The sequence below is a fragment of the Prauserella flavalba genome (assembly GCF_003202235.1).
GTDB classification, from domain to species: Bacteria; Actinomycetota; Actinomycetes; order Mycobacteriales; family Pseudonocardiaceae; genus Prauserella_A; species Prauserella_A flavalba.
The window spans coordinates 623,282-680,952 of sequence record NZ_MASU01000013.1; the positions used below are offsets into that span (position 1 = coordinate 623,282).

General features: G+C 71.1%; 53 protein-coding genes and 1 pseudogene (2 of these 54 running past the window's edge). 41 read left to right on the forward strand and 13 right to left on the reverse strand.

From position 1 onward, the window contains the following. The 5 genes from BA062_RS30245 to BA062_RS30265 all read left to right on the forward strand — a co-directional run. Positions 1–1,599: the 3' portion of a SulP family inorganic anion transporter gene (locus BA062_RS30245; RefSeq protein WP_110342473.1), read on the forward strand. Its footprint begins 675 nt before the window's first position; 1,599 of the gene's 2,274 nt are visible here — the last part of the coding sequence; its start codon lies off the left edge, out of view; it ends in the stop codon at positions 1,597–1,599. 36 nt (positions 1,600–1,635) lie between these two features. Further along, positions 1,636–2,358, forward strand: coding sequence for a dethiobiotin synthase (gene bioD, locus BA062_RS30250; RefSeq protein ID WP_110342474.1), 723 nt, complete (start codon positions 1,636–1,638; stop codon positions 2,356–2,358). 76 nt (positions 2,359–2,434) lie between these two features. Beyond that, on the forward strand, positions 2,435–3,451 hold the full coding sequence (gene bioB, locus BA062_RS30255) for a biotin synthase BioB (RefSeq protein ID WP_110342475.1): 1,017 nt from the start codon (positions 2,435–2,437) through the stop codon (positions 3,449–3,451). Further along, positions 3,448–3,645, forward strand: a complete 198-nt coding sequence (bsaP, locus tag BA062_RS30260) for a biotin synthase auxiliary protein BsaP (protein WP_110342476.1) — start codon at positions 3,448–3,450, stop codon at positions 3,643–3,645. The genes bioB and bsaP overlap by 4 nt, the downstream gene beginning before the upstream one ends. Before the next feature lie 51 nt (positions 3,646–3,696). After that, positions 3,697–4,275: a DUF2567 domain-containing protein gene (locus BA062_RS30265; protein ID WP_391358698.1), complete on the forward strand. Its 579-nt coding sequence runs from the start codon at positions 3,697–3,699 to the stop codon at positions 4,273–4,275. 87 nt (positions 4,276–4,362) lie between these two features. Here the strand turns inward: BA062_RS30265 and BA062_RS30270 are convergent, their stop codons facing one another. Together BA062_RS30270 and BA062_RS30275 are read right to left on the reverse strand one after the other, a co-directional pair. Further along, positions 4,363–5,082: an LON peptidase substrate-binding domain-containing protein gene (locus tag BA062_RS30270; protein WP_110342477.1), complete on the reverse strand. Its 720-nt coding sequence runs from the start codon at positions 5,080–5,082 to the stop codon at positions 4,363–4,365. A 4-nt stretch (positions 5,083–5,086) separates the two neighbouring features. Further along, positions 5,087–5,770 carry an NUDIX hydrolase gene (locus BA062_RS30275; protein WP_110342478.1) on the reverse strand — a complete coding sequence of 228 codons (684 nt, stop codon included), beginning with the start codon at positions 5,768–5,770 and terminating at the stop codon, positions 5,087–5,089. 112 nt (positions 5,771–5,882) lie between these two features. Between BA062_RS30275 and nadA the strand changes: the two genes are divergently transcribed. The 4 genes from nadA (at position 5,883) to BA062_RS30295 (ending at position 10,130) form a co-directional block, all read left to right on the forward strand. Beyond that, positions 5,883–6,890, forward strand: coding sequence for a quinolinate synthase NadA (nadA, locus tag BA062_RS30280; RefSeq protein ID WP_110342479.1), 1,008 nt, complete (start codon positions 5,883–5,885; stop codon positions 6,888–6,890). After that, positions 6,887–8,536 (forward strand): L-aspartate oxidase, encoded by a 1,650-nt coding sequence (locus BA062_RS30285; RefSeq protein ID WP_110342480.1) that lies wholly within the window; start codon positions 6,887–6,889, stop codon positions 8,534–8,536. Before nadA ends, BA062_RS30285 begins: the two co-directional genes overlap by 4 nt. Then, positions 8,533–9,384, forward strand: coding sequence for a carboxylating nicotinate-nucleotide diphosphorylase (gene nadC, locus BA062_RS30290; protein ID WP_110342481.1), 852 nt, complete (start codon positions 8,533–8,535; stop codon positions 9,382–9,384). The genes BA062_RS30285 and nadC overlap by 4 nt, the downstream gene beginning before the upstream one ends. A gap of 104 nt (positions 9,385–9,488) precedes the next feature. Next, positions 9,489–10,130, forward strand: a complete 642-nt coding sequence (locus BA062_RS30295; RefSeq protein WP_110342482.1) for a LuxR C-terminal-related transcriptional regulator — start codon at positions 9,489–9,491, stop codon at positions 10,128–10,130. Here BA062_RS30295 and BA062_RS41450 read toward each other — a convergent pair. Beyond that, on the reverse strand, positions 10,102–10,269 hold the full coding sequence (locus BA062_RS41450; RefSeq protein ID WP_425452972.1) for a hypothetical protein: 168 nt from the start codon (positions 10,267–10,269) through the stop codon (positions 10,102–10,104). The two genes, BA062_RS30295 and BA062_RS41450, sit on opposite strands and share 29 nt — an antisense overlap. A gap of 134 nt (positions 10,270–10,403) precedes the next feature. Beyond that, positions 10,404–11,198: a carbon-nitrogen hydrolase family protein gene (locus tag BA062_RS30305; RefSeq protein WP_110342484.1), complete on the reverse strand. Its 795-nt coding sequence runs from the start codon at positions 11,196–11,198 to the stop codon at positions 10,404–10,406. A gap of 93 nt (positions 11,199–11,291) precedes the next feature. Here BA062_RS30305 and hisD point away from each other — a divergent pair, with 93 nt between their 5' ends. The 4 genes from hisD to BA062_RS40005 are packed head-to-tail and all read left to right on the forward strand — an operon-like array spanning position 11,292 to position 14,472. After that, the gene (gene hisD / locus BA062_RS30310) at positions 11,292–12,617 is read left to right on the forward strand and encodes a histidinol dehydrogenase (RefSeq protein ID WP_110342485.1); all 1,326 of its coding nucleotides are present in this window, start codon (positions 11,292–11,294) and stop codon (positions 12,615–12,617) included. Further along, positions 12,614–13,717, forward strand: coding sequence for a histidinol-phosphate transaminase (locus BA062_RS30315; RefSeq protein WP_110342486.1), 1,104 nt, complete (start codon positions 12,614–12,616; stop codon positions 13,715–13,717). Before hisD ends, BA062_RS30315 begins: the two co-directional genes overlap by 4 nt. Continuing rightward, complete coding sequence (hisB, locus tag BA062_RS30320; protein ID WP_110342487.1) at positions 13,714–14,313, forward strand: imidazoleglycerol-phosphate dehydratase HisB; 600 nt, start codon at positions 13,714–13,716, stop codon at positions 14,311–14,313. Before BA062_RS30315 ends, hisB begins: the two co-directional genes overlap by 4 nt. Then, positions 14,314–14,472 carry a hypothetical protein gene (locus BA062_RS40005; RefSeq protein ID WP_168214131.1) on the forward strand — a complete coding sequence of 53 codons (159 nt, stop codon included), beginning with the start codon at positions 14,314–14,316 and terminating at the stop codon, positions 14,470–14,472. Positions 14,473–14,530: 58 nt separating this feature from the next. On the opposite strand, the gene BA062_RS30325 is transcribed toward BA062_RS40005, so the two are convergent. From BA062_RS30325 to BA062_RS30355, 7 genes are all read right to left on the reverse strand, one after another. Beyond that, positions 14,531–15,073 (reverse strand): RNA 2'-phosphotransferase, encoded by a 543-nt coding sequence (locus tag BA062_RS30325; protein WP_110342488.1) that lies wholly within the window; start codon positions 15,071–15,073, stop codon positions 14,531–14,533. A gap of 41 nt (positions 15,074–15,114) precedes the next feature. Further along, complete coding sequence (gene soxR / locus BA062_RS30330) at positions 15,115–15,579, reverse strand: redox-sensitive transcriptional activator SoxR (protein ID WP_110342489.1); 465 nt, start codon at positions 15,577–15,579, stop codon at positions 15,115–15,117. A gap of 53 nt (positions 15,580–15,632) precedes the next feature. After that, complete coding sequence (locus BA062_RS30335) at positions 15,633–15,821, reverse strand: hypothetical protein (protein ID WP_110342490.1); 189 nt, start codon at positions 15,819–15,821, stop codon at positions 15,633–15,635. Positions 15,822–15,918: 97 nt separating this feature from the next. Continuing rightward, positions 15,919–16,728 (reverse strand): sugar phosphate isomerase/epimerase family protein, encoded by an 810-nt coding sequence (locus BA062_RS30340; RefSeq protein WP_168214132.1) that lies wholly within the window; start codon positions 16,726–16,728, stop codon positions 15,919–15,921. Further along, entirely contained in the window at positions 16,728–17,885 is a 1,158-nt protein-coding gene (locus BA062_RS30345; protein WP_110342492.1) for a dihydrodipicolinate synthase family protein, read from the reverse strand. The genes BA062_RS30340 and BA062_RS30345 overlap by 1 nt, the downstream gene beginning before the upstream one ends. Before the next feature lie 87 nt (positions 17,886–17,972). Beyond that, positions 17,973–19,109 carry a mandelate racemase/muconate lactonizing enzyme family protein gene (locus BA062_RS30350; protein WP_110342493.1) on the reverse strand — a complete coding sequence of 379 codons (1,137 nt, stop codon included), beginning with the start codon at positions 19,107–19,109 and terminating at the stop codon, positions 17,973–17,975. A gap of 4 nt (positions 19,110–19,113) precedes the next feature. After that, positions 19,114–20,142, reverse strand: coding sequence for a LacI family DNA-binding transcriptional regulator (locus BA062_RS30355; RefSeq protein ID WP_110342494.1), 1,029 nt, complete (start codon positions 20,140–20,142; stop codon positions 19,114–19,116). A 145-nt stretch (positions 20,143–20,287) separates the two neighbouring features. Between BA062_RS30355 and BA062_RS30360 the strand changes: the two genes are divergently transcribed. From BA062_RS30360 to lpdA, 12 genes and pseudogenes are all read left to right on the forward strand, one after another. Further along, positions 20,288–21,175, forward strand: a complete 888-nt coding sequence (locus BA062_RS30360; RefSeq protein WP_110342658.1) for an ABC transporter permease — start codon at positions 20,288–20,290, stop codon at positions 21,173–21,175. Between the two features lie 26 nt (positions 21,176–21,201). Next, positions 21,202–22,230, forward strand: a complete 1,029-nt coding sequence (locus tag BA062_RS30365) for an ABC transporter substrate-binding protein (RefSeq protein WP_110342495.1) — start codon at positions 21,202–21,204, stop codon at positions 22,228–22,230. 10 nt (positions 22,231–22,240) lie between these two features. After that, positions 22,241–23,017 carry an ABC transporter ATP-binding protein gene (locus tag BA062_RS30370; protein WP_110342496.1) on the forward strand — a complete coding sequence of 259 codons (777 nt, stop codon included), beginning with the start codon at positions 22,241–22,243 and terminating at the stop codon, positions 23,015–23,017. Positions 23,018–23,029: 12 nt separating this feature from the next. Beyond that, entirely contained in the window at positions 23,030–24,190 is a 1,161-nt protein-coding gene (locus tag BA062_RS30375) for a Gfo/Idh/MocA family protein (protein WP_110342497.1), read from the forward strand. Between the two features lie 107 nt (positions 24,191–24,297). After that, positions 24,298–27,477: a ThuA domain-containing protein gene (locus tag BA062_RS30380; protein ID WP_110342498.1), complete on the forward strand. Its 3,180-nt coding sequence runs from the start codon at positions 24,298–24,300 to the stop codon at positions 27,475–27,477. Next, complete coding sequence (locus tag BA062_RS30385; protein WP_110342499.1) at positions 27,474–28,322, forward strand: sugar phosphate isomerase/epimerase family protein; 849 nt, start codon at positions 27,474–27,476, stop codon at positions 28,320–28,322. Before BA062_RS30380 ends, BA062_RS30385 begins: the two co-directional genes overlap by 4 nt. A 127-nt stretch (positions 28,323–28,449) precedes the next feature. Continuing rightward, positions 28,450–29,410, forward strand: a pseudogene (gene pip, locus BA062_RS41455) (prolyl aminopeptidase). 10 nt (positions 29,411–29,420) lie between these two features. Then, positions 29,421–30,374, forward strand: a complete 954-nt coding sequence (locus BA062_RS30395; RefSeq protein ID WP_110342500.1) for a threonine ammonia-lyase — start codon at positions 29,421–29,423, stop codon at positions 30,372–30,374. Between the two features lie 40 nt (positions 30,375–30,414). Further along, positions 30,415–30,822, forward strand: a complete 408-nt coding sequence (locus BA062_RS30400; protein ID WP_110342501.1) for a nitroreductase family deazaflavin-dependent oxidoreductase — start codon at positions 30,415–30,417, stop codon at positions 30,820–30,822. 21 nt (positions 30,823–30,843) lie between these two features. Next, positions 30,844–31,017: a hypothetical protein gene (locus BA062_RS40010; protein ID WP_158303091.1), complete on the forward strand. Its 174-nt coding sequence runs from the start codon at positions 30,844–30,846 to the stop codon at positions 31,015–31,017. Positions 31,018–31,076: 59 nt separating this feature from the next. Next, on the forward strand, positions 31,077–31,727 hold the full coding sequence (locus BA062_RS30405) for a lysophospholipid acyltransferase family protein (protein ID WP_245960072.1): 651 nt from the start codon (positions 31,077–31,079) through the stop codon (positions 31,725–31,727). A gap of 8 nt (positions 31,728–31,735) precedes the next feature. Then, positions 31,736–33,136, forward strand: a complete 1,401-nt coding sequence (lpdA, locus tag BA062_RS30410) for a dihydrolipoyl dehydrogenase (RefSeq protein ID WP_110342502.1) — start codon at positions 31,736–31,738, stop codon at positions 33,134–33,136. 279 nt (positions 33,137–33,415) lie between these two features. On the opposite strand, the gene BA062_RS30415 is transcribed toward lpdA, so the two are convergent. Continuing rightward, on the reverse strand, positions 33,416–34,735 hold the full coding sequence (locus BA062_RS30415; RefSeq protein ID WP_110342503.1) for an MFS transporter: 1,320 nt from the start codon (positions 34,733–34,735) through the stop codon (positions 33,416–33,418). Positions 34,736–34,737: 2 nt separating this feature from the next. After that, positions 34,738–35,787 (reverse strand): MBL fold metallo-hydrolase, encoded by a 1,050-nt coding sequence (locus BA062_RS30420; protein WP_110342504.1) that lies wholly within the window; start codon positions 35,785–35,787, stop codon positions 34,738–34,740. 97 nt (positions 35,788–35,884) lie between these two features. On the opposite strand from BA062_RS30420, the gene BA062_RS30425 reads away from it, so the two are divergent. From BA062_RS30425 to BA062_RS30505, 16 genes are all read left to right on the forward strand, one after another. Next, positions 35,885–36,802: a LysR substrate-binding domain-containing protein gene (locus tag BA062_RS30425; protein ID WP_110342505.1), complete on the forward strand. Its 918-nt coding sequence runs from the start codon at positions 35,885–35,887 to the stop codon at positions 36,800–36,802. A gap of 296 nt (positions 36,803–37,098) precedes the next feature. Then, a complete protein-coding gene (locus BA062_RS30430; RefSeq protein WP_245960073.1) occupies positions 37,099–38,352 on the forward strand; it encodes a lytic transglycosylase domain-containing protein in 1,254 nt (417 codons plus the stop codon). 70 nt (positions 38,353–38,422) lie between these two features. Continuing rightward, the gene (locus tag BA062_RS30440) at positions 38,423–39,943 is read left to right on the forward strand and encodes an ArnT family glycosyltransferase (RefSeq protein ID WP_110342506.1); all 1,521 of its coding nucleotides are present in this window, start codon (positions 38,423–38,425) and stop codon (positions 39,941–39,943) included. 172 nt (positions 39,944–40,115) lie between these two features. Continuing rightward, the gene (locus BA062_RS30445) at positions 40,116–41,603 is read left to right on the forward strand and encodes a sugar ABC transporter ATP-binding protein (protein WP_110342507.1); all 1,488 of its coding nucleotides are present in this window, start codon (positions 40,116–40,118) and stop codon (positions 41,601–41,603) included. Beyond that, complete coding sequence (locus tag BA062_RS30450; RefSeq protein WP_110342508.1) at positions 41,600–42,658, forward strand: ABC transporter permease; 1,059 nt, start codon at positions 41,600–41,602, stop codon at positions 42,656–42,658. The genes BA062_RS30445 and BA062_RS30450 overlap by 4 nt, the downstream gene beginning before the upstream one ends. Continuing rightward, positions 42,655–43,710 carry a substrate-binding domain-containing protein gene (locus BA062_RS30455; RefSeq protein ID WP_110342509.1) on the forward strand — a complete coding sequence of 352 codons (1,056 nt, stop codon included), beginning with the start codon at positions 42,655–42,657 and terminating at the stop codon, positions 43,708–43,710. The genes BA062_RS30450 and BA062_RS30455 overlap by 4 nt, the downstream gene beginning before the upstream one ends. A gap of 29 nt (positions 43,711–43,739) precedes the next feature. Further along, on the forward strand, positions 43,740–44,855 hold the full coding sequence (locus BA062_RS30460; protein WP_110342660.1) for a Gfo/Idh/MocA family protein: 1,116 nt from the start codon (positions 43,740–43,742) through the stop codon (positions 44,853–44,855). Positions 44,856–44,903: 48 nt separating this feature from the next. After that, positions 44,904–49,490: a ThuA domain-containing protein gene (locus BA062_RS30465; protein ID WP_110342510.1), complete on the forward strand. Its 4,587-nt coding sequence runs from the start codon at positions 44,904–44,906 to the stop codon at positions 49,488–49,490. Between the two features lie 96 nt (positions 49,491–49,586). Continuing rightward, complete coding sequence (locus BA062_RS30470; protein WP_110342511.1) at positions 49,587–50,735, forward strand: inositol-3-phosphate synthase; 1,149 nt, start codon at positions 49,587–49,589, stop codon at positions 50,733–50,735. Between the two features lie 80 nt (positions 50,736–50,815). After that, positions 50,816–51,667, forward strand: coding sequence for an SCO3242 family prenyltransferase (locus tag BA062_RS30475; protein ID WP_110342512.1), 852 nt, complete (start codon positions 50,816–50,818; stop codon positions 51,665–51,667). Further along, on the forward strand, positions 51,664–53,058 hold the full coding sequence (locus BA062_RS30480; RefSeq protein ID WP_110342513.1) for an EboA domain-containing protein: 1,395 nt from the start codon (positions 51,664–51,666) through the stop codon (positions 53,056–53,058). Before BA062_RS30475 ends, BA062_RS30480 begins: the two co-directional genes overlap by 4 nt. Further along, the gene (locus tag BA062_RS30485) at positions 53,055–53,918 is read left to right on the forward strand and encodes a TatD family hydrolase (protein ID WP_110342514.1); all 864 of its coding nucleotides are present in this window, start codon (positions 53,055–53,057) and stop codon (positions 53,916–53,918) included. The genes BA062_RS30480 and BA062_RS30485 overlap by 4 nt, the downstream gene beginning before the upstream one ends. Then, entirely contained in the window at positions 53,918–55,015 is a 1,098-nt protein-coding gene (gene eboE, locus BA062_RS30490) for a metabolite traffic protein EboE (protein WP_110342515.1), read from the forward strand. Before BA062_RS30485 ends, eboE begins: the two co-directional genes overlap by 1 nt. Beyond that, positions 55,012–56,412 (forward strand): alkaline phosphatase family protein, encoded by a 1,401-nt coding sequence (locus tag BA062_RS30495; protein WP_110342516.1) that lies wholly within the window; start codon positions 55,012–55,014, stop codon positions 56,410–56,412. The genes eboE and BA062_RS30495 overlap by 4 nt, the downstream gene beginning before the upstream one ends. Beyond that, entirely contained in the window at positions 56,409–57,416 is a 1,008-nt protein-coding gene (locus BA062_RS30500) for a sugar phosphate isomerase/epimerase family protein (protein ID WP_110342517.1), read from the forward strand. The genes BA062_RS30495 and BA062_RS30500 overlap by 4 nt, the downstream gene beginning before the upstream one ends. Positions 57,417–57,452: 36 nt before the next feature. Next, positions 57,453–57,671, forward strand: partial view of a sugar phosphate isomerase/epimerase family protein gene (locus BA062_RS30505; RefSeq protein WP_110342518.1) — the 5' end (the start) only. Its footprint extends 669 nt past the window's final position; 219 of the gene's 888 nt are visible here — the first part of the coding sequence; its start codon is at positions 57,453–57,455; the stop codon falls past the right edge of the window.

The following is a 57,671-nucleotide window of genomic DNA, read 5'->3' on the forward strand; positions in this document are numbered from 1 at the left end:
CGCGTCGACCTGCCCGGCGACGTGCTGAACATCGGCCTCGTGCCGCAGCTGCCCGACGGCGGCTGGTTCGACTTCGGCATCGCGGTGCTCACCATCGCGCTCATCGCGAGCGTCGAGACGCTGCTCTCGGCCGTGGCCGTGGACAAGATGCACACGGGGCCGAGGGCCAACCTCAACCGTGAGCTCGTCGGCCAGGGCGTCGGCAACATGACCTCCGGCGCGCTCGGCGGCCTGCCCATCACCGGCGTCATCGTGCGCAGCTCCACCAACGTCGCCACCGGTGCGCGCACGCGGCTCTCCGCCATTCTGCACGGGCTGTGGATCGTGCTGTTCGTCGTCGCGCTCGCCGGGCTGATCGAGAGCATCCCGCTCGCCGCGCTCGCCGGCCTGCTCGTGCACGTCGGCGCGAAGCTCGTGAACATGGCTCACATCCGGCAGGTGCTCAAGCACGGCGACCTGCCGCTGTACCTCGTGACGCTGCTCGGCGTCGTGGTGATCGACCTGCTCACCGGTGTCCTCATCGGTATCGGGCTCTCGCTGCTGCTGATGCTGCGCCGCACGATGTGGTCCGGAATCCACGCGGAGGGCGAGGGGCGGCACCGGCGGATCGTCGTCGAGGGCGTGCTGACGTTCCTCTCCGTCCCACGACTGTCCACTGTGCTCAACTCGATCCCCGAGGGCAGCCACGTCACGCTGGAGCTCGTGGTCGACTACCTCGACCACGCGTCGTTCGAGTGCCTGTCCAGCTGGCTGGATGCGCACGAGCGGACGGGCGGCACGGTGGTGGTCGACGAGATCGGGCACCCGTGGTTCGCGAACGGCAAGTCCGACTCGCCCACCGTGCGCAGGGACGCCGTCGAACCGTCGGCACCGCGCTGGCTGGCCCCGTGGTCGGAGTGGATGGCCAAGGACGCCGACGTGGAGATCCCCGACCAGCGCTCCGAGCCGCTGCGCAGGGGCACGTCGGAGTTCCAGGCCCGCACGGCGCCGCTCGTGCAGGAGACGCTCAGCAGGCTGGCGAGCGGGCAGCAGCCGCACACGCTGTTCATCACGTGTGCCGACGCCCGGATCGTGCCGAATGTGATCACCACGAGCGGGCCCGGTGACCTGTTCACCGTGCGCAACGTGGGCAACTTCGTACCGGAGCCACACGACGAGACTGCGGCCGACGACGCCTCGGTCGGCGCCTCCATCGAGTACGCGGTGAGCGTGCTCCAGGTCCGCGAGATCGTGGTCTGCGGGCACTCCTCGTGCGGCGCGATGAAGGCGCTCGTGGGGGACGTCCCCGCGGGCATGCCGTCACTGGAGCGCTGGCTGCGGCACGGCGAGCCGAGCAGGCGGCGGTATGCCACGGGGGGCACGGTGACGCTCGACGGGCGGGTGCCGGACCTCCCCGGCGACCGGCTCGCGCTGCACAACGTGCTCCAGCAGCTCGACCACCTGCGCCGGTACCCGATCATCGCCGAGGCCGAGAGCAGGGGCGAGTTGCAGCTCACGGGCATGTACTTCGACGTCGGAAACGCGCAGGTCCACCTGCTCGACGCCGACTCGTCGGGGTTCGAGCCCGCCGGAGCGGAGCGTCCGGTGCGGACCGGCTGAACGGGTCCGTACCAGTCGGTATTAGTGTCGTGTGCCGTGACCGTGCTGGTGATCTCTGGAACGGGGACCGGCGTCGGCAAGACCGTGGTGACCGCGGCGATCGCCGCGCTCGCCAGGGACCGCGGCGACGGCGTGGCCGTACTGAAGCCCGCGCAGACCGGCGTGGCCCCGGACCAACCGGGTGACCTCGCCGATGTGCGGCGCCTGGCGGGCGACGTCGAGACGAGGGAACTGCGCCGTTATCCGGACGCGCTCTCTCCGGAAGCCGCGGCGAGGCGTAGCGGCCTGCAGCCGGTCACCCCGGCGCAGGCCGCTCGTGCCGCGGGTGAGCTGCACGAGCGGCACGACCTGGTCCTCGTCGAGGGGGCCGGCGGGCTACTCGTGCGGTTCGACCCGGCGGGCGGAACTCTCGCCGACGTCGCGTGGTCGGTGGGTGCCGCCGTGGTGATCGTGGCCGAGGCCGGGCTCGGCACGCTCAACGCCACGGCGCTGACGGCCGAGGTCGCCACCCGCAGGGGCCTCGACGTGGCCGGCGTGATCATCGGTTCCTGGCCCTCGGTTCCGGATCTGGCGGCCCGCAGCAACGTCGCCGACCTGCCCGTCGCGGCGGGTGCGCCACTGCTCGGCGTCCTGCCGGAGGGGCTCGGCTCCGCCACCAGGGAGGAGTTCATCGAGGAGGCGAGGCGCGGGCTGTCGCCGTGGTTCGGCGGCGAGTTCGACCCGGACTGCTTCGCCGGGAGCGTCTCCGCCCCGACGTGACGCAGGTCGCTCTGCCGCCTGCGCCGGGCTGAGGCACACTCTGCTCGCACGTGACCTCGCCCGCGAAGGAGCCGCCGTGACGGCCGCGACCACCACTCCGCGCATTCTCGAGCTCGCCCGCGAGCAGGTGCTCGAACGGGGCACCGGCCTTGCCGAGCCGCAGCTGCTCGAGGTGCTGCGCCTGCCCGACGAACACCTGTCCGGCCTGCTCTCGCTGGCACACGAGGTGCGGATGCGCTGGTGCGGTCCTGAGGTGGAGGTCGAGGGGATCGTCAGCCTCAAGACCGGCGGCTGCCCCGAGGACTGCCACTTCTGCTCCCAGTCGGGCCGGTTCCCGACGCCCGTGCGCTCGGCCTGGCTCGACATTCCGGGCCTCGTCAAGGCCGCCGAGGAGACGGCGGCCACCGGCGCCACCGAGTTCTGCATCGTCGCCGCCGTCCGCGGCCCGGACGCGCGGCTGCTCGCGCAGGTGCGCGAGGGAATCAGGGCGATCAGGGAGTCCGGCAACGACATCCAGATCGCGTGCTCGCTTGGCATGCTGACGCAGGAGCAGGTGGACGAGCTCGTCGACATGGGCGTGCACCGGTACAACCACAACCTCGAGACCGCGCGCTCGCATTTCCCCGAGGTGGTCACCACGCACACGTGGGAGGAACGCTGGGAGACACTGCGGATGGTCCGCGACGCGGGCATGGAGGTGTGCAGCGGCGGGATCCTCGGCATGGGGGAGAGCGACGAGCAGCGCGCGGAGTTCGCGGCGCAGCTCGCCGAGCTGCAACCCGACGAGGTGCCGATGAACTTCCTCATCCCGCAGCCCGGCACGCCGTACGAGGACTACCCGGTGATCGAGGGCAGGGACGCCCTGCGCCTCGTGGCCGCGTTCCGGCTCGCGATGCCGCGCACGATGCTGCGCTTCGCCGGTGGCCGGGAGCTGACGCTGGGCGATCTCGGTGCCGAGCAGGGCATGCTCGGTGGGATCAACGCGATCATCGTCGGCAACTACCTGACCAACCTCGGCAGGCCCGCGCAGCAGGACCTCGACATGCTCACCGAGCTGAAGATGCCGATCAAGGCGCTGAGCGAGACCCTGTGACCGAGTTCTGCGTGCACTGCGGGCAACCCGCGAGCAGGGACCACCCGGCCTGCCGCACACCACGCACGGCGCTCGAACCGCCGCGCTACTGCGGGCGCTGTGCCCGCCGGATGATCGTGCAGGTGACGCCGTCGGGCTGGTCGGCGCGATGCAGCAGGCACGGCGAGACCACGTCGGCGACGGCGACCGGTTAGGGTGAGTCACCCCCAGTAAGGATCCGTCGTGGCGCGCGAAGGAGGCCGCGAGTGCCCGAGCAGCAGGCCCAGGCCACCTGGTTCGCGCAGGCGTTCGCCGGTGTGCGGCAGGAGCCGCCGAAGGTGATCGTCAAGGCGGACCTGCTGCCCGCCGTCAGCGTGCTGTCGATGGTGGGACTGCTGGGCATCCCACTCGGCTGGATCTGGTCGCTGCTGGCGCCGCCGCAGCGCATGCGCGTGGTGAGCGCCGACACCGACCCGGTGCCGCTGCAGCTGGAGAGCTGGCACCGGTTCGACGACCTGGCGATCTTCGTGCTCATGGGCCTGTTCACCGGGCTGATCGTGGGCGTGGCGGTGTGGTTCCTGCGGGAGCGCAGGGGCCCGGTGGTGCTGCTCGCCGCGGTCGCCGGGTCGCTGCTCGCCGCGTGGCTCGGCGCGCGCATGGGCGTCGCCTTCGCCGAGGGCCGCTACGCGCTGCCGAACCCGCCCGCGGTCGGCGACATCATCGAGAAGGCGCCCGTGCTCGAAAGCGGGTGGACCCTGCTCGCGCAGCCGCTGACCACGGCGATCGCCTACGGCCTGCTGGCGACGTGGAACAGCCGCGACGACCTGGGCCGCCGCCTCGCATAGACCCCAGCCGCAGTGAAGGCCACCTTCACTGCGCTCAACGCAGTGAAGGTGGCCTTCACTGCGGACGAGCGGGGCGCGGGTGGGGCGCTAGTTCAGGCTTGGTTTCGAGGCGTTGTCGACTTCGGTGAACGGGGCGGGTACCGCGCGCAGCTCCGACAGGAACCCCGCCTCCCTCGTGAGCAGTTTGCACACCGTGCGCAGCCTGCGCAGCGGGTTGCGCTCCTCCAGCAGCGCCTGCCGGTCGGCCAGTGGCAGCAGGCAGTCGGACGCGAGCAGGTAGGCCAGTTCCTCCGCGCTCGTGTCCGGTGGGGGCGCCACCCAGCCGTCGCGTTCCCACGCCGACGCGCAGTAGCGGCGGTGGGCCGCCCTCGCCAGGTCGCCGAGCCGCGCGGCCACCTCGTCGCTGCCGGAGGGGAGCGGGTGGTCGTCGACCCATTCGACGGTGCCGACGAGGTAGGGCGCCGAGCGTGTGTCCATGTCCACCAGCCGGAACCGGCGCGCGCCGGTGGTGACGATGTCGAACCGTCCGTCGGGCAGGCGTTTGGCCTGCCGCAGCCTGGCCGCGCAGCCCACCACGTGCACGTGCTCGAGCTCCTCGACCTCCCGCACCAGCGCGGTCCTGATCGCGACGATGCCGAAAAGGCGGTCGGGAACGGTTTCGGTGACGAGGTCGATGGTCAGCTGCCGGTAGCGCGGCTCGAAGATGTGCAACGGCAGGTGTGCCCCCGGGAGCAACACGGTCTGCAACGGGAACAGGGGCAGCGTCGTAGTCGTCGTCGGTCTGCCTTCCGGTCTCGAGTCGGCCACGCGTTCACGTTACGGCGTCGGAGCGGGCCGCGCGCGTCCGAGAACGCTTGTCCGGCTTGGGAGACGGCGGTTTGAAGACCGCGAACGGGTCGGTGACCTGCATGTCGCCGTGCGCGAACGAGTACAGCGCCGCGGGCCTTCCGCCCGCCTTGCCCGACGGTGCCGTGCAACCGGTCGGAACCAGCAGCCCGCGCCGGGACAGCACGCGCTGGAGGTTGGTCGCCGACACGCGGTAGCCGAGCGCGGCCGAGTACAGCCCGCTCAGCGCGGAGATCGTGAACTCCCTGGGGGCCAGTGCGAACCCGAGGTTGGTGTAGCTCAGCTTGGCCCGCAGCCGGTCGCGGGCCCGCAGCACGATCGCCTCGTGGTCGAAGGCGGTGCGCGGCAGTGAGTCCACCGGGTGCCACGCGGTGTCCTCCGGCACCTCGGGGTCGACGTCCCACGGCACGAGGCCGAGGAACGCCGTGGCGACCACGCGCGGTCCCGGCACGCGGTACGGGTCGCTGAACACGGCCAGCTGCTCGACGTGGGTCAGCTGCTGGATGTCGACCTTCTCGGCGAGCTGGCGGCGGATGGAGGTCTCGACATCCTCGTCGGGGCGGAGCCTGCCGCCGGGCAGCGACCAGCGCCCGACGTGCGGATCGAGCGCGCGCCGCCAGAGCAGCACCTGCAGTGTGTCGTAACGCACTTGCAATACGGCCGCAAGAACCTCGTGTGCCAGTGGGCTGTTGCTGTTAATATGAGACCGCACGGTTTTCGATTATAAGGCGAAAACTACGGCAGGCAACCGGAGGATCGACATGACGGTTCAGGCGGAGGCGTTCGTTCCCTACGGGGGTGTGGAGGCCGATGCGGCCTGGGTCGACGAGGTGCGCAGGCTCGCGAGGGAGCGCGATGCGGTGCTCCTCGCGCACAACTACCAGCTCCCGGAGATCCAGGAGATCGCGGACCACACGGGGGACTCCCTCGCGCTGAGCCGGATCGCGGCGGCCAGCGACGCCTCGACCATCGTCTTCTGCGGCGTGCACTTCATGGCGGAGACCGCGAAGATCCTGGCCCCGGAGAAGACGGTGCTGATCCCGGACGCGAGGGCGGGCTGCTCGCTCGCCGACTCGATCACCGGCGAGCAGCTGCGCGCGTGGAAGGCGGAGCACCCCGGCGCCGTCGTGGTCTCGTACGTGAACACCACCGCCGAGGTCAAGGCCGAGACGGACATCTGCTGCACGTCGTCCAACGCGGTGGACGTGGTCGCCTCGATTCCCGAGGACCGCGAGGTGCTGTTCTGTCCTGACCAGTTCCTCGGCGCGCACGTCAAGCGCGTGACGGGGCGCGAGAACCTGCACATCTGGGCCGGTGAGTGCCACGTGCACGCCGGCATCAACGGTCCCGAGCTGGCCGAGCGCGCCGCGGCGTCGCCGGAGGCCGACCTGTTCATCCACCCCGAGTGCGGCTGCGCCACCTCGGCGCTCTACCTCGCGGGCGAGGGTGCCGTGGCGCCGGAGCGGGTGAAGATCCTCTCCACCGGTGACATGCTGCACGCCGCGCGCGAGACCAGTGCGTCGTCGGTGCTCGTCGCCACCGAGGTCGGCATGCTGCACCAGCTGCGCAAGGCCGCTCCCGAGATCGACTTCCGTGCGGTGAACGACCGAGCGTCGTGCCGCTTCATGAAGATGATCACCCCCGCCGCGCTCCTGCGTTCGCTGCGCGAGGGCGCCGACGAGGTGCACGTCGACCCGGAGACCGCCGCCAGGGCGAGCGCCTCGGTCCAGCGGATGATCGAGATCGGCAAGCCGGGCGGCGGGGAATGAGCGACCCGGTTATCGACGCGGAAGCGAAAACCGGACAGAACCCCCAATGGGAGGCGGCCGCCGACCTGGTGGTGCTCGGCAGCGGCGTGGCCGGCCTGACCGCGGCGCTGCGCGCCAGGGAGCTCGGGCTGCGCGTGCTGGTGGTCACCAAGGGGGCCGTCGCCGACGGGAACACCCGCTGGGCGCAGGGCGGCGTCGCGGTGGTCCTCGACGGCGAGCGGGACGAGGGCGACACGGTGGCCGCGCACGCGGCCGACACGGTCACCGCGGGCGCGGGGCTGTGCGACGACGACGCCGTCGGCACGATCATCGGAGCGGGCCCCGCCGCGGTCGCCCGGTTGCGGGGCAGGGGCGCCGAGTTCGACGCCGGTGCCTCCGGGCTGGCCCGCACCAGAGAGGGCGGCCACAGCGCGTTCCGCGTGATCCACGCCGGGGGCGACGCGACCGGCGCCGAGGTGGAGCGCGCGCTCGTCGCCGCGGCCGGTGAGCACGGGATCCCCGTGCTGGAGCGGCACCTCGCGGTCGACGCGCTGCGCACCCCCGCCGGTGCGGTGGCCGGGGTGACGGTGCTCGACCCGGCAGGCGTGCCCGGCGTGCTGCGCGCGCCCGCGGTGCTGCTGGCCACGGGCGGCTTCGGCCAGCTCTACCAGGCCACGTCCAACCCGGAGATCGCGACCGGCGACGGCCTCGCGCTCGCGCTGCGGGCCGGTGCGCTCGTCGCCGACATCGAGTTCGTGCAGTTCCACCCCACCGTGCTCTACACGCCCGGCGCGCGGGGCCGCTGCCCGCTGGTCACCGAGGCGGTGCGCGGCGAGGGGGCGGTGCTGCTCGACGGCGCGGGCGAGCGCGTGATGACGGGCGTGCACCCGCTGGGCGACCTCGCACCCCGCGACGTCGTCTCGGCGGCGATCACGCGCCGGATGGCGCAGGCGCCCGGCGGGATCGACGACCACGTCTTCCTCGACGCCACGGGCATCTCCGGCTTCGCGCGGCGGTTCCCGACCGTCCACGCGGCGTGCCTCGCCGCGGGCACCGACCCGCTGCGTGAACCGATCCCGGTGACCCCCGCCGCGCACTTCGCGTGCGGCGGCGTGGTCACCGGAACCGACGGCCGCACCGGCGTCACCGGGCTGTACGCGGCGGGCGAGGTGGCCCGCACCGGACTGCACGGCGCCAACCGGCTCGCGTCCAACAGCCTGCTCGAAGGGCTCGTCGTGGGGGAGCGGGCGGCCGAGGCCGTGGCCGCCGACCTCGCGGCGGGCGTGCTCGCCAGGCCGCGCCACGGGCTCCTTCCCGAGGCCACGTGCGTGCCGGTGGCCGAGCGCGACGCGCTGCAGCGCGTGATGAGCCGCTACGCGGGGATCGGGCGCGACGCCGACGGTCTCGCCGCGGCGGGCTCCGTGCTCGACCTGTCGACCGTGGACTGTCCGCTGTGGACCCACGAGGCGGTGGAGGGCGCGGCGCTCACGATGCTCGCGCAGGCGTTGCTGGCAGCCGCGGCGCGGCGCACCGAGTCGCGTGGCTGCCACGTGCGGACCGACACCCCCGAGCGTGACGACGTGACGTGGCGGCGTAGCCAGCTGATCAGGCTCAGCGCGTCCGGCCAGCCCGTGCTGGCGGACCCGGTACTGGAGGGAGCGGCGTGACGCGGCCCGACCTTGACGACCTGCGGCGCGTAGTCGCCACCGCGCTGGAGGAGGACCTGCGCTACGGCCCCGACGCGACCACGGCGGCGACCGTGCCCGACACGGCCGTCGCCACCGCGGAGCTGACCCCGCGCGTGCCCGGTGTGCTCGCCGGGGTTCCCGCCGCGCTCGCGGTGTTCGATGCCGTGCTCGGCGACGGCTACGACGTGCTCGCCACGCGCGAGGACGGCAGCCGCCTCGTCGCGGGGGAGCCCGCGCTCGTGGTGCGGGGGCCCGTGCGCGGACTGCTCACCGCCGAGCGCACGGCGCTCAACCTGCTCTGTCACCTCTCCGGCATCGCGACGGCCACCGCGGCGTGGGTGTCGGCGGTGGAGGGCACGGGCTGCGCCATCCGCGACTCCCGCAAGACGTTGCCGGGCCTGCGGCTGCTGGAGAAGTACGCCGTGCGCTGCGGCGGTGGCGTGAACCACCGTCTGGGCCTCGGCGACGCCGTGCTGATCAAGGACAACCACGTGGTGGCAGCGGGGTCCGTCGCCCGCGCACTGCGGCTGGCCCGCGAGCACGCGGCGGGGCTGGCGTGCGAGGTGGAGGTGGACGACCTCACCCAGCTCGCCGAGGCCCTCGACGCGGGCGCCGACGAGGTGCTGCTCGACAACTTCACGCCCGAGGACTGCGCGCGGGCGGCGCGCCTGCGGGACGAGACGTCGCCGAAGACGCGGCTCGAGTCCTCCGGCGGGCTGCGGCTGGAGAACGCACGGGCGTATGCCGAGTCCGGTGTGGACTACCTCGCGGTCGGTGCCCTCACCCATTCGGCGCAGGCGCTCGATCTCGGGATGGACTTGAAGTAGAGCGCGCGGCCGTCGTTAACGAGTGCGGCGGTCCGCGCGACTTCCTGTTGGCAGCGCACGGGGTCCGATACCCTGCTCGGCGCGCGAGGGTGGGGGTGAGGCACATGGCGGAACCCGTCGTGGTCGGCGTGATCGAGGATCACCCGCTGTACCGGGAGGCGCTGGCGCGGGTGCTGTACGAGGCCGACGACGTGGAGCTGGGCGCCGTGGCCGAGTCGGTCGGGCACTTCGCGGCACACGAGCAGCCACCGGGCACCGTGGTGGTGCTGGACCTCAAGCTGCGCGGTCTCGCCGACGCCGCCGCGGTGCGGCAGGTGGTGGCGATGGGCTACCACGTGCTCGTGATCTCCGCCCACGCCGGCCAGACCGAGGTGCTCGGCGCCATCTCGGCCGGTGCGCGCGGCTACCTCACCAAGGAGGCCGAGGGCGAGGAGATCCTCGACGCCGTGCGCCAGATCGGTGCGGGCGGCTCGTACGTCTCCCCGGCCCTCGCCTCCTTCGTGCTCGACGCCCAGCGGCAGGCCGGTGCCCGCTCGGAGCTGTCCGAGCGGGAGCGGCAGGTGCTCGCGCTCGTCGCCGCGGGCGAGCGCGACCAGGACATCGCCGACGCGATGGACATCAGCGTCCGCACCGTGCGGTCCTACCTCGACCGGATCCGCGACAAGACCGGTCGGCGGCGCAGGCCCGAGCTCACCCGGCTGGCGATCGAGGAGGGCCTCACCTCACCGGGCGAGCCCCGGCACTAGACCCGGCCGCGACGGCGAGTCCGTCCAGGTAGTGACGGAGTGCCAGCTCGAACGCCTCGTCCAGCCCGCTGAGGCCGAACGTGCCGGGCTCGGGGTCGCCGAGCCCGGCGAGGCGGGGAAGGTCGCCGCTACGGAGCAACTCCGCTGTTTCGGCCTCGATCGTCGCCCACCACTGCTCATCGCGCAGGCCGCCGGCGACGAGACCCGACCGCAGTGAAGGTGGCCTTCACTGCAGAGGGGGCTCACTGCGGAAGGTGCTCACTGCGGAAGGGGCTAGCTGAGCCGGCGGTTCGCCAGCACGCCGGTCGCCGTGCGCGACTTGGCGGCGACCGAGGGGTCGATGTCGGTGACGAGCAGCTCCGGCGCGGCACCGAGCTGGGCGTGCACCCGGCCGAACGGGTCGGCGACCGTCGAGAACCCGATGCCGGTCGGCGCCTTCGGGTTCACCTCCACGCCCGCCGCCTTCGGGTCCGCCTGCCCGCAGCCCAGCACCCAGTTGCCCGAGTCGAGCGCACGCGCCCTGACGAGGACCTCCCACTGGTCGCGCTTGCCCTCGCCCGCGCCCCACGACGTCGGCAGCAGCACCGCGCTCGCCCCGGCCTTCGCGAGCGCCTGGAACAGCTCGGGGAACCGCACGTCGTAGCACGTCGCGACACCCAGCGTGACACCGTCGACGTCCACCGTGACGACCTCGGAGCCGCCCGCGACCGTGTCGGACTCGCGGAAGCCGAACGCGTCGTAGAGGTGGATCTTGTCGTAGCCGCGGTGCTCGCCGAGGCCGGTGATGAGCAGCGTGTTGCGCACCCGCTCGCCGTCCGGGGTGAACATCCCCGCGACCACCAGCACGTCGTGCTCGCGCGCGATCTCGCCGACCGCGCTCGCCCACGGCCCGTCCACTGGCTCGGCCAGCGGGGCGAGCTTGACCCCGAACCGTGCCATCGCCGCCTCGGGGAACACCACCACGCGGGCACCCTCGCCCGCTGCCTTGGCCGTCCAGTCGCGGATGAGCGTCAGGTTCTCCGCGGGGTCGGCGCTCGACGTGAGCTGGCACAGGGCGATCCGGAGCACGGCAACCTCCTCGCACGTCTCGTCGTTTCGGCAGTATGCCAGCCATCAGGGCCGTGAGCTGGGTGGTCACGCTCACCTCGTACCCTTGAGGGCATGTTGAACCGCACCGACCTGCGAGGTCGCGTCCCCGCACCCGGACAGCTGCGCGCGGTGCTCCCGCGCGCCGAGGTGGACGTGGACGCGGCGGTGCATCAGGTGCGTCCGGTGGTCGAGGCGGTCCGCGACCGTGGCGTCGAAGCCGCGCAGGAGTACACCGAGCGGTTCGACAAGGTACTCCCCACCTCGGTCCGGGTCCCCGCGGCCGAGCTGCGACGTGCGCTCGGCGAGCTGGACCCGGCGGTGCGCGAGGCCGTGGAGGAGTCCATCGCCAGGGCCCGCGTCGTGCACGCCGACCAGCGGCGGGAGGACGTCACCACCCGGGTCGCCGAGGGCGGCACGGTCACCGAGCGCTGGGTGCCGGTCGGCCGCGTCGGGCTGTACGCGCCCGGCGGGCTCGCCGTGTACCCGTCGAGCGTCGTGATGAACGTGGTGCCCGCGCAGGCGGCGGGCGTCGGCTCGCTCGTGCTGTGCTCCCCGCCGCAGGCGGAGTTCGGCGGGCTGCCGCACCCGACGATCCTCGCCGCGGCAGCGCTGCTGGACGTCGACGAGGTGTGGGCGGTCGGCGGTGCGCAGGCCGTCGCGCTGCTGGCCTACGGCGGCACCGACACCGACGGCACCGCGCTCGACCCCGTCGACATGGTCACCGGGCCTGGCAACATCTACCTCACCGCCGCCAAGCGCATGCTGCGCGGCATCATCGGCATCGACTCCGAGGCGGGCCCCACCGAGATCGCGATCCTCGCCGACGAGACCGCCGACCCGGTGCACGTGGCCGCCGACCTCATCAGCCAGGCCGAGCACGACACCCTCGCGGCGAGCGTGCTCGTGACGACCTCGCCGGAGCTGGCCGACGCGGTCGACGCCGAGCTCGCCCGGCGCGTCGCGGGCACCAAGCACAGCGAACGGGTGGGGGAGGCGTTGCGAGGCAAGCAGTCCGGCACCGTGCTGGTCTCCACTGTGGACGACGGGCTCGCCGTGGTTGACGCCTACGCCGCCGAGCACCTCGAGATCCAGACCGCGGACGCCGCGGGCGTCGCCGCGCGGGTGCGCAACGCGGGCGCGATCTTCGTCGGCCCCTACGCGCCGGTGTCGCTCGGGGACTACTGCGCGGGCTCCAACCACGTGCTGCCGACCGGCGGTTTCGCCCGCCACTCCTCGGGCCTGTCCGTGCAGAGCTTCCTGAAGGGCATCCACGTGATCGACTACAGCGCGGACGCGCTGCGCGAGGTGGCGGGCAAGGTCGTGGCGCTCGCCAACGCCGAGGACCTGCCCGCGCACGGCGAGGCCGTGACGGCGCGGTTCCCGGAGGGCGCCGCGTGAGCCGCCCTTCCGACGACGTGACGCTGGAGCAGCTGCCGCTGCGCGAGGACCTGCGCGGCCGCAGCCCGTACGGCGCGCCGCAGCTGGACGTCCCGGTTCGGCTCAACACCAACGAGAACCCGTACCCGCCGCCGCCCGAGCTGGTCGCCGACGTCACCGAGGCGGTCCGCGCGGTGGCGGCGGAGCTGCACCGTTACCCCGACCGCGACGCGGTGCGCCTGCGGGAGGACCTCTCGGCGTACCTGTCGGTGTCGACGCGGGTTCCGCTCACGGAACGGAACCTGTGGGCCGCCAACGGGTCCAACGAGATCCTCCAGCAGATCCTGCAGGCGTTCGGCGGGCCGGGCCGGAGCGCGCTGGGCTTCGAGCCGTCGTACTCGATGCACCCGATCATCGCCGCGGGCACGCGCACCGACTGGGTGCCCGCGCCGCGCAGGGCCGACTTCACCCTTGACACGGTGCGGGCCGCGGAGATCGTGGCCGAGCGCGCGCCCGACGTGGTGTTCCTGACGAGCCCGAACAACCCGACCGGTGGCTCGATCCCGATCGAGGACCTCGAGGCGGTGCTGCGGGCCGCGCCGGGGATCGTGGTGGTGGACGAGGCGTACGCCGAGTTCTCCTCGCAGCCGAGCGCGGTGAACCTGCTTGACGCCTACCCCGCGAAGCTCATCGTCTCGCGCACGATGAGCAAGGCGTTCGCCTTCGCGGGCGGCCGCCTGGGCTACCTCGCCGCCGCGCCCGCCGTGGTGGACGCGCTGCAGCTCGTGCGCCTGCCCTACCACCTGTCGGTGCTCACGCAGGCCGCAGCGCGGGCCGCGCTGGCCCACGCCGACCAGACGCTCGCGTCGGTGGCGAAGCTGGCCGCCGAGCGCGACCGCGTCGCGGAAGCGTTGCGGGGGCAGGGTTTCGCGCCGGTGCCGAGCGACGCCAACTTCATCCTCTTCGGTCGCTTCACCGACGCGCCGGCGAGCTGGAAGTCCTATGTAGACAACGGAGTGCTGATTCGCGACGTGGGCATCGAAGGCCACCTGCGGGTCACCATCGGCACCCCCGAGGAGAACGACGCCTTTCTGCGGGCGAGCAAGGAGGTCCCGAGGTGAGCCGGGTAGGCAAGATCGAGCGCACCACGAAGGAGTCGTCGATCCGCGTCGAGCTCGACCTCGACGGTACCGGGCAGGTCGAGGTGGCGACCGGGGTCCCGTTCTACGACCACATGCTGCACTCCTTCGGCGTGCACGGCTCGCTGGACCTGCGGGTACAGGCCGAGGGCGACGTGCACATCGACGCTCACCACACCGTCGAGGACACCGCGATCGTGCTCGGGCAGGCGCTGCGCGAGGCACTGGGCGACAAGAAGGGCATCCGGCGCTTCGGCGACTGCTGGATCCCGATGGACGAGACGCTCGCGCACGCCGCGATCGACGTCTCCGGCCGCCCGTACTGCGTGCACGTCGGCGAGCCGGAGCAGTTCAACACGTTCACGATCGGCGGCAACTACCCGTTCGTGCTCACGCGGCACGTTTTCGACTCGCTGTCCTTCCACGCACAGATCGCGCTGCACGTGCGCGTCGAGTACGGCCGCGACCCGCACCACATCGCCGAGGCGCAGTACAAGGCCGTGGCGAGGGCGCTGCGGGCCGCGACGGAACCCGACCCGAGGGCGGGCGGGATCCCCTCCACGAAGGGTGTGCTGTAGATGTCGGGCTCGTGGGTGGCTCTGCTGTTGCTGGCCGTCGCCGGTTTCCTGGCGGGCGGCGTGTGGAGCACGTGGAAGAACGGCTCCCGTGGCCTCGCCGCGGCCCTCGGCGCCGCCGCCCTGCTGGCGATCGGCGGCGCCGTGGCCTGGCTGGCCTAGTACTGCCCGACCGCAGTGAAGGCCACCTTGCCTGCGTTCAACGCAGTGAAGGTGGCCTTCACTGCAGCCGGGTGAGATAGCCGGGCGGGACGTGGCGGGTGAGCCACACGCCGTTGGCGCTCACGCGGAACTCGTGGCCCTCCGCCGCCATCGCCGCGGCGTCGACCCGCAGGAGTACCGGTTCGCCGCGGCGGGCGCCGACCGTCATCGCGGTGGAGCGGGTCGCCGACAGGTGTACGTCGTGGCGGCGCATCGGCCGCAGCCCCTCCCTCAGGATCGCGGGCAGGAAGCGGGAGCCGTGGAAGAGGGCCGCCGGAGGGATGGACACGGGCAGGTCGAGCTCGACCGCGACGCTGTGTCCCTGGCTGGCGCGGATCCGGGTGCCGGAGTCGTCGAACGCGAACCGGCGTTTATCGTTGCGCTCCACCACCTCGGCGAGCTCGGCGCGGGTGAGCGGAAGTCCGTGCCTGCCGAGCGCGGCGAGCAGCGCGTCAACGCCGACCCAGCCGCCTTCTTCCAGCTCGATGCCGATGCGTTCGGGCGCATGGCGCAGATGCAGCGCGAGTCGCTTGGACACGCGCACAAGATCACTGTTCGTCATGTCGGGCACCATTGGCCCACGCCGGTCAGCGCGCCCGCAACTCAAATACCGCCTTCCGCGGCCGGTTTGAGCAGGGGAGCGCCGGGGCCGAACCGGGCGAGCCGGTCGTCGACGTTGTGCAGACCGCACGTGCGCAGTGACAGGCAGCCGCAGCCGACGCAGCCGGTGAGCTGGTCGCGCAGGCGCTGCAGCGCGTCGATGCGCGCGTCGAGCTCGTCCTTCCAGTTGCGGGACAGCCGCGCCCAGTCGGCCTTGGTCGGCGCGTGGTCCTTCGGCAGCGAGGCGAGTGCCTGCCCGATCTCTTCCAGGCTCAGGCCCACCCGCTGCGCCGCGCGGATGAACGCGATGCGACGCAGCACGGCGCGCGGGTACCGGCGCTGGTTGCCGGCGGAGCGCTCCGAGAAGATCAGCCCCCGGTCCTCGTAGAAGCGCAGCGCCGTGTGGGGCACGCCGCTGCGCTCCGAGACCTGTCCGATGCTGAGGTGGTCGGCAAGCTTCGTCGTCACAGCCGCCACAGTACCCGAGTTACACCTAGGTCGAGGTTGCCTTGCGGTGCAGGTCAGGAGCTTGCCGAGGTCCGGCCGGGCTCGTGCCGGTCGGGCGGGCGCGAAGTGTGATCGGTGTCATCCCGCAGCCTGCGACGTATCTGCCTCGGCAGCACGACATCGCTGATCACCGGGAAGGGCTCGCTGTCGATGTCCTCGCGCCAAGCCCGCAACAGGCGGTCGAGTGTGTCTTCCTGGGCCATCGTGGCCTCCCGAGGCAGAACGTAACCATGTTACTACCCGAAAGGCTGCAGCCCTAAACCTCCGAACTCACAAAAACTCAACCGGCCGGTGAAAACCTCAGTCCACGTGCTCGGCGTACGACGCGATCACCTGGCGAAGTACCTGGTCACCGGGCTGCCGCCACAGCTCGGCGTTGAACACCTCCACCTCGATCGGCCCGAGGTAGCCCGCCGCCTCCACACACGCGCGGAGCCTGCGGTGGTCGATCGGGCCGTCGCCCGGCAGTGCCCTGCCGAGGAACGTGTCGGTGAGCGGCACCAGCTGGTCGCACACGTGGAAGCCGAGGATGCGGCCCGCCGCCTTCGCGATGGACTCCTCGACGCGGGGGTCCCACCAGACGTGGAACTCGTCCACGACCACGCCGACGGCCTCGGCGGGGTGCTCCTCGGCGAGCGCCAGCGCCTGGTCCAGGGTGGAGAGCACCGACCGCTCGGCGCACTGCATCGGGTGCAGCGGCTCCAATCCGAGGCGCACGCCGCGCTCCATCGCGTACGGAGCGAGCTCGCCCAGCCCGTCGGCCACCCGCTGCCGGGAGCCCGCGAGGTCGTTGTCCGCGATCCCGCCGACCACGAGCACGAGCACGTCGGTGCCCAGCGCGGCGGCCTCGTCGATCGCCTCGCGCGTGTCTGCGACGCCGTCCACTCTGGACCCCTCCGGGGTGACGCCGGTGAGAAACCCACCGCGGCACAGTGAGGAAACCCGCACGCCGTGCTTCTTGAGCAGCCTTGCCGCCTCCTCGACGCCGATCTCGGCGACCTTGTCGCGCCACGGCGCGATCCAGCCGACGCCGTTCTCGGCGCAGCCCGCGATCGCCTCGGGCAGCGACCAGCGCTTCGTCGTGATCTGGTTCAGGCTCAGCCGCTCCATCACTCCACCCCCGCCACGCTCAGCAGCGCGCGCATCCGCGCGACCGCCCGTTCCGGATCGGTCAGCACCCCGGCCTGGTCGGCCAGCCGCAGCACGTCGGCCAGGTGCACGATCGAGCGCGCCGACTCCAGGCCACCGACCATGCGGAAATGGGGCTGGTGGCCGTTCAGCCAGGCCAGGAGCACCACGCCGACCTTGTAGTGCTGGGTCGGCGCGCGGAAGATCTCCCGCGAGAGGGCCACGGTCGGGCCGATCAGCTCGTGAAAACCCGCCCGGTCGTCCGCATCGAGCCGGGTGAGTGCCGCGCCCGCGACCGGGGCGATCGGGTCGAAGATGCCGAGCAGCGCCTCGCTGTGACCCTGCTCGTCGCCCGCGATGAGGTCCGGGTAGTTGAAGTCGTCGCCGGTGTAGCAGGCGACGCCCTCGGGCAGCGCGCGGCGGAACTCGGTCTCCACGTCGGCGTCCAGCACGGAGACCTTGACGCCCGCGATCACGCCGGCGTGCTCGGCGCACAGCGAGGCCAGTTCCGCCGCGGCGGCCCGGACGTCGGAGTGCCCCCAGTAGCCCGCCAGCGCGGGGTCGAACATCTCGCCGAGCCAGTGCAGCAGCACCGTGCCCTCGGCTCCGGACAGCAGCTTGCCGTACGCGGAGCGGTAGTCGGCGGGACCCGACGCGACGGCGGCGAGCGCGCGGCTGGCCATGATCACCGGCATCGCGCCCTCGCCGCTCACGAGGTCGAGCTGCTCGCGCCACGCGGCCACGATCTTGTCCACAGTGGAGGGTCCGGGTGGGAGCTGGTCGGTGCCGACGCCCGCGCACCAACGGCCTCCCGACTCGCGGGCCGCGGCCCCGGTGCGGCGGATCAGCTCCTGCGTCGCGGCCCAGTCGAGCCCCATGCCGCGCTGCGCGGTGTCCATCGCCTCGGCGACCCCGAGCCCGCACGACCACAGGTGGTGGCGGAACGCGAGCGTGCTGTCCCAGTCGAGCACCACCGAGCGGGCGGGATCGCCGGGGGCGAGCGGGTCGGCCACGACGTGGGCTGCGGCGTATGCGATGCGCGAGCGTGGCTGTTCGGCCTGAGCCTCCGGAACCGTGCGGCCGGACGGCGACCAGCTTTCGAGCGTGCCGTCCCTGGTGGGTAGCAGCAACCCCGTCATGACAACTCCGTCTCTGCTGAAAGCGCTTGCAAGAAAGCGTTTTCAGACACCATAGGACACCGCCCCTGATCCGGACAAGGACGAGGGCTACGCCAGCGGATCGACGGCGAGCTCGCGCACCACGGACTCGTCCACCTCGACGCCGAGCCCGGGGCCCGTCGGAACCTCGGCGACGCCGCCCTTCACCTCGACGCCCGAGGCGTAGACGGAGTCGACGAACTGCCTGCCGTTCAGGTCGACCGGCGTGTCGATGCCGAACGCGGCGAACAGGTGCAGCGACGCCGCGAGCCCGAGGTCGGAGTCGGTGAGCCCCGAGCCCATGAGCCGCACACCACAGTCCTCGGCCAGCTGGCACAGCCGCAGCGACAACGTGAGGCCGCCGCTGCGCTGCACCTTGGCGATCGCGACGTCCACGGCGTCGAGCTTCACGAACGTCGCGAGGTCGGCCGGGTGCCGCAGGCTCTCGTCGAGCGCGACGGGCACGGGGGAGTCGGCGCGCAGCCTGCGCAGGCCCGCGATGTCGTTGGCGGGCAATGGTTGTTCGAACGCGGTGACGCCGAGCGCGTCCAGCTCGCGCGAGAGCCGCAGCGCGGCGTCGACGGTGAAGCCCTGGTTGGCGTCGACCCACAGCGGGGCCTTCGGCGCGGCCTCCCGCACGGCCCGCACCACGGCCAGGTCCTCCCGCTCGCCGTGCAGGCCGATCTTGACCTTGAACGCGTCGTACCCGAGCTCCCTGCCCTCGGCGACGCAGTCGGCGACCTCGTTCGCCGTCTGCCCCGACACCATCCAGCCCAGCGTGATGCGGTCGCGCCGCCGCCTGCCCCACAGTGTGCTCACCGGGACGCCGAGCGCGCGGCCGAGCAGGTCGTGCAGCGCCATGTCGACCGCGGCCTTCGCCAGCGGCGAGCCGATCGTGAACCCGCGGTTGATGGCGCGGTCGAACGCGGTCGTCACGCCGTCGAGGTCCCAGCAGGGCCTGCCCAGCACCGCGGGGGCGAGGTAGCGGTCGATCGTGGTGACGATCGACTCCGTCGTCTCGTACGTCCACGCGGGAATCGGCGTGGCCTCGCCCCAGCCGGGCACGCCGCCCGCACTCACCTTCACCAGCACGCGGATGCTCGGGGAGCCCGCGACGGCGACGGAGCCTCCGGAGACTCCGAACGACCGCAGCGTCGGCAGGGGCACGGCGAACGTCTCGATCCGGTCGATCGTCAGGTCTCGCATCTGCTCACACCTTTCTGGTACTGGCTCTGACCACGACCTCGCCGGGCAGGCGCAGCACGCGGCTGCGGGTGCCCCGGTTGCCCCGGAACGCCAGCTCCATCGCTCGCTCGCCGAGTTCCTCCAGTGGCAGCGAGACCGTGGTGAGCGGTGGGGAGAGGTCGCGCACGACGGGGATGTCGTCGAATCCGGCGAGCGACACGTCGTCGGGAACGGAGCGGCCGGACTCGCGCAGCGCCGTGAGCGCGCCGATCGCCATCACGTCGGTCACGGCGAACACGCACGTCGCGTCGAGCCCCCTTTCGAGCAGCTCCGACATCGCGGCGTGGCCGCCGTCGCGGGTGAAGGCGCCCTCCACCACGGCGGACTCGGGCAGCTCGACGCCGGCCTCGGCCAGCGTCTCGCGGAACCCGGCGAGGCGGTCGACCACGGTGGTGAGCGCGCGCGGGCCGGTGAGCACCGCGAACCGCCGGTGACCGAGGTCGAGCAGGGTCTTCGCGAGCGCGGCCGCGCCCTCCCTGTTCTCCGGCTGGACGCTGTCGACGCGCAGGCTGCGGTGACGGCTCACCACGGCGACCTGGCCGCCGCCGCGCCGGTAGGGGTCGATCTCGGCGGCGAGCGCACGCTCCCACGCCTTGTCCTCGAACCCCGAGCCGACGAGCAGGATCGCCGAGGCGCGCTGGGCGCGCAGCATGGAGATGTAGGCGATCTCCTTCTGCGGGTCGCGGAAGGTGCTGGCGAGCATCACGAGCAACCCGTTGTCGCCGGCCACCCGCATGACGCCCCGCGCGATGGCCGCGAAGTAGGGGTCGCTGACGTCGTGGCAGATGACGCCCACGGTGCGGTGCGACGCCCCGGCCAGGGCCTGCGCATGCGCGTTGGGCGTGTAGGCGAGCTTCTCGGCGGCGGCGAGCACCCGCTCGCGCAGGTCCGTGCGGACCTTGGTGGTGCCGTTCAGCGCTCTGGACGCGGTGGCCAGCGACACCTCCGCGGCGCGGGCGACGTCCTCGAGCGTGACGTGTGGGTGAGCGTCCATGCGCAACTCCCGGTTAAAGAAAGCTTGACCGAGTTTCCCGGTCTGCATACTCTACCTGAAAGCGCATTCAGAAAGCGCATTCAGAGACTCGGGTCCCGGTCTCGATCAGGTGCTTTCCGACACGTTCGCCGGCGAACGGAGGGTCATGGTCACGCACAGTCAGTCGGCACGCACCGAGCCCGCAGGGCCACCAGGTTCATCGTCCTCGTCAGGAGTCTCCGAGCGGGCGCGACCAGGGATCGCGCAACGTCTCGTGGGCTTCACCGAGCGTGCCTGGCGGCCGATCGCCCTGCTCGTGGTGCTGTTCCTCGCGTGGTGGGCGGTGACGGCGGCGGAGCTGATCGAGCCCTACCTGGTGCCCTCGCCGGGCGACACGTTCGACGCGATCGCCAGCCGCCCCGACTACTTCTGGGAACACACCTGGGCCACGACCTACGAGACGCTGCTCGGCTTCGTCATCGCCGCGGCCGTCGGTGTCTTCGCGGCCGTGGTGATGGTGCAGTCGGCGACCGTCGAGAAGACGCTGTACCCGCTGCTGCTCTTCGCGCAGGTCATCCCGAAGATCGCCATCGCGCCGCTGTTCGTCGTGTGGCTCGGCTTCGGGATCGGTCCCAAGATCGTGGTCGCGGTGCTCATGGCGTTCTTCCCGGTGGTGATCTCGATGGTCACCGGGCTCAAGTCCGTCGACCCCGAGATGCTGCAGCTCTCGGCCACGATGGGCGCCAAGCCGGGGCAGACGTTCTGGAAGATCCGGTTCCCGGCGTCGCTGCCGCACCTGTTCTCCGGGCTGAAGGTCGCCGCGACCATGGCCGTCACCGGCGCCGTGGTCGGCGAGTTCGTCGGCGCCGACGCCGGGCTGGGCTTCGTCATCCTGCAGGCCAACGGAAACCTCGACACCCCGGTGCTCTTCGCGGGGCTGCTGATCATGTCGCTGCTCGGTGTCCTGCTGTTCGTGCTCGTGGAGTGGCTCGAGCACCTCGTGCTCCCGTGGCACGCGAGCAGGCGCACCGAAGGCGTCACCACAACGCTGTGAGATCCCTTGCGAGACAAAGGAAACCCATGAAACTACCCGCACTCGTGAAGAGCGCCGTCAGTGTCGCGGCCGTGCTGCTGCTCACCGCGGGCTGTGGCGGCTCCGAGCCGGAGACCACCACCAACGCCCAGGGCGAGACGCTCGACAAGGTCACGCTGACCCTCAACTGGTACCCCTACGGCGAGCACGCGCCGTTCTACTACGGCAAGGCCCAGGGGATCTACGAGGAGCACGGGATCGATCTGGAGATCAGGGCGGGCCAGGGCTCGCAGAAGACCGTGCAGGCCGCCGCGGCCGGGCAGACCGACTTCGGCTGGGCCGACACGCCGGCCCTGCTCGCGGGCGTGTCGCAGGGCCTCGACGTCAAGAGCATCGGCGTGTTCCTGCAGACCACGCCGTCGTCGGTGCAGTTCTTCAGCGAGCAGAACATCTCCTCGCCCGCCGACCTCAAGGGCAAGACCATCGCGAGCACCGCGGGTGACGCGCTGACCAAGACCTTCCCCGCGTTCCTCCAGGCCAACGGGCTCGCCGAGGGCGACGTGCGGATCCAGAACACCGACGCGGCGGGCAAGATGGCGGCCGTCATGTCGGGCCAGACCGACGCGCTGCTCGGCTACGCCACCGACCAGGGTCCGACGATGCAGGAGAAGGCGGGCAAGGAGGTCTCCTACCTCCGCTTCGCCGAGAACGGGCTCAACTTCTACTCCAACGGCCTCATCGCCTCACAGGAGGTCATCGACGACCGGGGCGACCTCGCCCAGCGGATGGTCGCCGCGACGAGCGAGGCGTGGACCGCGGTGCAGCAGGACCAGCAGGCCGCCGTCGACGCCATGCAGGGCTCCTCGGAGCAGCTGCCGTCGAAGCAGGTGCTCGCCGAGCAGCTCGCCTCGACGCTGGAGCTGCTGCACACCGACGCCACGGAGGGCCAGGCGCCCGGTGTGAACAACGAGGAGGACTGGAAGAAGACCATCCGGATCTTCGCCGACGCCGGCGTGATCTCCAGTGCCGAAGAGCCCAGCGCCTACTGGGTCAGTGAGCTCGCACCGAAGGAATGAGTTGAGGCAGATGACTGGCTACGCGGTCGAGATCGAGGACGTCGCGGTGCGGTTTCGCACCAAGAAGCGGGACGTCACCGCCCTGCGCGACGTGACGATGCGGGTGGACCCCGGTGAGTTCGTCGCGATCGTGGGGCCGTCCGGCTGCGGCAAGTCCACGCTGCTGAAGCTGTCGTCGGGCCTGCTGGCGCCCTCCTCCGGCAGCGTCAAGCTGCTGGGGGAGAGCGTCAGCGGCCCGCGCAAGGACGTCGGGTACGTCTTCCAGAAGGCGGCGCTGCTGGAATGGCGCACGGCACGCAAGAACATCCTCCTGCAGGCCGAGATGCGCGGCATGCCCGCGAAGGAGGCCAGGGCGAGGGCCGACGAGCTCATCGAGATGACGGGGCTCACCGGTTTCGAGGACGCCTACCCGCACGAGCTGTCCGGGGGCATGCAGCAGCGCGTCGCCCTGTGCCGCGCGCTGCTGCACCGCCCGCCCGTGCTGCTCATGGACGAGCCCTTCGGCGCGCTCGACGCGCTCACCCGCGAGCAGATGAACGTCGAGCTGCGCCGGATCTGGCAGGAGACCAAGACCACCGTGCTGCTGGTGACCCACTCGATCGCCGAGGCGGTGTACCTGGCCGACCGCGTCGTGATGATCACGGCGCGGCCGGGCACCGTCGCCGGGGTGATCGAGGTGAACCTGCCGGTGGAGCGTGACTACGGCAAGACCATGTCGGAGCCGGAGTTCGCCAAGGCGACTCGGCACATCCGCGACCACCTCGGCGCCGCCGCGGTGGCTGAGTGAGAAAGGTGTTCGATGGCGGCGAACGAGGAACGGTCCGTCGGGATCGTCATGAACGGGGTCACCGGTCGCATGGGCTACCGGCAGCACCTCGTGCGGTCGATTCTGGCGATCCGGGAGCAGGGCGGGCTGCGGCTGCCCGACGGCACGGTGCTGCGTCCTGAGCCGATTCTGGTGGGCCGCAACGAGAGCAAGCTCGCGACCATCGCGAAGGAGCACGGTCTCGACCGGTGGACGACGGATCTGGACGAGGCGCTGAAGCTGCCCGGCGCCGAGATCTACTTCGACGCGCAGGTGACCAGCCGCCGCGTCGAGGGCGTGAAGAAGGCCGTCGCCGCCGGGCTGCACGTCTACACCGAGAAGCCGACGGCGGAGGACACCGAGACGGCGCTGGAGCTGGCCCGAATCGCCAAGGCCGCCGGGGTGAAGGTGGGCGTGGTGCAGGACAAGCTCTTCCTGCCCGGCCTGCTCAAGCTGAAGCGGCTCGTCGACGGCGGCTTCTTCGGCCGGATCCTCTCGGTGCGCGGCGAGTTCGGCTACTGGGTGTTCGAGGGGGACTGGCAGGAGGCGCAGCGGCCCTCGTGGAACTACCGCGCCGAGGACGGCGGCGGCATCATCATCGACATGTTCTGTCACTGGCGGTACGTGCTGGAGGAGATCTTCGGCCCGGTCCGCTCGGTGCAGGCGCTCGCGGCGACCCACATCCCGGAACGGGTCGGCGAGGACGGAAAGCCCTACGCCTGCACGGCCGACGACGCCGCGTACGGCATCTTCGAGCTCGACGGCGGCATCGTCGCGCAGGTGAACTCCTCGTGGACGACGCGGGTGTTCCGGGACGAGCTGGTGGAGTTCCAGGTGGACGGCACCGAGGGCAGCGCCGTCGCCGGGCTGCGCCGGTGCCGTGTCCAGCACCGCTCCACCACCCCGAAGCCGGTGTGGAACCCCGACCTGCCCGCGACCGAGGACTTCCGGTCGCAGTGGCAGGAGGTGCCCGACAACGCCGACTTCGACAACGGGTTCAAGACACAGTGGGAGATGTTCCTCCGGCACGTGGCGGCTGACGAGCCGTTCCCGTGGGACTTCCTGGCCGGCGCGCGTGGCGTGCAGCTGGCCGAGCTCGGGCTGCAGTCGGCCAGGGAGGGTCGCAGGATCGCGATCCCCGAGCTCACTCTCTGATTCACCTTTCGCAGTTTCACCTTTCCCGGCACGACAACTGAATACTTCCCGGCATGTACGAAGTGAAAGCGCTTTCCACAACGCTGTAACTCAACGGAGAGGTCCACATGTCCGGTCGCAGACGTGCCAGAACACTGGTCGCGCTGCTCGCGTTCCTGCTCGCCGCGGGGGTGGCGTCCGCGCTCCCCGCGGCGGCGCAGGCACGCTTCAGCGTGCTCGTGTTCTCCAAGGTGACCAACTTCCACCACGACTCGATTCCCGCGGGCATCGCGGCGATCGAAAAGCTCGGCGCCGAGCACGGCTTCACCGTCGAGTCCACCGACGACGCCGCGGCGTTCACCGACGAGAACCTCGCCCGGTTCGACGCCGTCGTCTTCAACAACACCAACTCCACTCCCGAGTCGGGCGACCTGCTCGACACCGCCCAGCGCGAGGCGCTCCAGCGCTACGTCCAGGCGGGCGGCGGCTGGGCGGGCGTGCACGCCGCGTCGGCCAGCGAGCGCGACTGGGAGTGGTACGAGGGCCTGGTCGGCGCCATCTTCGACCACCACCCCGCACCGCAGGTCGGCAGGGTCAAGGTGCTCGACCGCGTCCATCCGTCCACGCAGGACCTTCCGGAGCTGTGGGAGCAGAACGAGGAGTGGTACAACTGGCGGGTCAACCCCACCGGTGCGGTCCACACCCTCGCCCAGATCAAGGTGCGCGACGGCGTCACCGGGCTCGACGAGGGCGTCGACCACCCGTACTCGTGGTGCCAGAACTACGACGGCGGGCGCTCCTGGTTCACCGCGGGCGGTCACGCCGCCGAGAAGTTCTCCGACGAACTGTTCCTCTCGCACCTGCTCGGCGGCATCGAGTGGGCGGCCGGCGCGGTCGAGGGTGACTGCTCGGCGACCCAGACGGGCAACTTCCAGCGCGTGCCGCTGGTGGACGCCGACCTCGCCGACCCGTTCGAGCTGGCCGTGGCGCCCGACCGTCGCGTGTTCTGGATCCAGCGCACCGGCGCGCTCAAGGTCGTCGACCAGGAGTCGCTGAACGTCACGACGGCGCTCGACTTCCAGTACACGCCGGAGATGACGAGCCAGTCCGACGGCCTGCTGGGCCTCACGCTCGACCCGGCGTTCGCCGAGAACAACTGGCTGTACCTGCTGTACTCCGACCCGCAGGAGAACAAGCTCAACCTCTCGCGGTTCACGGTCGGTGCCGACAGCACGATCGACCTCGCGACCGAGAAGCGCCTGCTGGAGATCCCCACGTTCCGGGGCGAGGGCAGGGCCAACTCGCACATGGCGGGCTCGATCACCTTCGACGGTGACGGCAACCTCTACGTGGCGACCGGGGACAACACCGACCCGTTCGCCTCCGACGGGTTCTCGCCGATCGACGAGCGCGAGGGCAGGCGCGCCTGGGACGCGCAGGGCACGTCGGGCAACACCAACGACCTGCGGGGCAAGATCCTGCGCATCACGCCCCAGCCGGACGGGACCTACACCATCCCCGAGGGCAACCTGTTCGCACCGGGCACCGAGCTGACCCGCCCGGAGATCTACGCGATGGGCCTGCGCAACCCGTTCCGCATCACCGTCGACCCGCACACCAATTCGCTGCTGGTGGGCGACTACGGGCCGGACGCGCGGCAGGCCGACCCCGAGCGCGGTCCGGAAGGGACGGTCGAGTTCCTGCGCATCACCGAGGCAGGCAACCAGGGCTGGCCCTACTGCACCGGGAACAACACGCCGTTCGTCGACTACGACTTCGCCACCGGCACGTCGGGGGAGCCGTTCGACTGCGGCAACCTGGTCAACGACTCGCCGAACAACACCGGCCTGCGCGAGCTGCCGCCCGCCCAGCCCGCGTGGATGTGGTACGCCTACTCGGCCTCGGCGGAGTTCCCCGAGCTGGGCACGGGCGGTGGCGGCCCGATGGCCGGCCCGGTGTACGACTACGACCCGGACAACCCGCGGATCTCGAAGTTCCCCGAGTACTTCGACGGCAAGTGGTTCAACTACGAGCTGACCCGCCGGTGGTTCAAGGTGATGTCGGTGCAGCAGCACGAGCAGACGTTCACCGACCCCCGGTTCGCGCCCGCCCGGCCAGGCGACCTGCTGTCGATCAACGGGATCTTCGCTGACCTGGAGTGGATCCAGCCGTTCGACGCGCATTTCGGCCCGGACGGCTCGCTCTACGTGATCGACTTCGGCGAGGGCAGCGGCACCGGCCGCGGCGGCAGCAACGACGGCGCAGGCATCTACCGCATCGACTACGTCGCCGACGGGCGGCCGCCGACAGCGGCGATCACGCCGTCGACCGACTCCGGCAAGGCGCCGCTCAAGGTCTCGTTCTCCAGCGAGGGCTCCGTGGGCGGCGACGGTGAGCCGGTGACCTACGCGTGGGACTTCGACAACGACGGCACGGTCGACTCCACGCAGGCCAACCCGGCGTACAAGTACAAGGAACGCGGGCAGTACACCGCGCGGCTCACGGTGACCAGCACCGAGAACCCCGATCTGACCGCCGTGGCCGTCACCGAGATCACCGTCGGCAACACGAGGCCGGAGGTGCGGATCGTGCTGCCGCCGGACGGCGGGATGTTCGACTTCGGTGACACGATCCCGTTCCGGGTCGAGGTCATCGACGCGGAGGACCGGACCATCGACTGCTCGAAGGTCGTGGTGCAGTCACAGCTCGGACACGACGACCACCTGCACCCGATGGACAACGTCACGGGCTGCACCGGGGAGATCGCGACCGATGCCGGGGACAGCCACGGTCCTGGGCAGAACCTGTACGCGGCGCTCAGCGCGCAGTACACCGACGACGGCGGCAGGGGCGGCGTGCCCGCGCTCACCGGGTCGGCGCACCTGACGCTGGAGCCGAAGCACAAGGAGGCCGAGCACTTCGAGGACCACAGCGGCATCGACGTTCTGGAGCGCGCCGACGCGTCGGCGGGCAAGCGGCTCGGCGAGATCGAGCACGGTGACTGGGTCGCCTACGACCCGATCCACCTGCAGGGCATCGACTCGCTGACCGTCAGCGCGAGCTCCGGCGGCATCGGCGGCACGATCGAGTTCCGCGCCGACGCACCGGACGGCGAGCTGCTCGGCTCGGTCGACGTGCCCAACACGGGCGGCTGGGGCAACGTCGTGAACACCGACGTCACCCTGACCGACCCGGGGAGGACCGTGAAGCTCTACCTGGTGTTCGTCAACCCGGCCTGGACGCCGGATCAGCCGGACCTGCTCTCGCTGGACGTGTTGCAGTTCAACGGAAAGGGCGTGACCTCATGAGTACACGACGGGACTTCCTGCGGCTGGCCGCCGGTTCGGTGGCCGTGGCGGGGGCGAGCGGGCTGCTGGGCGGCACGGCGCTGGCGTCGGGCCCTCGGCGGGTGCCGCCGGGACACATCGGCATCCAGCTCTACACGGTGCGGTCGCTGATGACCACCGACGCGCAGGGCACGCTCGACGCGCTCGGGCGGATCGGGTACTCGACGGTGGGCGTGAGCGGCTTGTACGGGCACACACCGGAGCAGTTCCGCACGATGCTGGACCGGGCGGGCCTGCGGGCGGTGCTCACGCACCTGTCGCTCAACGCGATCCGGGGTGACTGGCAGCGGGAACTCGCCAACGCCCACGTGCTCGGCGTGAAGTACGTGGTGGTGCCGTCGCTGCCGAGTTCACTGTGGACACCGGCGGGCTACCGGCAGGTGGCGGCCGAGTTCACCGAGGCGGGCAGGGCCGCGCGGGACGCCGGGCTCGGATTCCTCTACCACAACCACGATTTCGACTTCCGGACCGTCGAGGGCGAGGTGCTCTACGACATCCTGGCGAGCGAGACCGACCCGAGGTACGTGGACTTCGAGCTGGATCTGTACTGGGCGATCAGGGCGGGCTACGACCCGGTGGAGTACTTCGAGCGGTACCCGGGCCGGTTCCCGGTGTTCCACGTGAAGGACATGGCGCCCGACGGGTCGTTCGAGGACGTCGGCCACGGCACGATCGACTTCCGCCGCATCTTCCGGCGCCGGGACGTCTCCGGCGTCCGGGAGTACGTGGTGGAGCACGACCAGCCCGCCGACCCGCTCGCCAGCGCCGCCCGCAGTTGCCGAACCCTCCGCACGATCCGCTTCTAGCAACGCTCCCCAAGGCCACCTTTGTTGCGTTGAACGCAACAAAGGTGGCCTTGGGGGCAGAATCGGTTTCCCTGTCGGCGCACTTTGGCTAGGCTGCGGCGCGCGTGTCCTGGGAGGGGAGCCTGCTGTGTCCGAGCCGTACCCCGAGATCGAGCCGCACGAGCACGGCCTGCTCGCCGTCGGCGACGGACACGAGGTCTACTGGGAGGTCTGCGGCAACCCGCACGGCAAGCCCGCCGTGTTCCTGCACGGCGGGCCGGGCGGCGGCAGCTCGCCCGCCCACCGCAGGCTTTTCGACCCCGCCCGCTACCGCATCGTCCTGCTCGATCAGCGCGGCTGCGGCCGCAGCACCCCGCACTCCGCGGACCCGGACGCCGACCTGAGCACCAACACGACATGGCACCTCGTCGCTGATCTCGAGCAGCTGCGCGAGCACCTCGGCATCGACCGCTGGCTCGTCTTCGGCGGCTCGTGGGGCAGCACCCTCGCGTTGGCCTACGCCCAACGGCACCCCGAGCGCGTCACCGAACTGGTGCTGCGCGGCATCTGGACCATGCGCCGCAAGGAGCTGGACTGGTTCTACGGCGGGGGGCGCGGGCTTCCTGTTCCCCGAGCGCTGGGAGCGGTTCGTGGAGGCGGTGCCGCCCGAGCGCAGGGGCGGCGACCTGATCGCCGCCTACCACGACCTGCTGTTCGACGCGGACCCGTTGGTGCACGGGCCCGCCGCTGTCGCCTGGAGCACGTGGGAGGCCGACACCATCACGCTGCGCCGCCGTCCCGAGCTGGTCGAGCAGTTCTCCGACCCCCGCTTCGCGCTGGCGTTCGCGCGCATCGAGAACCACTACTGCGCGCACCAGGGCTTCCTCTCCGACGGGCAGCTGCTGCGCGACGCGGGCAGGCTCGCCGGCATCCCCGGCGTGCTCATCCACGGCAGGCACGACGTCTGCACGCCGCCCGTTGGCGCGTGGGACCTCAAGCGGGCGTGGCCATCCGCCGAGCTGATCATGGTGGAGGACGCCGGGCACGCCTACGACGAACCCGGCATCCTGCGGGAGCTGCTGCGGGCCACGGACCGGTTCGCCGAATAGGCTCGAACCCGTGGAACTCGTGACGATCGATGACATCCGTGCCGCTGCCGACCGGATCAGCGGCGCGGTGGTGCGCACCCCGCTGCTGCCGTGCCCGTGGGCGGACGCCGACAGGCCGCTGTGGCTGAAACCGGAGAACCTCCAGCCGATCGGCGCCTTCAAGCTGCGCGGCGCGCAGAACGCGATCGCACGGCTCGACGAGCGCAGCCGGAGCCGGGGCGTGGTCGCGTACTCCAGCGGCAACCACGCGCAGGCCGTCGCCTACGCCGCGCGGACGTTCGGCATCCCCGCCCACATCGTCATGCCGGACGTCACACCGCAGGTGAAGATCGACAACACGCGCGGTTACGGCGCCGAGGTGGTGCTCGTGCCCATCGCCGAACGCGAGTCCGCCGCGCTGGAGCTGGTGGAGAAGCTGGGCGCCGTGCTGGTGCCACCGTTCGACCACCCGGACGTCATCGCGGGACAGGGCACCATCGGCCTGGAGATCGCCGAGGACCTCCCCGGCGTGGAGCTCGTGCTCGTGCCGGTGAGTGGCGGCGGGCTCTCCTCTGGCATCGCGACCGCCGTCAAGACGCTGTGCCCCGGCGCGCGGGTGGTGGGGGTGGAGCCGGAGCTCGCGGGTGACGCACGGGAGAGCCTGCGCGCCGGGACGCTCGTGGACTGGCCGATCGAGCGGCGCGCGCGGACCATCGCCGACGGGCTGCGTTCGCAGCTGTCCGACCTGACGTTCGCCCACCTGCGCGCGTACCTCGACGACATCGTCACCGTGAGCGAGGACGAGATCCGGACCGCGATGGGCGTCCTGGCCACCAAGGGGAGGCTCGTCGCCGAGCCCAGCGGCGCGGTGGGCCTTGCCGCGTACCTCAGCCGGGTGGGCGACCTACCGCGTGGACGCACCGTGATCGTGGTGTCCGGGGGCAACGTGGCCCCCTCACTGCTCGCCGACGTTCTCGGCGCCTGAGGATTAGGCTGGTACGTATCCGACGAAGGGATTTTCGCTCATGCTGTTCGGAGACGAGCACGTCCGCCGTTACGAGGAGACCGACGGGGAGGTCGGCCACGACTGGGAGAACGGCGCGCCGATCCTCATCCTGACGACCAAGGGCCGCAAAACCGGCAAGGAGCGCAAGTTCGCCCTGATCTACCAGGAGCACGAGGGCGACTACGTGATCGTCGCGTCCAAGGGCGGCGCCGACGAGCACCCCGGCTGGTACCACAACCTGGTGGCGAACCCCGAGGTGACGGTGCAGGTGAAGGCCGACAAGTTCGCGGCCAAGGCCCGGACGGCGAACGAGAGCGAGAAGGCCGCGCTGTGGCCGAAGATGGCGGCGGTGTGGCCCGCCTACGACGACTACCAGAAGAAGACGGATCGTGATATTCCCGTCGTAGTGCTGGAGCGTGTGGCCTGAACCTCGACGAAGGAGCCGATCATGGCGCAGCAGTCGACAGTCGACGTGGCCGGCCTGCTGGCGAAGCTGGCGGAGGCGGAGCACCAGGCCGAGCGCGGGGAGCTCAACCCGGCCGAGCTGCCGGGACTGGTGCGGGCGCAGCGGCTGGTGCGGGACTTCGCGGGCTGGCCGAAGGAAGTCGACTCCGACCGCTGACGGCGCTGCGCCGGTTCCCGCGTACCGGCCGGGGCAGGTGGTTCGCGGTCGCGATCGAGGTGATCGCACCGTTCCTGGCGATGGGCACCCGCCTGCGGGTGACCGGTGCTCACCACCTGCCCCGCGAGGGCGGCGTGCTCGTCGCGAGCAACCACCTGTCCAACGCCGACCCCATCATGGTCACCGTGGCGTGCCTGATGGGCGGGCGCGTGCCGAGGTTCTTCGCCAAGGCGGGCCTGTGGCGGGTGCCGGTGGTGCGCGCCGTGATGACGTCGGGCAGGCACATCCCCGTGCACCGCGGCAAGGCGAGCGCGCTCGAGGCCTACCGCGACACCGTCGACGCCGCGCTGGCCGGTGACTGTGTCGTGGTGTTCCCCGAGGGCGCCTTCAGCGACCGCGCCGACGAGTGGCCCATGAAGGCCAAGACGGGCCTCGCCCGCGTGGCGCTCACCACCGGGACGCCCGTGGTCCCGCTCGCGTGCTGGGGCTCGCAGCACGTGCTGCCGCAGGGCGCCCGGTTGCCCCGCGTGCTGCCGAGGCGCAGGGTGGAGCTGTTGGCCGGGCCACCGGTGGACCTCTCGGACCTGCGGTCGGACAAACCCACCGCGTCCCAGCTCAGGGAGGCGACCGAACGCATTATGACGGCGGTCACGTCGTTGCTGGCAGAGGTGCGCGGGGAGAGCCCGCCACCCGAGAACGTGAAGGCATAATCGCGACCATGAGTGAACACTTCGACGTCGTGGTGCTGGGTGCTGGTCCCGGCGGGTACACCGCCGCGGTCCGCGCGGCACAGCTCGGCTACGACACCGCCATCATCGAGGAGCGTTACTGGGGCGGGGTGTGCCTGAACGTCGGGTGCATTCCGTCGAAGGCGTTGCTGCGCAACGCCGAGCTGGCGCACCTGTTCACCACGGAGGCCCGCACCTTCGGCATCCAGGTGAACGGCGAGGTGTCGTTCGACTACCAGGCCGCGTACCAGCGCAGTCGCAAGGTCGCCGACGGCCGCGTCAAGGGCGTTCACTACCTGATGAAGAAGAACGCGATCACGCAGTTCGAGGGGCGTGGCACGTTCACCAGCGACAAGGCGATCGAGGTGCGTCGCGCCGACGGCGAGACCGAGACCGTGACGTTCGACCACTGCATCGTCGCGGCGGGTGCCACGCCGAAGCTGCTGCCCGGCACGTCGGTCAGCGACCGCGTGGTGACCTACGAGGAGCAGATCCTCTCGTCGGAGCTGCCGGAGAGCATCGTGATCGCGGGTGCGGGCGCGATCGGCGTCGAGTTCGCCTACGTGCTGCACAACTACGGCGTGAAGGTCACGATCGTCGAGTTCCTCGACCGCATGGTGCCGCTGGAGGACGAGGAGGTGTCGGCCGAGCTGGCGCGGCGCTACCGCAGGCTGGGCATCGACGTCCTCACGTCCACGCGTGTGGAGTCCATCGAGGAGACCTCCGGCGGCGTGCGGGTCACGGTGTCGAAGGACGGCGAGCAGCAGGTGATCGAGGCCGGCAAGGTGCTGCAGGCCATGGGCTTCCAGCCCAATGTGGACGGTTATGGCCTCGAGAACACCGGGGTGCGGCTCACCGAGCGCGGCGCGATCGACGTGGACGGCCGGTGCCGCACGAGCGTGCCGCACATCTTTGCAATCGGTGACGTGACGGCGAAGCTGATGCTTGCGCACGCCGCGGAGTCGATGGCGATCCTGGCGGCCGAGACCATCGCCGACGCGGAGACGATGGAGCTCGACTACCGGATGATCCCGAGGGCGACGTACTGCCAGCCGCAGATCGCAAGCTTCGGCCTCACGGAGGAGCAGGCGCGCTCGGAGGGCTACGACGTCCAGGTGGCGAAGTTCCCCTTCAGCGCCAACGGAAAGGCCCACGGCCTTGCCGACACGGTGGGCTTCGCCAAGATCATCAGCGACGGCAAGTACGGCGAGCTGCTGGGTGCCCACCTGATCGGCCCCGAGGTGACCGAGCTCCTGCCGGAGCTGACCCTGGCCCAGCAGTGGGACCTGACGGTGCACGAGGTGGCCCGCAACGTCCACGCGCACCCGACCCTCGGCGAAGCCGTGAAGGAAGCGATCCACGGCCTCGCCGGCCACATGATCAACATGTGACCGTTTCGCGAGTCGTGCGTTCCGGGTCGCGAGTCGCCCGCTCAGGACCGCGAGTCTTGCGTTCCCGACCGCGAGTCTTGCGTTCCGGACGCCGAGTTGTGCGTTCCCGCTGTCCGGCCGGACGGGATGGGTGGGTAAGGAGCCTCTCGCCTCGGCGGCGAGCGGCCGACTCGCCGTCCGGAACGCACAACTCGCTGTCCTGAGTGCACAACTCGGCGTCCTGAGCGGGCGACTCGCGAGCGGGAACGCACGACTCGCGCGTGCGAGCGGGCCGGCGGGTCAGCCCAGGTCGCGCGAGCGGCCTTCCTTCGCGGCCAGGATCGCCACCAGGCACACAGCCAGCACCCCGACCCACACCGCGCCGAGCAGTGCCATACCGCCGCCGCCCGCCACGACGAGTCCCGCCGCGATCGCGGGGGTGAACCCCGCGCCGAGCGTCGACGCACCCTGGAAGCACAGCGACGCACCGGTGAACCGGATCCGCGTCGGGAACAGTTCCGCCAGGAACGCCGCGTACGGGCCGAAGACGATGCCCTGCAGCGCCTGCGCGCCCATCACCGCGACCGTGAACCCGAGCACCGAACCGCTTTCCACGAGCAGCAGCAGGGGATACGCGAACGCCATCGCGCCGAGCACCCCGGTCACCATCACGGGCTTGCGGCCGAGGCGGTCGCACACGCGGGCGCTGACGATCGTCGTCACCAGCATGACCAGTGCCGCCGCCGCCTTCGAGTTCAGCACACCCGTCTTGTCGGCTCCGTTGGCTACGGCGACGTTGACCGCCCACACCGTCGCCATGCCGGCGAGGGTGAACATGCTGATGCCGGCGAGCAGCCCGACCACGACCTGCCTGCCGTGGCCGGTCAGCACCTCGACGATCGGCAGCCTGCGCTCCTTCGCCTCAGCCTCGAACCTCGTGAAGAGCGGGCTCTCCGTGACCTTCAGCCGGATGAACAGGCCGATCAGCACGAGCACCATGCTGAACAGGAACGGGATCCGCCAGCCCCAGCGCAGGAAGTCGTCCTCGGGCAACAGCGTGCACAGTCCAACCGCGACCGTCGCGAGCAACGCACCCGCCGGGGCGCCCATGTTCGCGAAGCTCGCCGCGAACCCGCGCCTGCCGCCGGGCGCGTGTTCCAGCGCGATGGTCATCGCGCCGCCCCACTCGCCGCCGACCGCGAGCCCCTGCACGATCCGCAGGGTCACCAGCAGCACCGGCGCGGCGGCCCCGAGCTGCGACGTCGGCGGGAGGAGCCCGATCAACGTCGTCGCCAGGCCCATCGTCAGCATCGAGACCACGAGCACCTTCTTGCGGCCGAGCCGGTCGCCGAAGTGTCCGAAGAGGACGCCGCCGAGCGGGCGCGCCACGTAGCCCGCGGCGAGCGTGCCGAACGACGCGAACGCCGCCAGCCCCGGGCCGAGGCCGGTGAAGAACACGTGGTTGAACACCACGGCCGCGGCGGTGGCGTAGAGCAGGAAGTCGTAGTACTCCACGGCGCTGCCGAGGAAGCTGGACGCGAGGATCCGGCGCATGTGCCGGTTGTTCAGGCCCTCGGAAGCGGTGGTGGCCGGTGCCGTGCTCTCGGGAATGCCGCTCATGGTCACGCCCTCCCCGCCACGGCACGCGCGAAGTCCAGCCGCTCCAGGTCGTCCGGCACCAGCACCGGACCCGAGAAGGTGCGCTCAGCGGCCCGCCACACCGAGGGCTCGGCGTCGCCGGGCACCAGGTGATGCAGCGCCAGCGCACCGGCGCCGGCCGCGGTCGCGATCTCGCCCGCCTGCTCTGGCGAGGTGTGGGACTTGCGGTGGTGTTCCATCGTCGCGCGTGCCGTCGCCGGGTTCTCGGCCCGGTACGCCCGCTCGACCCAGCCGAAGTCGATGGCCTCGTGCAGCAGGAGGTCGGTGCCCTCGGCCAGGCGCACGAGGTTGTCGCACGGCGCGGTGTCGCCGGAGATGGTCACCGAGCCCGCCTCGGTGTCGAAGCGGAAGGCGAACGCGGGCGCCACCGGAGGGTGCTCGACGAGCGTCGCCGTGACGGTGACCAGCTCGTCGCGGTAGATCTCGAACGGCTCCGTCCCGGCCGGGGTGGGGTTGTCGTTCGGGTGGTAGCCGGTGTGCGCGGGCACCCCGATGTCCTCGGCCGCGAAGAAGCGCAGCGGCGACGACCGCAGCGAGTCGAACATGCGGTCGGTGAGGTCGGCGCCGTAGGCGCGCAGCAGCAGTGAGAACATCTCGGCCGTTCCCGGCGTCGGGCTGTCGGGGAAGAACGCGCGCGGCGTGACTCCGTTCGCGGCCGCCGACACCGGCGGCAGCATCCCGCGGTCGCCGGGGCCGAGGATCCGGATCGGCGGGCGTTCACCCTTGAGGATCATGAAGCCGAACAGGGCGAGGCTCGGCAGGTCCACTGTGTGGTCGGAGTGCAGGTGCGTCAGGAAGATCGCGCGCAGGCCACTGACCGGCAGGCCCGCCCGCCGCAGCTGCGTGCCGACGCCGTGCCCGCAGTCGACGAGGTACACCGCCTCTCCCACCACGACGGCCGTCGCGATTCCGGCCCGCCCCGGCCCGGCTCCCTCCGGCCACCACCTCGGACCCCCGGCGGTGCCGAGCGTGACGACGTGCGGCGCGTGCGCGCCCCTGGCTGGTGACTGCATCGATGGCCCTCCACGTTGAGAAAGTCCGGGCAAGTATGGAACCCTCGGCCAACCGCTGAAAACCAAAAAAAGATGCACAAGTTGTTCAGGGAAGCTGATGAAGGAGTTCACTCTCCGGCAGTTGCAGTACTTCGTCGCGGTGGCCGACGAGGGCTCGATCAGCGCCGCCGCGCGCTCCCTGCACGTCTCGCCGGGTGCCGTGTCGCTCGCGGTGAGCGAGCTGGAGACGAGCCTCGGCGTGCAGCTGACGCTGCGCAGGCGCGCGATGGGGGTCACGCTCACGCGCGCGGGCCTGCTGGCGGCGGAGCAGGCCAGGGCCGTGCTGAGGGAGTCCGACGAGCTGCACAACATCAGCCAGGTCCTGCGCGGCGAGCTTTCCGGCACGCTGCGGATCGGGTGCTTCACCACCCTCTCGCCGTGGCTGCTGCCGCGCATCATCGCCCACTTCGCCCGACGGCACCCCGGCGTGCGGGTCGAGGTGCTGGAGACCTCGTCCGACGTGTTGCAGCAACGCCTGCAGGACGGGGACCTCGACGTCTGCCTGATGTACGCCCAGCACATCCGCACCCGGATCGACCACGAGGAGATCGTTCCGGTCCGGGTCCAGCTCGTACTGCCCGCCGACCACCGGCTCGCCGATCGCGACGAGGTGGCGTTCCGCGAGCTCGGCGACGAGCCCGCGGTGTTGCTCGCGCTGCGGCCGGTGCGTGACCTCGTGGAGGAGATCCTGCGCAAGACCGGCTTCAGGCCGAACGTGGCCTGGCGGATCGCGAACGTGGAGACCATCCGGTCGATGGTCGGGAGGGGGCTCGGCTACTCGGTGCTGATGGGCAGGCCCTTCGGCGACCGCACCTACGACGGTCTGCCCTTGGTGTACAAGCGGATCGCCGATGAGGTGCCCGACAACGCCGTGGTGCTCGCCCATCCACGCGGCAGCGTTCCCACGGCGAAGGTCCGCGCGCTCGCCGATTTCTGCCGCCGCGAGTTCGCCGAGGAGGGGCATCCCGTGCAGTGACGGTGCCCGGAACGCACAACTTGTTGTCCTGAGTGCAAAATTCGGCGTCCTGAGCGCACGACTCGCGTGCGGGAGCGCACGACTCGCGCGCGGGCATAGCCAAAGCGGGCGCGCATGGTGCAGGCTGACTCTGGCATTCGGCGGATTCATCGCGGCGGCTGCTGGGGCGACAATCCTTATCCGGCGCTGGTGACCGGTCCCGGCCGGGCGACGACGTTCAAGGGGAGAACAGCATGCATCGATCCCACCGCAGGGCCCTCGCCCGTCGCAGACGTGCGAACGCGAGAAGAGCCCGGGTGGCCTCGCTGGCTGCCGTGTCGTTGGCGTTCGTGCCGTTCGTGGGTGGTGGCGCCGGATCGCTGCCACTGGCGGGAACCGCGATGCAGGAACCGTTCGGCGCCACCGGCGAGCTACCCGCACAACGAGAACTCGGCCCGCAGATCCTCGCCGACGCCGGTGATCCGCTCGCGCTGGCCAGGGGCGGCGCTCCGCTGGGCGTGCCGGTTCCCGAGCTCGCGGACGGTACCGGTGCCTCGGGCGCGTCGGCCACGGGCTCGCTCGGCATCCCCGGCGCCGTGCTGAAGGCCTACTACGACGCCGAACGCGCACTCGCCTCGCTGAGCCCCGGCTGCAAGCTCGACTGGAGCCTGCTCGCCGCGATCGGACGGATCGAGTCAGGGCACGCGAGCGGCGGGCGTGTCGACGGGGACGGCCGCACGCTCTCGCCGATCCTCGGTCCGCAGCTCAACGGAGCGGGTGCCTTCGCCGCGATCGCCGACACCGACGGCGGCGCACTCGACGGCGACGGCGTGTGGGACCGGGCCGTGGGGCCCATGCAGTTCATTCCCGGCACGTGGTGGGCCTACGCCGCGGACGGCAACGGCGACGGGGTCGCCGATCCGCACAACGTGTTCGACGCCACCGTCGCGGCAGGCAAGTACCTGTGCGCGGGCGGCGGCGACCTCAGCAACCCGCAGGACCGTGCGCGGGCGGTCTTCCGCTACAACCAGTCGGACTCCTATGTGCGCACGGTGCTGCTGTGGGCGAGCCTCTACGCGGGAGGCGTGACGCCGACGGCGAGCGCGTCCGGCCCGATCGTCCTCGCCGACGGCGGGCCGGTGGCGGGCTTCCAGGGCCCGCCGAGGGGGCGCAGCGCGCCGCCACCCCCGGCACCGAGCGTGCGGCCGGGACCCGCTCCCAGCACGCCGCCCGCCACCGGCGCCCCGCCGGCCACCGGCGGACCGGGCACGTCCACGCCCGACCGGCCGGACCAGCCCGAGCTGCCGGGCACGACCACGCCGCCGCCCGGCACGAGCGACCCCACCACCCCGACGACACCGCCCACCACGCCGGACGACCCGGGCACGACCACGCCGCCGCCGACGTGTGAGCCCACGGAGCCGCCGGCCACGACGGAGCCCACGGAGCCCACGGCGACCGAGCCGACCGAGCCGCCTCCGGCGACGGAGCCGACCGAAACCGCCGAGCCGACGGAGACCACCGAGCCCACCGACACCACGGAGCCGCCGCCACCGTCCTGCACGCCGTGACAGTGGCCCACGTCGCCGGTGGCGTGCCCCTCGCCGGACGCGGGGAGGCCGCCACCTAGGGTGCGGCGGCATGGTGGGACAGGGGACGGCTCACGCGCCGCGCGCCGGAGCACCCGCCTCCGTTCCCGCCTTCGCGCGCGTGCCGGTGCTCGCCGTCGCGGGCGCCGCGATGGCCGTGCTGCTGGCGTTCAGTGGCCGCCACGGCTACCACGGCGACGAGCTGTACTTCATCGCCGCGGGCCGCCACCTCGATTGGGGCTACGCCGACCAGCCACCGCTGCTGCCGCTGCTCGCGCTTCTCACCGACACGCTCTTTCCCAGCTCGGTGATGGGCTTCCGGCTGCCCGCGATCCTGCTCACCGGGCTCGGCGTGGTGATCGCCGCGCTCATCGCGCGGGAACTGGGCGGTGGCGCGCGGGCGCAGCTCATGGCGGCCGGTGCCTATGCGTGCTCGCCGTTCCTGCTCGCCGGTGCCGGGCACATCCTCGCCACGCACATGGTGGACGCGGTCCTGTGGACGGTGATCTGCTGGCTGGTGGTGCGGTGGGTGCGCGTGCGCGACGACCGGCTGTTGTTCGCCGCCGCGCTCGTCACCGCCGTGGACCTTCAGGTGAAGTTCCTGATCCCCGTGTTCTGGGTGCTGGTCACGGTGTCCGCGCTCGTGCTCGGGCCACGCGACCTGCCGCGCAGGCCGCTGCTGCTGGCAGGCGGTGTGCTCGCCGTGGTCGCGTGCGTGCCGACGCTGGCGTGGCAGGCGGCGCACGGCTGGCCGCAATTGGAGATGAACGCGATCGTCGCGAGCGAGGTCGCGTTCGCGGGCGGGCGCGCCACGTTCCTGCCGATGGCGCTGGAGCAGGCCGGGATCGGTGTCGGAGCGCTCGCGCTCGTGCTCGGCGTGTGGTGGCTGCTGCGTTCTCCGCGGCTGCGCCCGTACCGCTTCCTCGGTCCCGCGGTGCTCGGGGTCACGGCCGTCTTCTGGTTCACCGCGGGGCGGCCCTACTACGTCGGCGGGCTGTTCGCGCTGTGCTTCGCCGTCGCCGCCGTGGAGCTGGACCGCGTGCTCGTCCCGCGCTGGCGGCCCGTGGTGGTGCTCGCCTACGTGCTGTCGGCGGTGGTCGCGGTCAGCTGGTTGCCGGTCAGGCCGGTCTCGGACTACGCGGGCACGCCGTACAGCCCGATGAACATGGCGCTCGAGGAGTTCGGCTGGGAGGGCGTCGCGCGCAGCGTCGCCGCCGCGTACACGTCGCTGCCGCAGGGCGAGCAGGCCCGCACGACGGTGGTCACCGAGACCTACTGGCAGGCCGCGGCGATCGAGAAGTTCGCCCCTGAGCTGCCAGAGCCGCACAGCGGGAGCCGGGGCTACTGGTACTTCGGCGCGCCTCCCGAGCACGCCGTGGACGCCGTGTTCGTCGGCTCGACGCGGCAACGGCTGCTCGGCTACTTCGCCGGCGTGCGCAGGGTCGGCGAGGTCGACAACGGCCACGACATCAACAACGTGACCCAGGGCGAGCCGATCTGGCTCTGCGAGGGCCGCGTGGCGCCGTGGCCGGAGTTGTGGCCTCGGTTCCGCCACATGTCTTTCACCTGGTAGAGCCGCTTTTCTCCGGCGACTACGCGAAGTAGTTGTTCACAAGCCTGCAACTTCACCTTGACGGGTGTTGTGGGTCACTCTACTTTTGCATGTCACAGGAGGAAGTGGGGCTGATGTGGATTTAAGTCTGCATGCGGCGAGCGCTGACGAGGGCGCCGAGCCACTGCTGGCGATGCGCGGCATCGTCAAGACCTTCCCGGGCGTGCGGGCGCTCGACGGCGTGGATCTGGAGGTCCGGGCCGGCGAGGTGCACTGCCTGCTCGGCCAGAACGGCGCGGGGAAGTCGACGCTCATCAAGACGCTGGCCGGGGCGCACCAGCCCGACGGCGGCGAGATCGTCTGGCGAGGGGAGAGCATCACCCTGCCCTCGCCGGTCGCCGCCCTGAAGCGCGGCATCGCGACCATGTACCAGGAACTCGACCTCATCCCGAGCCTCTCGGTGGCGGAGAACGTCTTCCTCGGCCACGAGCGGGCGCGGTACGGCTTCACCAGGCCCGCCATCGCCCGCGCGGAGACGGCCGCGCTGCTCGAACGCCTCGGCCACGCCGAGATCTCGCCGGACGAGGAGGTCGGCAGGCTGTCGGCGGCCGGTCAGCAGCTGGTCTCGATGGCGAGGGCGCTCGCGCACGACGCGCGGCTGATCGTCGCCGACGAGCCCACGGCCGCGCTCGCCAGCGACGAGGTGGACAACCTCTTCCGCACCATCGCCGAGCTGACCGCCTCGGGCGTCGCCGTGGTCTACATCTCCCACCGGCTGGAAGAGATCCGCCGTATCGGCCACCGCGTCACGGTCATCAAGGACGGGCGCACCGTGGCGGCCAACCTCGACGCGCGGGAGTCGCCGACGTCCGACCTCGTGGACCTCATGGCGGGCCGCAAGGTGCAGACGGCGTTTCGCGAGGCGGGGGAGGCCACGGTCGAGTTCGGCGACGTCCTGCTCGACGTGCGCGGGCTCAGCCGCGAGGGCGAGTTCCGCGACGTCACGTTCTCCGTGCGCGCGGGCGAGATCGTCGGGCTGGCCGGGCTCGTCGGAGCCGGCCGTAGCGAGGTGCTGGAGACGATCTTCGGGGCCCGCAAGGCGGACACGGGCACCGTGTCGGTCGACGGCAAGACCCTGCGGCCGGGCAGTGTCGCGTCGGCCGTCAAGGCAGGGGTGGGCCTCGCACCCGAGGAACGCAAGAGCCAGGCGCTGCTGCTCGACATGTCGGTGACCCACAACGTCACGCTGGCGAGTCTCGGCGAGTACAGCAGGCTCGGCTTCTCGCAGCGCGGCAGGGAGACCAGGGATTCGGCATCCACTTTGGACCGATTGGACCTGCGGCCTGCCGACCCGTGGCGGCTCGTGCGCACGCTTTCCGGCGGTAACCAGCAGAAGGCCGTGGTGGCGCGCTGGCTCGTGCACGGCTGCAAGGTGCTGCTGCTCGACGAGCCGACGCGCGGCGTCGACGTCGGCGCCCGCGCCGAGCTGTACCGGCTCATCCACGAACTCGCGGCCACCGGAGTCGCGATCGTGCTGGTGTCCAGTGAGATCCCCGAGGTGCTCGGGCTCGCCGACCGGGTGCTCGTGCTGCGCGAGGGCGACGTGCTGGCCGACCGGCCCGCGAACGAACTGACGGAAGGCGACGTGCTGGACATGGTCATGGAAGGAAGCGCAGCATGACGAAGGCACTCGACAGACCGCCGGTGCGCTCCGGCACCGCGAGCGCACTGCGCCGCTCGGTGCGGTTCGATGTGCGGTTGCTGGGCCTGGCCGGCGTGCTGGTCCTGCTGTGCGTCATCGGGTTCATCACCCGGCCCGAGACGTTCCTCACCCAGGACAACATCTCCACGATGTTGCGGCTCGCCGCCGCGATCGGCGTGGTGAGCGTCGGCATGACGTTCGTGATCATCGCGGGAGGTATCGACCTCTCGGTCGGCTCGATCGTCGCGCTCTCCAGCGTGTGGATGACGACGCTCGCGACGCAGTCGTACGGGCCGGTCGTGATGGTCCTGTGCGCGTTGCTGGTCGGCCTCGGCTGCGGCCTGGTCAACGGGGCGCTGGTCTCCTACGGCAAGGTCGTCCCGTTCATCACCACGCTCGCGATGATGGCCTCGGCCCGCGGTCTCGCGGAACGGCTGTCGGGCAGGCAGACGCAGGTGGTGACGGAGACCGGGTTCACCGACTTCTTCCGTGCCTCGTTCCTCGGCATTCCGGTGCTGGTGATCATGCTCGCGCTGGTGTTCGTGGTCGGCTGGATCGTGCTCAACCGCACCACGTTCGGCAGGCGGACCTACGCGATCGGCGGCAACGCCGAGGCGGCGCGCCTCTCCGGCATCAACGTGAAGCTGCACACGGCGCTCGTCTACGGCATCAGCGGCCTGTGCTGCGGCATCGCGGCGATCATGGTGGTCGCCCGTACCACCTCCGGTGCCTCCACCAACGGCTTGTTCTACGAGCTGGACGCGATCGCCGCGGTGGTCATCGGTGGCACGCTGCTCTCCGGCGGCCGCGGCAGCCTCATCGGCACCCTGATCGGCGTCCTGATCTTCACGGTGCTCAACAGCATCTTCACGCAGAACAACCTCGACACCGACATCCAGAACATCGCCAAGGGCGCCATCATCGTCGGGGCCGTGCTCCTGCAGCACACGACGGCGAGGCGGCGCAAGCGAAAGCCCCCCGCTCAACCGAGTCCCGACCCGCAACCGACCAACACCAACGGGAGCCAGTCATGATCCAGACCAACTTAGCCCGACGCGGATTCCTCTTCGGCGCGGCCGGACTCGGCGCTGGCGCGGTGCTGGCCGGCTGCACGTCGAACGAACCGGAGCAGCAGAACAACCCGCAGCAGGAGAACCTCGCGCAGGGTGACAACGCCGAGCCGGGGCAGCCGGTGACGATCGGCTTCTCCGCGCCCGCGGCCGACCACGGCTGGATGGCGGCGATGACGATCAACGCGAGATCCGCCGCCGAGCAGTTCTCCGACGTCACCCTCAACGCCACGGAGGGCACCAACGACGTCAACCAGCAGATCGCGCAGGTCGAGTCGCTCATCAACGCCGGGGTCGACGTGCTGGTGATCCTGCCCTTCGACGGCAAGGCGCTGACACAGGTCGGCCGTCAGGCGATGGACGCCGGCATCCCCGTCGTCAACGTGGACCGGGTCTTCGACACGCCGCTCGCGTACCGCACGTGGATCGGCGGCGACAACTACCGCATGGGCGTCAACGCCGGTAACTACATCGCCGAGCGGCTCCAGCGGGAGAACGTGAACAACCCCGTGATCGGCGAGGTCGCCGGCATCGACTCGCTGCCGCTGACGCAGGAACGCAGCCAGGGCTTCCGCGACGCGTTGCAGCGGCACGGCTTCAGCGTGGGCCCGCGCGTGTCGGCCGAGTTCACGCCGGAGTCCGGCGAGCGGCAGACGGCGAACCTGCTGCAGGGCGCGCAGACCCTGCACGCGCTGTGGAACCACGACGACGACCAGGGCGTCGGTGTGGTGGCCGCGATCGAGAACGCGGGCCGCAACGACTTCTTCATGGTCGGCGGCGCGGGTTCCACCAACATGATGAACCTGATCAAGGCCGACTCCGGCCCGGTCAAGGCGACGGTGCTCTACAGCCCGTCGATGGCGTCGTCGGCGATCGCGATGGCCCGCCTGCTCGGCCAGAACAAGGGCCTCGGCGACCTCGCCGAGCACGAGATCCCCTCCGAGCTCACGACGTACTCGGCCGTCGTCACGAGGGAGAACGTGGACAACTACATGGACGTCGGGTTCGACTCGTGACGGATGGTGCACAGTCGCTCGGCATCGGCATGGTGGGGCACGCCTTCATGGGTGCCGTCCACTCTCACGCGTGGCGCAACGTCCACCGCTTCTTCGACGTCCCGCTGAGCCCACGCCTCGTGGTGCTCGGCGGGCGCGACGAGCAGCGGACCAAGGAGGCCGCCGCCCGGTTCGGCTTCGAGTCGGTGGACACCGACTGGCGCGCGATCATCGAGCGGGAGGACGTCGACCTCGTCGACATCTGCACGCCCGGTGACACGCACGCCGACATCGCGATCGCCGCGCTGGAGGCGGGTAAGCACGTCCTGTGCGAGAAGCCGCTCGCCAACACCGTCGCCGAGGCCGAGCGCATGGCCGAGGCGGCTGCGCGCGCCGACGCGCGCGGCGTGCGCTCGATGGTGGCGTTCAACTACCGCAGGGTGCCGGCGCTGTCGCTCGCGCGCAGGCTCGTCGCCGAGGGCAGGCTGGGCGAGCTACGGCACGTGCGCGCGGTGTACCTGCAGGACTGGCTCTCCGACGCCACGTCGCCCATGACGTGGCGGTTGCGCAAGGAGCAGGCCGGTTCCGGGTCGCTCGGCGACATCGGGGCGCACATCGTGGACGCGACGCAGTTCGTCACCGGTCAGGTGATCACCGGGGTCGCGGGCATGACGGAGACGTTCGTGCGCAACCGGCCGGGCGCGGGCGGGGCCGAGGAGGCCGTGACGGTCGACGACTGCGCGGTGTTCCACGGCAGTCTTTCCTCGGGTGCGGTGGCGACGTTCGAGGCCACGCGGTACGCCCTTGGCCGTAAGAACGCCATGCGCATCGAGGTCAACGGCTCGCGCGGCAGCCTGGCCTTCGACTTCGAGGCCATGAACGAGCTGTGGTTCTACGACGGCGACGAGCCGGGAGAGACCGCGGGCTTCCGCCGCATCATCGCCACCGAACCGGAGCACCCGTACGTGAGCGCGTGGTGGCCGCCCGGTCACGGCCTCGGCTACGAGCACACGTTCACCCACGAGATCGCCGACCTCCTGCGGGCGATCGGCGACGGACAGTCCCCCGAACCGGGTTTCGCCGACGGCCTGCGCGTGCAGCGCGTGCTGGAGGCGGTGGAGAGCAGCGCGGCCGACGCTTCGCGCTGGAAACCAGTGGAGGAATAGACGACCAACGGCACCGTCCCCGCCGGTCGAACAAGAGGAAAGGTACCAGTGCGACGAAGCAGTAGTACCACGCAACGTAGACGATCTCCTCGGAATTGGTGGCGCTTCGGTGCCGCCGCATTGGCGTTCTGCACCGGTCTCGGCGGGTTCGCGTTCACCGCGACCGCCGAGACCGGGCAACCCGGGACCCAGCACACCGCCAGCGTCCTGGTCTTCTCCAAGACCGCCGGCTTCCGGCACGACTCGATCCCCACGGGAATCGCCGCGATACAAGAACTGGGGGCTGCCGACGGCTTCACGGTCGAGGCAACCGAAGACGCAGCGGCGTTCACCGACGACAACCTCGCCCGCTTCGACGCGGTGGTGTGGCTGTCCACCACGGGCGACGTGCTGAACGACGAGCAGCAGGGCGCCTTCGAGCGCTACGTCGCGGGCGGCGGCGGGTACGTGGGCGTGCACGCCGCGTCCGACACCGAGTACGACTGGCCCTGGTACGGCGACCTCGTCGGGGCCTACTTCGATTCCCATCCGCAGATCCAGGAAGCCTCGATCGACGTCGAGGACCACGAGCATCCCTCCACTGTGGACCTCCCGGGCCGGTGGACGCGTACCGACGAGTGGTACAACTATCGCGAGAACCCGAGGCAGGACGTCCACGTCCTGGCCACGCTGGACGAGTCCAGCTACGACCCGGGTTCCGGCGCGATGGGCGACGACCACCCGATCGCGTGGTGCCACGAGAACAGCGGCGGCCGGGCCTGGTACACCGGCGGCGGCCACACCGTCGAGTCCTACGCCGAACCCGAGTTCCGGCAGCACCTGCTCGGGGGCATCCGCTATGCCACGGGCGAGGCCGAGGGCAACTGCGCGACCGAGCCCGGCGGCGAGACCCCGGTCGACGAGGACTTCGACCAGATCACGCTCGCGCAGGGCGAGGCGGTGACCGGCGAGCCGATCGCGCTCGCGGTGCTGCCCGACCGCCGCGTACTGCACACTTCGCGCGACGGCCGCGTCTTCCTGACCACGCCCGAGGCGACCACCACGGTGGCCGCGACGATCCCCGTCTACAACCACGACGAGGACGGCCTCCAGGGCATCGCGGTGGACCCGGACTTCGAGAACAACAGCTGGGTGTACCTCTACTACGCGCCGCCGCTGGACACCCCGCCCGGTGATGCGCCGGAGAACGGCACCGCGGCGGACTTCGAACCGTTCCAGGGCTACAACCAGCTGTCGCGTTACAAGCTGACCCCCGAGGGAACCCTCGACCCGGCCAGCGAACAGCGGATCCTCCAGGTGCCGGCCGACCGCGGCATCTGCTGTCACGCGGGTGGCGAGATCGACTTCGACGCCGACGGCAACCTGCTGCTGTCCACGGGGGACGACTCGAACCCGTTCGCTTCCGACGGCTACACGCCGATCGACGAACGGGCCGACCGCAACCCGGTGTTCGACGCACAGCGCACCTCGGCGAACACCAACGATCTGCGCGGCAAGATCCTGCGCATCAAGGTCGGCGAGGACGGAAGCTACACCGTTCCCGAGGGCAACCTGTTCGCTCCCGGCACGGAGGGCACGAAGCCGGAGATCTACGCGATGGGCTTCCGCAACCCGTTCCGGTTCGCTGTCGACAAGGAGACGGGTTGGATCCACCTGGGCGACTACGGCCCCGACGCCGGTTCGGCCAACCCCGGGCGTGGTCCCGGCGGCACGGTCGAGTTCAACCTGATCAAGGAGCCCGGCAACTACGGCTGGCCGTACTGCGTCGGCGACAACCAGCCGTTCGTCGACTACGACTTCGCCACGGGCACCTCCGGCGAGCCGTTCGACTGCGCGGCGCCGAAGAACGAGAGCCCGCACAACACCGGGCTCGTCGACCTGCCGCCGGTACAGCCCGCGTGGATTCCCTACGACGGCGGTTCGGTGCCCGAGTTCGGCACAGGCGGCGAGTCGCCGATGGGCGGCCCGACGTACCACTTCGACCCCGAGCTCGACGTCGTGACGAAGTTCCCCGAGTTCTACGACGGCAAGAACTTCGCCTACGAGTGGGACCGAGGCTGGATCAAGACGATCGAGGTCGGCGACAGCGGCGAGCGCGGCGCGATCGAACCGTTCTTCGACTCGATGACGCTGACCAGGCCGATGAACATCGAGTTCGGCCCCGATGGCTCGCTGTACGTGCTCGACTACGGCAGCGGGTACTTCGGTGGCGCGGCCGACTCGGCGGTGTACCGGATCGACTACACCAAGGGCAACCGGACCCCGCAGGTGAACCTGACGTCCGACAGGACCTCGGGGCAGGCCCCACTCGAGGTGAGCTTCGACCCGGCGGGCACCAGCGACCCCGACGGCGGCGAGCTCACCTATGCGTGGGACTTCGACGGTGACGGCAGCACCGACTCCACCGAGGCCGGCCCGGTGACGCACACCTACACCGAGCCCGGCCAGTACACCGCGCATCTCGCGGTGACCGACGAGACCGGGCTGACCGGTGCGGCGAGCGTGGTGGTGACCGTGGGCAACACGGCGCCGACCGTGACGCTCGAGGCCCCGGTGAACGGCGGGGTCTTCGGCTTCGGCGACACGGTGCCGTTCAAGGTCACCGTCACCGACCCCGAGGACGGGCCGGTCGACTGCTCGCGCGTGACCGTGGAGTACATCCTCGGCCACGACAACCACGGCCACCCGCTGTCGCGGGCCACGGGCTGCGAGGGCGTGCTCGAGACCCCGGCCGACGAGGGCCACGGGCTCGACGCGGACGTCTTCGGTGTCATCAACGCGAGCTACACCGACAACGGTGCGGGCGAGGTGCCCGCGCTGCCCGGCTCGGACGAGGTCGTGCTCCAGCCCAAGCTGAAGCAGGCCGAGTTCTTCACCGAGCACAACGGCATCCAGGTGGTCGACGCCGCGGGAGCCAGCGGTGGCAAACGGGTCGGCTACATCGAGGACGGTGACTGGATCTCCTTCGACCCGGTGAACCTCACCGGCATCGAGGCGATCGGCTACCGCGTGTCCTCGGGTGGCGCGGGCGGCACGATCGAGGTGCGCTCCGGTGCTCCGGACGGCGAGCTGCTGCAGACCGTCCCGGTGAGCAACACCGGGGGCTTCGACAACTACGCCGACATCGCGCCGGTTCCGGTGACCGACCCCGGTGGCACCACGCCGCTGTACCTGGTGTTCAAGGGAGCCGGTGTCGGCGGACTGTTCGATGTGGACAACATCCAGTTCACGGGCGCGGGCGTGGCCGAGCCGGGCACCCCGCCGACGTGTGAGCCCGCGCAGCCGGACGAGGGCTACTCGATGCTCTTCGACGGCACCGCGGCGAGCATGGAGGCGTGGAACCAGGCCGGTCCCGGTTCGTTCGAGCTGCAGTCCGACTGCACGATCAAGTCGGTCGGCGGCATGGGCCTGTGGTGGCACGAGAAGGAGTACGCCGCCTACAGCCTGAAAATGGACTGGAAGATGGCCGGTGACGACAACTCCGGTGTCTTCGTCGGGTTCCCGGACCCGGGCAACGACCCGTGGGTCGCCGTGAACCAGGGCTACGAGATCCAGATCGACGCCACCGACGCCGACGACCGGACCACGGGTGCGATCTACACGTTCCAGTCCGCCGACCTCGCCGCGCGCGACGAGGCGCTCAACCCGCCGGGGGAGTGGAACTCCTACGAGATCGTGGTGCAGGGCCAGACCATCAAGGTCTACCTCAACGGGGTCCTCATCAACGACTTCGTGAGCACCGACCCCGCCAGGGACCTGGCCCAGGGCTTCATCGGGATCCAGAACCACGGCAACGGCGACGACGTGTTCTACCGCGACATCCAGATCAAGGAGCTGGACGTCACGGCGCCGGTGACCGAGGCGGCGTTCGCCGAGCCGGGCTCAGCGGGCTGGCACCGGGGTGAGGTCGCGGTCACCCTCTCGGCGACCGATGCCGGTTCCGGGGTCGAGCGCATCGAGTGGAGCCTCGACGGCGGCGAGTGGACGACGTACTCCGAACCCGTGGTGGTCTCCGGCGACGGCGAGCACACGCTGCTGTACCGGGCCGTGGACGCGGCGGGCAACGTCGAGTCGGACAAGGCCGCGTCGATCAGCATCGACGGGACCAAGCCCACCGTGATGGTGGCCGGTGTCGCCGACGGCCGGGTGTACGGCGACGCCACCGACCTGGTGGTGTCGTGGCTGGCGGGTGACGACACGTCGGGTGTGGCGAGCCAGTCGGCCACGCTGGACGGACAGCCGGTGACCTCGGGCGCCACGGTGCCGCTGCACCAGCTGCCGCTCGGAGTGCACTCGCTGAAGGTGACGGCCACCGACACGGCAGGCAACACCGCGGAGCAGTCGGTGACGTTCGCGTCGACGACCTCGCTGCGCGACATCGGCCAGCTCGTCGAGCGGTTCCGGGCGAGCAACCGGCTGTCGCTGACGGACTACGTCGCCCTGTCGTCCCAGCTGTCCAAGGCCCGCAAGGCCGAGGGAGGCGGCAACGACGTCAAGGCGATCAAGGAGCTACGAAAGTTCGTCGACCGAGCGGACTCGGTGCCCGACAATGGAGTTCGCGACACGCTGGTGCGCGACGCCGAGGCAGTGATCGGGCACATCGAGGGTGGCGCCCCACTCGCCACCGCGAGTTAGCAGGGCCTAGCGGGTGTCTCAACGTGGTTTGCGTAACGGTGCGGGTGGCGGCCAACCCAAGCGGCTTCGCCGCTTCTGAAGGAAGGGCCTAGCTTCATGGAACCCACAGGGTTGTGGTTGATCGGTGCACGCGGTTCGGTCGCCACCACGGCGATCGCGGGACTGCTCGCACTGCGGGCCAGGGTGGTGGAACCGACAGGCTGCGTCAGCGCGCTGCCCCGGTTCGCCGACCTGGGCCTTCCCGGCTGGGACGAGCTTCGCGTCGGCGGGCACGACATCGCCGAGCTCGCGCTGGACAAGCGTGCGGAGCTGCTGACCGAAGCCGGGGTGATCCCGCACCGCGTGTTCGAGGCGGTCCGCGCCGGCCTGTCCGAAGTGGATTGTGAACTGCGGCCGGGCTACCACCCGGCCACCAACCCGGGTTCCCAGGCCGACGCCGCGCGGCGGCTCGCCGACGACATCGGCGAGTTCGCCGCGCGCAACGGGCTCGCCCGCGTCGTGGTGGTCAACGTGTCGTCGACGGAGCCGGTGTTCCCGGCTCTGCCGGAGCACGGCACGCTGGCCGCCCTCGAGGCGGCGATGGCGGTGCCCGGCCGCACGGTGCTGCCGCCGAGCTCGGTGGCAGCGTACGCGGCGCTGCGGGCGGGCTGCCCGTTCGTCGACTTCACGCCGTCGACCGGCATTCGCCTGCCCGCGCTGGAGGAACTGGCGGCGGCGCAACGGCTGCCGTACGCGGGTTCCGACGGCAAGACCGGCGAGACGCTCGTGCGGAGCACGCTCGCGCCGATGTTCGCGGCGAGGGCGTTGCACGTGCGGTCGTGGTCGGGGACGAACCTGCTCGGCGGCGGCGACGGGCTCACGCTCGCCGACGCCGAGCACGCGGGCAGCAAGCTCGCGTCGAAGGGGCGGGGGCTGGCGACGCTGCTGGGCGGCGACGTCACCTCGCCGCTGCACATCGACAACGTGCCCGATCTCGGTGAGCAGAAGATCGCGTGGGACCACGTGTCCTTCGAGGGGTTTCTCGGGGCGCGGATGAGCCTGCAGTTCACGTGGAGCGGCTACGACTCGGCGCTGGCGGCGCCGCTGGTGCTGGACCTGGCGCGGTTCACGGCGCTGGCGCACCGCCGCGGCGAGTCCGGCCCGCTCGGCTGTCTGGGCTTCTTCTTCAAGGACCCGATGGGCACCGAGGAGCACCGCCTCGCCGAGCAGTTCGCCGAGTTGACGACGTGGGCGGAGGCGCGATGACCGCGGTGACCACTCCGTTCGCGGCGGTTCCACCTTCCCCCAAGGCCACCTTTGTTGCGTTGAGCGCACCCAAGGTGGCCTTGGGGGCCGTCGCCGAGCTGGTGCGGGCGCCGGCGGCCTTGACAGTGCTGGGGGACACGATCGCGGGGGCGGCGGCTTCGGGGTCACCGTTGCGGGGCAGGCGCTGGACCCTGCCACTCGCGTCGGTGGCCCTCTACTGGGCGGGGATGGCACTCAACGACTGGGCCGACCGGGACCTCGACGCCGTCGAGCGTCCCGAGCGGCCGATTCCCTCCGGTCGGCTGAGTGCGGGCGCGGCCCTGGCCACTGGGGGTGCGCTGACCGCTGCCGGGCTGGGAATCGCCTGGTTCGGCGGCGGTCAGCGGTCCCTTCGCGTCGCCCTGCCGCTCGCGGGCGCGATCTGGGCGTACGACACCAAGCTGAAAGGTACGGCTGCGGGACCCTGCGGCATGGCGGCGTGCCGGGCGCTGGACGTGCTGCTGGGCGCGGGCGGCCGGTGGCGGGACGCCGCCCCGGCCGCCGTCGCGCTCGGGGTCCACACCCACGGCGTCACCGCGCTGTCGGCGGGCGAGGTCCACGGCGGGTCCGCCCGCACGGCCCGCACCGCGCTGGCTGGCACCGCCATCGCCACCGCGCTCACCGTGGCCGGGCGCGGGGGGAGCCGGCGTGACCGCCTGGCCGCGCTCGGCTTCGCGAGCGGGTACGCGGCCACGGTCGGCAGGGCGCAGTACGACGCCGCCGGGCAGCCGTCCGCGCCACGGGTGCGCGCGGCCACGATGGCGGGCATCCACGGCATGGTTCCCCTGCAGGCGGGTCTCGCCGCCCGGTACGGCGCGGCCAAGGTCGCCGCCGCGCTGGCGACGGCGTTGCCGCTCGCCAGGCGCCTCGCGAGGAAGGTGAGCCCCACGTGAGCACCCTGCGCTTCGGCTACGGCACCAACGGCTTCGCCAGCCACCGGCTCACCGACGCACTCGCCGTCATCGCCGACCTCGGCTACAGCGGTGTCGCGCTGACGCTGGACCACGACCACCTCGACCCCTTCGCCAGGGATGTCGCCGAGCAGACGCGCCGCGTGCGCGACCGGCTCGGCGAGCTGGGGCTCGGTGTGGTCGTGGAGACCGGTGCGCGGTACCTGCTCGACCCGTGGCACAAGCACCAGCCCACGCTGGTGTCGGCGGATCCCGCGCCGCGCATCGATTTCCTCCGCCGCGCCACGCGCATCGCGGAGGACCTCGGCGCCGAGTGCGTGTCGTTCTGGTCCGGTGTCCAGCCGTCTGACGTGGACGTGGAGACGGCGTGGCTGCGGATGCGCGACGGCGTCGCCGCCGTGCTGGAGACCTCGGGCGTGCGGCTCGCACTCGAGCCCGAGCCGGGGCACTTCGTGCAGCACCTGGAGCAGGCGCTGCGCCTGCGCACCGAACTGGGCTCACCGGAGCTGCTCGGCATCACCCTCGACGTCGGGCACTGCGTGGCCGTGGAGCCGAAGAACGCGGCCGAGTGCGTGCGTGAGGCCGGGGAGCTGCTGTTCAACGTGCAGCTCGACGACATGCGGCCCGGCGTGCACGAGCACCTCGAGTTCGGCGAGGGAGAGCTCGACCTCACCGGCACGCTGGCCGCGCTCACCGAGATCGGCTACCGGGGCCTGGCCGCGGTGGAGCTGCCCCGGCACAGCCACGCGGCACCGGACGTCGCCCGGCGAAGCATCACGGCGCTCAGGGCCGCCGACTGGCTTGCCGGCGCGGAACGGTCCGTGCGCGCCGATCCCGTGAAGATCCGCACGCTGTTCCCCGCCGCGGGGCGCAAGGCGGGGAGGTCACCGCTGGACGCCCGCGGCCTCGTGCACGGCACCACCGACGACCACGCGAGGGCCCGCCTGCTGGCCGCGCTCGCCGATGCCCTTCGGGACGGGGAACTGGCCAAGGAGGTCGCCGAGCTGTACCGCTACGGCGACGGCGCCGAACGCAGGGGCGTGCTGCGCGGGCTGCACCTGCTGCCCGGCGACGCCGAGGTGATCGACACGGGCCTCCGGCTGGTCGAGGATGCCTTGCGCGCCAACGACATCGGACTCGTCGCCGCCGCGCTCGGACCGTTCGCGCAGCGGCACCTCGACGCGCACACCTGGCGCCACGGCGTGCTCAAGTGCCTGTTCACCGGCGTACCGGTCGCCGCGGTGAGCGGGCTGGCGCAGCGCGCCGACGCCGAGCTGGTGCGCATGGTCACCGACTACGTGGCCGAACGGAAGGCCGCGGGCCGCGACGTTCCGCCGGATGCCGATCTCGTGCTCCAGGAGGCAGGACAATGAGGATCTTCGACCCGCACATCCACATGACCTCGCGCACCACCACCGACTACGAGCAGATGTACGAGGCCGGGGTGCGGGCGCTCGTCGAACCCGCGTTCTGGCTCGGCCAGCCGCGTACCAACGTCGGCTCGTTCACCGACTACTTCGACGGTCTCATCGGCTGGGAGCGGTTCCGTGCCTCGCAGTTTGGCATCCGCCACCACTGCACGATCGCGCTGAACCCCAAGGAGGCCAACGATCCCCGCTGCGTCGACGTGCTCGACGTGCTGCCGCGCTACCTCGCCAAGGACGGCGTGGTCGCCGTCGGGGAGGTCGGCTACGACTCGATGACCGAGGCCGAGGAGAAGGCGTTCGCCCACCAGCTGACACTGGCGATCGAGCATGAGCTGCCGGTGCTGGTGCACACCCCGCACCGCGACAAGCTCGCCGGGACGAGACGCACGCTCGACGTGGTGCGCGAGTCCGGGATCGCGCCCGAGCTCGTGGTCGTGGATCACCTCAACGAGCTGACCGTCGGCCTCGTCGCCGACGCGGGCTGCTGGATGGGTTTCTCGATCTACCCGGACACCAAGATGGACGAGCACCGCATGGTGACGATCCTCAGGGAACACGGCACGGACCGGATGCTCGTGAACTCCGCGGCCGACTGGGGGCGCTCCGACCCGCTCAAGACCCTGCGCACGGGCGAGGCGATGCTCGCGGCGGGCTTCACTGAGTCCGATGTGGACACAGTGCTGTGGCGGAACCCCGTCGAGTTCTACGGGCAGAGCGGCAAGCTCATGCTCGACCCGCTGGAGACCGGTGCTCCGACCGGCGAGACGTTCGAGGGAAACTCGGTGCTGCGTGGGGCGAGGCAGTGATGCTGTCCTACTGCACCAACGTGCATCCCGCCGAGGACCTCGACGGGATACTCGCGCAGCTCGACACCTACGCGGTGCCGGTGCGCGAGAGGCTGGGCCAGGACCGGCTCGGCGTGGGGCTGTGGCTCGCCGCGGGCGTCGCCTCGGGCCTGGCCGCCGACCCGGCGGCCAGGCGCAGGCTCGCGGCGGAGCTTTCCGCGCGGGGCCTGGCCGTGCAGACGCTGAACGCCTTCCCCTACGGCGGTTTCCACGCCGACGTGGTCAAACACTCCGTCTACCTGCCGACCTGGACCGACCCGCGCCGCCTTCGCTACACCCTCGACTGCGTCACCGTGCTCGCCGACCTGCTGCCCGGCGACGCCGCGTACGGCAGCATATCGACGCTGCCGCTCGCGTGGCGGGAGCCGTGGACGTCCTCGCACGACGTGCGCGCCGGCATCGCGTTCGAGGAGGTGACGCGCGTCCTGCGCTCCGCGCTGGCCCGGCACGAGCAGCCGATCAGGCTCGCGATCGAGCCGGAGCCGGGCTGCGTGCTCGACACCGTGAGCGACGCCGTCGCGTGGCTCGCCGGGCGCGTCGATCCGGAGTACATCGGGCTGTGCCTGGACACGTGCCACCTCGCGGTGTCGTTCGCCGACCCCGCGAAGACGGTCGCGGACATCCGGGCCGCTGGCCTGTCGGTGGTCAAGGTCCAGGCGTCGGCCGCGCTGCACGTCGAGCACCCCGGGGCACCGGAGGCCGTCGCCGCGCTGAGGGCGTTCGCCGAACCCCGCTACCTGCACCAGGTGCGCGAGCTGCTGCCGACGGGCGAGGTGCTCGCCGCCGACGACCTGCCTGCCGCGCTGGAGACCCTGCCCGCGCGGGGGCCGTGGCGCGTGCACTTCCACGTGCCGCTGCACGCCACCCCGGCCGCGCCCCTGGAGTCGACCACCGGGGTGCTCACCGGGGCGCTCGGCGCGCTGGCCGCGCAGGGCCCGCTGCCGCACGTCGAGGTGGAGACCTACACCTGGACCGTCCTGCCCGAGAGCGGCCGTCAGGAACTCGCCGCCGGTATCGCCGACGAGCTGCGCTGGGCGCGCATGGAGGTGCACGCATGAAGAAGCTCGTGGTGATCGACGTCGTCGGCCTGACGCAGAAGCTGTTGCGCCACATGCCCAACCTCACCGCGCTGTCCACACGCGGCTGGCAGGCCGAACTGGGCACGGTGCTGCCCGCCGTGACCTGCAGCGCGCAGTCGACGTTCCTCACCGGGCGGATGCCCGCCGAGCACGGGATCGTCGGCAACGGCTGGTACTTCCGCGACCTCGGCGAGATCTACCTGTGGCGCCAGCACAACAGGCTCGTGCAGGGCGAGAAGCTGTGGGAGACCGCGCGGGCCGCCTCCCCCGGCTATGTGGCCGCCAACGTGTGCTGGTGGTACGCGATGGGCGCCACGACCGACTTCACCGTCACCCCGCGCCCGATCTACCACGCCGACGGCCGCAAGTCGCCCGACTGCTATGCGCGGCCGCCGCAGCTGCACGACGCGCTCACCGACGAGCTGGGTCCGTTCCCGCTGTTCCAGTACTGGGGTCCGACGGCGTCGATCGCGTCGACGCGGTGGATCGTCGCGGCGTCGCGGCGGCTGCTGCGCACCGACGGCCCCGACCTGTTGCTCGTGTACGTTCCGCACCTGGATTACGACCTGCAGCGCTTCGGGCCCGACTCGCCGCAGGCCGTCGCCGCCGCGCGGGCGGTGGACGCCGAGCTCGGGCCGCTGCTGGCCGACGCGCAGGCGGCCGGGGCCGCCGTGGTGGCGCTGTCCGAGTACGGCATCACGGCCGCCGACACGCCGGTCGACGTCAACCGGGCGCTGCGCAGGGAAGGGCTGCTGGAGGTCTACACGCAGGACGGCATGGAGTACCTCGACCCGTGGACCTCGCGCGCGTTCGCCGTGGCCGACCACCAGGTCGCGCACGTCTACGTCGGCGACGAGCAGGACCTGCCGCGCGTGCGCGAGATCCTGACCGCGCTGCCCGGTGTCGACGAGGTGCTCGACCGCGAGGCACAGGCCCGCTACGGCCTCGACCACGAGCGCGCGGGCGAGCTGGTGGCGGTGGCCGAACCCGACGCGTGGTTCACCTACTACTACTGGCTCGACGACGAGAGGAAGCCCGACTTCGCCAAAGGCGTCGAGATCCACCGGAAACCCGGCTACGACCCGGCCGAGCTGTTCTTCGACCCCGACGACCCGCTGGTGAAGGCCAAGGCAGGGCTGAACCTCGTGCGCAAGAAGGTGGGCCTGCGCTACGCCATGAACGTGGTGCCGACCGATCCGCGGTTCGTGCGCGGCTCACACGGCAGGCTGCCCGCCTCGCCCGCCGACGGCCCCGTGCTCGTGTGCTCGGAGCCGGTCATTCCGTCCACTGTGGAGTCATCCGGTCGTGTCAAGGCCACCGAGGTCCGCGACCTGCTGCTGCAACTGCAAGGAATCCGAGAGGGAGCTTACCGATGAGCCGACCGGTTACGCTGTTCACCGGCCAGTGGGCCGACCTGCCCTTCGAGGAGGTCTGCCGGCTCGCGTCGAGCTGGGGCTACGACGGGCTGGAGATCGCCTGCTCCGGGGACCATTTCGAGGTGGACCGCGCGCTGTCCGAAGAGGACTACGTGGCTGGCAGGCACAAGCTGCTCGAATCCTACGGCCTGAAGGTGTGGGCGATCTCCAACCACCTGGTCGGCCAGGCCGTGTGCGACGACCCGATCGACGACCGGCACCGCAACATCCTGCCCGCCCGCATCTGGGGTGACGGTGAGCCCGAGGGCGTGCGGCAGCGGGCCGCCGGCGAGCTGGCCGACACGGCGCGCGCCGCGGCGAAACTCGGCGTGGACACGGTGATCGGCTTCACCGGCTCGAAGATCTGGAAGTACGTCGCGATGTTCCCTCCCGTGTCGCAGGAGGTGATCGACGACGGCTACGCCGACTTTGCCGCGCGGTGGAACCCGATCCTCGACGTCTTCGACGAGGTGGGTGTGCGCTTCGCCCACGAGGTGCACCCGAGCGAGATCGCCTACGACTACTGGACCACCAAGCGTGCGCTGGAGGCCGTGAACCACCGGCCCGCGTTCGGCCTCAACTGGGACCCGTCGCACTTCGTGTGGCAGGACCTCGACCCGGTCGGCTTCATCCTCGACTTCGCCGACCGCATCTACCACGTCGACTGCAAGGACACGAAGAAGCGCTTCGACGGGCGCAACGGCAGGCTCGGTTCCCACCTGGCGTGGGCCGATCCGCGCCGCGGCTGGGACTTCGTGTCCACGGGGCACGGCGACGTCGACTGGGAGAGCGCGTTCCGCGCGCTGAACTCCATCGGCTACACCGGTCCGATCTCGGTGGAGTGGGAGGACGCCGGCATGGACCGGCTGCGGGGTGCCGCCGAGGCCGTGAACTACATCCGCAATCTCAACTTCGACAAGCCCGCGGCGGCGTTCGACGCCGCGTTCTCCACTGATCGTTCCTGAAGCTCTCCCCACCTTGTACCGGAAAGGGAACCGAGAATGAGCGATTCACCGAAGTCTCGCCTGTCTCGCAGGGCCATGCTGCGCACCACGGCGGGCGCCGCGGCCGTCGCCGGCATCGCGGCGGCCACCGCGGGTACCGCGCAGGCGGGCTGGGGCCACGGCGGCGGCCACGGCCACGGGGGCAGGCGGCTGCCGAAGGAGCGGATCGCCGTCCAGCTCTACACGCTGCGCAACGCGCTGGAGGCCGACCTCGAG

Coding starts and splice junctions, on each gene's coding strand:
- BA062_RS30470 (WP_110342511.1), top strand. CDS start 49,587: ATGGAACCCACAGGGTTGTGGTTGATCGGTGCACGCGGTTCGGTCGCC.
- BA062_RS30335 (WP_110342490.1), bottom strand. CDS start 15,821: ATGGCCCAGGAAGACACACTCGACCGCCTGTTGCGGGCTTGGCGCGAG.
- BA062_RS30425 (WP_110342505.1), top strand. CDS start 35,885: ATGAAGGAGTTCACTCTCCGGCAGTTGCAGTACTTCGTCGCGGTGGCC.
- BA062_RS30460 (WP_110342660.1), top strand. CDS start 43,740: ATGGTGGGGCACGCCTTCATGGGTGCCGTCCACTCTCACGCGTGGCGC.
- BA062_RS30380 (WP_110342498.1), top strand. CDS start 24,298: ATGTCCGGTCGCAGACGTGCCAGAACACTGGTCGCGCTGCTCGCGTTC.
- BA062_RS30345 (WP_110342492.1), bottom strand. CDS start 17,885: ATGACGGGGTTGCTGCTACCCACCAGGGACGGCACGCTCGAAAGCTGG.
- eboE (WP_110342515.1), top strand. CDS start 53,918: ATGCTGTCCTACTGCACCAACGTGCATCCCGCCGAGGACCTCGACGGG.
- BA062_RS30385 (WP_110342499.1), top strand. CDS start 27,474: ATGAGTACACGACGGGACTTCCTGCGGCTGGCCGCCGGTTCGGTGGCC.
- BA062_RS30440 (WP_110342506.1), top strand. CDS start 38,423: ATGGTGGGACAGGGGACGGCTCACGCGCCGCGCGCCGGAGCACCCGCC.
- BA062_RS30350 (WP_110342493.1), bottom strand. CDS start 19,109: ATGCGAGACCTGACGATCGACCGGATCGAGACGTTCGCCGTGCCCCTG.
- BA062_RS30495 (WP_110342516.1), top strand. CDS start 55,012: ATGAAGAAGCTCGTGGTGATCGACGTCGTCGGCCTGACGCAGAAGCTG.
- hisD (WP_110342485.1), top strand. CDS start 11,292: ATGTTGAACCGCACCGACCTGCGAGGTCGCGTCCCCGCACCCGGACAG.
- BA062_RS30295 (WP_110342482.1), top strand. CDS start 9,489: ATGGCGGAACCCGTCGTGGTCGGCGTGATCGAGGATCACCCGCTGTAC.
- BA062_RS30400 (WP_110342501.1), top strand. CDS start 30,415: ATGCTGTTCGGAGACGAGCACGTCCGCCGTTACGAGGAGACCGACGGG.
- nadA (WP_110342479.1), top strand. CDS start 5,883: ATGACGGTTCAGGCGGAGGCGTTCGTTCCCTACGGGGGTGTGGAGGCC.
- lpdA (WP_110342502.1), top strand. CDS start 31,736: ATGAGTGAACACTTCGACGTCGTGGTGCTGGGTGCTGGTCCCGGCGGG.
- BA062_RS30445 (WP_110342507.1), top strand. CDS start 40,116: ATGCGCGGCATCGTCAAGACCTTCCCGGGCGTGCGGGCGCTCGACGGC.
- BA062_RS30485 (WP_110342514.1), top strand. CDS start 53,055: ATGAGGATCTTCGACCCGCACATCCACATGACCTCGCGCACCACCACC.
- BA062_RS40010 (WP_158303091.1), top strand. CDS start 30,844: ATGGCGCAGCAGTCGACAGTCGACGTGGCCGGCCTGCTGGCGAAGCTG.
- BA062_RS30500 (WP_110342517.1), top strand. CDS start 56,409: ATGAGCCGACCGGTTACGCTGTTCACCGGCCAGTGGGCCGACCTGCCC.
- BA062_RS30365 (WP_110342495.1), top strand. CDS start 21,202: ATGAAACTACCCGCACTCGTGAAGAGCGCCGTCAGTGTCGCGGCCGTG.
- BA062_RS30355 (WP_110342494.1), bottom strand. CDS start 20,142: ATGGACGCTCACCCACACGTCACGCTCGAGGACGTCGCCCGCGCCGCG.
- BA062_RS30360 (WP_110342658.1), top strand. CDS start 20,288: ATGGTCACGCACAGTCAGTCGGCACGCACCGAGCCCGCAGGGCCACCA.
- BA062_RS30455 (WP_110342509.1), top strand. CDS start 42,655: ATGATCCAGACCAACTTAGCCCGACGCGGATTCCTCTTCGGCGCGGCC.
- BA062_RS30450 (WP_110342508.1), top strand. CDS start 41,600: ATGACGAAGGCACTCGACAGACCGCCGGTGCGCTCCGGCACCGCGAGC.
- BA062_RS30420 (WP_110342504.1), bottom strand. CDS start 35,787: ATGCAGTCACCAGCCAGGGGCGCGCACGCGCCGCACGTCGTCACGCTC.
- BA062_RS30285 (WP_110342480.1), top strand. CDS start 6,887: ATGAGCGACCCGGTTATCGACGCGGAAGCGAAAACCGGACAGAACCCC.
- BA062_RS30340 (WP_168214132.1), bottom strand. CDS start 16,728: ATGGAGCGGCTGAGCCTGAACCAGATCACGACGAAGCGCTGGTCGCTG.
- BA062_RS30415 (WP_110342503.1), bottom strand. CDS start 34,735: ATGAGCGGCATTCCCGAGAGCACGGCACCGGCCACCACCGCTTCCGAG.
- BA062_RS40005 (WP_168214131.1), top strand. CDS start 14,314: ATGTCGGGCTCGTGGGTGGCTCTGCTGTTGCTGGCCGTCGCCGGTTTC.
- BA062_RS30370 (WP_110342496.1), top strand. CDS start 22,241: ATGACTGGCTACGCGGTCGAGATCGAGGACGTCGCGGTGCGGTTTCGC.
- BA062_RS30325 (WP_110342488.1), bottom strand. CDS start 15,073: ATGACGAACAGTGATCTTGTGCGCGTGTCCAAGCGACTCGCGCTGCAT.
- BA062_RS30375 (WP_110342497.1), top strand. CDS start 23,030: ATGGCGGCGAACGAGGAACGGTCCGTCGGGATCGTCATGAACGGGGTC.